The following is a 57,671-nucleotide window of genomic DNA, read 5'->3' on the forward strand; positions in this document are numbered from 1 at the left end:
TCGCCGCCTGGAACACCGACCCCAGGCCCTACATCTGGACCAAGACCGCCGACGAGATCCTCGAACGCCTCGCCTCATATCTGAACAGGATTCCTGACTCGGCAGACTAGCGGACCGTTTCGCGGACGGCGGCGGAGACGCCTCGGACGGTGCCGGAGATGATGTCGGTGACCTCCTGGCTGTGCTCGTCGAGGTAGAAGTGGCCGCCCTGGAAGACGTGCAGGGAGAACTCGCCGGTGGTGTGCTCCCGCCAGGCTTCGGCCTCGGCGGTCGTGGTGTGCGGGTCGTCGGTGCCGACCAGCATGGTGATCGGGCAGTCGAGCCGGACACCGGTCACCCGGGGGTGGGTCTCGATGGCCGTGTAGTCGCCACGAACGGCGGAGAGGATGGCGGCCCGCAGGTGTTTGTTCTCCAGGTAGACGGGGTCGGTGCCGCCGACGGAACGCAGTTCCTCGATGAGGCCGGCGTCGTCACGGCGGTGAACCGTTCCGCCGCGCAGCAGGGAGGGCGGGGGGTAGCCGGAGGCGAACAGCCAGGCGGGCGGGGTGCCGGTGTCGTCCTGGTAGCGGCGGGCCACCTCGAAGGCGAGGATCGAGCCCATGCTGTGGCCGAAGAAGACGGCGGGCCGGCTGTCATCGGAGCGCCGCAGTGCCGCGTAGGTGAGGTCGGCGAGTTCGGTGAAGTTCTCGACGCAGCCCTCGGCACGCCGGTCCTGCCGTCCCGGGTACTGGACGGCGAGCATGTCCAGTTCCGGTGAGAGGGCTTCCGACAGTGCGTAGAAGTAGCTCGCCGAACCCCCGGCGTGCGGGAAACAGATGATTCGGAATTCACTGTCGTCGGTGGGATGGAAGCGGTGTGTCCACTCCCCGTCGAATTTCCCTGACCCTGTCATGCCCAGCCTTTCTGTGCGGTTACCGATTGCTCTGGCGGATTCAGGAGGCCCGGTGGTCCAGAAGGGACGCCACCAGGCTCGTCTCGACGTTGCCGCCCGAGACCAGCACCCCAATGTCCCGGGCGCGGCCCTCGGCGGCGAGACGCAGCGCGCCGGCCACAGCGGTGGCCGCGGCAGGCTCGACCAGCAGCCGGGCGTGGACGAGAACCAGACGCAGCGCCTCGGCGATGGCGCTCTCCTCGATGGTGAAGACCCCGGTGACCGCGGAGCGGGCCAGGTCGTAGGGCAGGTGGCCGATGCGGTCGGGGCGCAGCCCGTCGGCGATCGTGGGCTTCGCGTCCACGGTGACCGGCCCGCCGGCACGCAGTGCCGCGGTCAGGGCCGGTACGGCGCTGGGCTCGGCACCGTAGACATCGATGCCCTGGCCCGCGGTGGCCAGGCAGGCGCCGGCCACCGCACTGCCGCCCCCGACGGGCAGCACCACCGCATCCAGGCGGCCGCCGGCCGCGTCCACCTGGTGCAGCAGGTCCGCGGTGGCGGTTCCCTGGCCGGCCACCACGTCCGGGTTCTGGTACGGGTCGATCTCGTCGTAGCCGCGGGTGTTCCTGAGCTCCTCGACCACCGCGATCCGCTCGGCCAGCGTGGTTCCGGCCTGGAGCACCTCGGCGCCGGTTTCACGGATGCGCCGCACCTTGGTCGGAGCGGCGTCGGTGGGCAGCACCAGCACGGCCGGAAGCCGGTACTGGGCGGCGGCCAGGGCCACGGCTATGGCGTGGTTGCCGGTGGACTGCGCCACCACACCAGGGCTGCCGGCCGCCATCAGCCGCTCCACGGCAAGGAGCGCGCCACGCATCTTGAAAGAGCCTCCACGCTGGAGGTTCTCCGCCTTCAGCCACAGCCGCGCGCCGGCCACACACTCCAGTTCCTCGCTGCGTACAACGGGCGTCTGCACCACACGGCCGGCGATACGGTGCCGGGCATCGTGCACCCCTTCATAACTCAGCAGCGGCGGCTGCCCGGTGACGGCCACGGTGTTCGCGCCGATCGACATGAGCGTCTCCGTTTCTCTGTGCCTTCGAGGTGTCCTCGCCGGCGATCCGGACGGGCGAGTGGCCCTGGCCGAGCCGGCCAGGGCCACGGTTTGTCCCCGGGGCCCTGCCCCACGGGCGACCGCTAGCGACCGCGGACGGATTGCGCCTCGATCACGTCCAGCACCTCCCGGCCGCTGTCGACCAGGTACATGTGATCGCCCGGGAACTCCGCATAGGTAAATGCACTTGTGGTCGCGTCCCGCCACTGCTGTGCTTCTTCCGCGGTGACCAGGCCGTCGGAGTCACCACGCAGCGAGCAGATCGGCACCGACACCGGTTCGTCGGTGCTCGGGACGTAGCTCTCGTGCATTTCGCAGTCGGCCTGCAGTGTGGGGAGAATCAGTTCACGCATCTCCGGGTGATCGAGGGCCTCGTGCCGGAACCCGGCGAACTCCTCGACCCTGGCCAGGAATTCCTCGTCCGGGAGCCCCGCCGCCCGCCTCTCGCGCTGTGTCCACGGCCCCGGCGAACCACTGACGATCAGCCGCTCGACATGCACACCGCGCGTGCTCAGCAGGTGCACCAGCTCATATGCGAGCACCGCGCCCAGGCTGTGCCCGAACAGCACGGTCCGCGCCCCTTCGCCGAGGTCCGCGACAATGCCGTCGATCTCGTTCTTGGCCGCTTCGACAACATTCCGGTACGGCGTCTCCAGGAACCGCCGCTCCCTGCCGGGCAGTTCGACCGAGAGCACTCGCCACCGGCCGGCGGACAGCTCCCGCCACGGGTGGAAGAACGAAGGACCCGCTCCCGCGAACGGCACGCACAACAGCGTGGTCCGGCCCCCGTGTTCCGCGGATATGCCGGGCTCTGTCACCCCGACCAACCCCAATCATCCATTCGTTGGTTCGTTGAACTGGTTTCGGGAAAGCGATGTCCGGTCACTCCGCCAGCTTGCGGTTGATGACCTCCATGATTTCGGCCACGGCCGCGGGCATGTTCATCTCGTGGTGCGTGGCGCGCACTTCCTGCACCTCGATGGAACCGAGAACGTACGGCCGCCACAGATGCGCGTACGAATTTTCCTGGAGCGTCGCGCTGAAGAACAGCACATCGCCGCGGTAGACCGGCGATTCGAAATCCATCATGAGGGTCGTGTTGTTGGTCAGGACCTTCGCCATGGTGTCCAGGAAGTCTTGCCGGTTGTCGGTGCCCATGTACTGGCCGAAGTATTCCTCGAGTTCCACCCGGTAGTCCGACAGCGTCTTGCCGGCATGAATCTCCGTGAACCCGTGCCCGCCCGGCTGGGAGTCCAGGATGGCCACGAGGGCGATCTCGTGCCCACGCCGGTCGAGCGCCTCCGCGACGGCCTGGACGACCGTGCCACCGTAGGACCAGCCGACCAGATGGAAGGGCCCTTCCGGCTGGATCTTCAGCATCTCGGTGACGTAGTCCTCGACCATCTCCTCCACCGACCCCACCAGCGTGTCCACGCCGTCGGAGCCGCGGGTCTGCAGGGCGTAGGCCGGCCGGTCCCGCACATGCAGCACAAAGCTGAAGTACGCCCACCCCAGTCCGCCGCCCCCGTGGAAGAACCACAGCGGCGGCTTCCCCGTACCGGGATCGCTGTTCAACGGCAGCACAACAGCGAATGGATCGGCGGACTCCACGGGAGCGTTGACGAGCAGCAGCGAGGCCAGCTCGACCACCGTGGGGTACTTGATGATGGTCCTGAGCGGCATATCGACATCGAACTCGCTGCGGATACGGGCGCTGAGCCGGGTGGCCAGGAGCGAGTGCCCGCCGAGCGCGAAGAAGTCGTCGTCGATACCGACCCGCTCGACGCCGAGCAACTCGGCGAAGATGGCACACAATTTCTCTTCGCGGGAGTCGCGCGGCTCCCGGCTGACCGCGGCGTTGGTGTCCTCGGACGGCAGTGCTCCGCGGTCGAGCTTCCCGTTCGGGGTCAGCGGGATCTCCGAGAGCGGGATCACCGTGGAGGGCACCATATAGTCCGGGAGGCGCCCCCGCAGGTACTCGGGCAGCTCGGCGAGCAGCGCCTGAACCCCGCCATCGGCCTCCGCGGTATCGGGCTCGGGCATCACATAGCCCACGATGCGCTTGTCACCGTCCTGGTTCTCCCGCACCACGGCCGCCGCCTGCGCCACGGCGGGATGCCCGGTCAGCACATGCTCGATCTCCCCCAGCTCGATCCGGAAACCCCGGATCTTCACCTGGAAGTCGGTGCGCTCGATGTACTCCAGCTGACCGTTCCGGTCCCAGCGCACCAGGTCCCCGGTGCGGTACATCCGCGCACCGGCCGGGCCGAAGGGACAGGCCACAAACCGCTCCGAGGTCAGCTCGGGCCGGCCTTGGTACCCACGGGCCATCCCGGCACCGGCGATGTACAGCTCGCCCGGCACTCCGCGCGGAACCGGGCGCAGCCGCGAGTCGAGCACATACACCTGGGTGTTCCCGACCGGCCTCCCGATCGGCGCGCCCTCCCCCGCCTTCACACGCGCCTCGGTGCACCAGGTCACCGTCTCGGTCGGGCCGTACATGTTGAACACTTCGGCGGCCTGCCTCGCCAGGGTCTCGGCCAGGCGTACCGGCACGGCCTCCGCGCCGATGATGATCCGCAGGCCCTTGGCGGCGTTGGGATCGTGCATCAACAGCATCTGCCAGAAGGCGGGCGTGGCCTGCACCGCGGTGACCCCATGGCGGCGTATCAACTCCAGCACGGCCGAGGGGTCGGTGACGGTGTCCTTGCCCGCCATCACCATGGTCGCGCCGGCGGTGAACGGGAGGTACAGCTCGGTGTTCGCCATGTCGAAGGCCACCGTCGTGCTGAACAGCATCCGGTCCGCGGACGACAGCGGGAACCGCCGCTGCGTGGTGGCCAGGTAGTTCGCCACCGCGCCGCGCGGGATCGCCACACCCTTGGGGTTGCCCGTCGACCCCGATGTGTAGATCACATACTGGGCGTTCTCCGGCCGGACGACCACCTCCGGTGCCGCATCCGGATACTCCGGCCAGTCCACGCCGGCCAGCGCCTCGGCGTCGAGCACCAGCAGCGGATCCGCGTGCTCGAGGATGTAGTCGATCCGGGAACGCGGGTGGTCCGGATCGATCGGAACGTAGGCCCCGCCAGCCTTGATCACCGCAAGCAGCGCCACCACCAGGTTCACGGTCCGGGGCAGGCACACGGCGACCCGCGACTCCGCCCGCACACCGCGGTCGGCCAGCCAGTGCGCCAGCCTGTTCGACCGCGCTTCCAGCTCCCGGTAGGTGAGCGACTCCTCCTCGCCGATGATGGCCAGTGCCTCCGGTGTCGCCTGTACCTGCCGGCGCACCGCCTCCACCAGCTCCAGGGTCGGCTCGGCGGTGTCGTTCATCTCCACCACCAGCCGCTGCCGCTCCCCCGCGCTCAGCACGTCGACATCCCCGACGCACATGCCCGGATCGGCAACCAGTTGCTCCAGGACACGCGTGAACCGAACGGCGATGGCCTCGACCGTCTCCCGGTCGAACAGATCGGTCGCGTAGGAGATGTCGCCCCGCAGCGCCCCCGAACTGTCCGCGACCACGTTGAAGAACAGGTCGACCTTGGAGACCGACGGGGTGGCCTGCTCGACCTCCAGCGTGAGCCCGGCGAGTTCGAAGTCCGGCCTCGTGTAGTTCTGCAGGCCAAGCATCACCTGGAACAGCGGCTGGTAGGCCGCGGAGCGTTCGGGGTTGATCGCCTCGACCAGCGTGTCGAACGGCATGTCCTGGTGCTCGTAGGCCGCCAGCGACTTGTCCCGTACCTGCGCGAGCAGGTCGGTGAACGACGGGTCACCGGAGAGGTCCACCCGCAGCACCTGGGTGTTGACGAAGAACCCGACCAGATCGGCCAGGGCCTCGTCGGTCCGCCCGGCGATCGAGCTGCCGATCGTCACATCGTCCCCGCCGCCGAGCTTGCGCAGCAGCACCGCCAGCGCGGCGTGCAGGACCATCGACATGGTCGCCCCGCGCTCGTCGGACAGCTTCTGCAGCCCGGTCGCCACCTCCGGCTCCACCTTGAGGCCGACCGTGGCGCCGCGCCCGCTCGCCTGGGCGGGCCGCGGGCGGTCCAGAGGCAGGTTCAGCGGCTGCGGCACCCCGGCCAGTTCCTTGCGCCAGTACGCGACCTGCGCAGCGGCGAGACTGTCCGGATCCGCCACATCGCCGAGCAGCTCGCGCTGCCACATCGTGTAGTCCTTGTACTGCACGGGCAGCGGCTCCCACGCCGGTGCCCGGCCCTCCCGGCGGGCGGTGTAGGCCGCGGCCAGGTCCCGTACCAGCGGCGCACCCGAGCTGCCGTCCGTGGCGATGTGATGGATGACCAGCACCAGGACGTGTTCCCGGGGTGAGCAGCGGAACAGCCGTACCTGCAGCGGGAGTTCGGCCGCCAGGTCGAACCGGTACGCGATGGCCTCCGCGACCGCGCCGGACACATCCTCGGGCGCCACCTCGATGACCGGCACCTCCGGCGCGGCCTCCGCCGCCGGGAGGATCCGCTGGTGCAGCTCACCGTCGTCGTTCGTCACATAGACGGTGCGCAGGATCTCGTGCCGCCCGACCACGTCATGGATCGCCCCGGCGAGGGCGGCCTGGTCCAGGGATCCGGTCAACCGGAAGGCCGCCGGCATGTTCCAGTTCTCCGACCCGCCCTCCATCTGGTGCAGAATCCACATACGGCGTTGCGCGAATGACAGCGGAATCATTGCTTCTTACTCCTCTACGAACATCTTGCGCAGGCCGGGGCGACGGGGAGCGGCCGATTCCTCCGCCCACGCGGCGAGCGCGGCCACCGTCGGCAGGTCGAAGATCTTGCGGATGGGTATCTCTATCCCCATCTCGGCGCGGGCGCGGCTGATCAGCCGGGTGGCGAGCAGGGAGTGCCCGCCGAGCTCGAAGAAGCCGTCGTCGATGCCGACCCGGTCCGCGCCGAGCACCTCGGCGAACAGCCCGGCCAGGGTCTCCTCACGGGCGGTGCGGGGTGCCCGGTAGGCGGCGCCGGTGTACTCCGGCTCGGGCAGCGCGACCCGGTCCAGCTTGCCGTTCGGAGCGAGCGGCAACCGGTCGAGGAGCACGAAGGCGGACGGCACCATGAAGTCCGGCAGCCGTTCCGCGACAAAGGCGTGCAGCTCCTTCGTCTCCGGGCCACAAGGGTCGTCGGTTGTCGTGCCGTCGCCGGTGACGGCGGGCACGGCATACGCGACCAGTTGCTTGCCGGTGCTGCTGCCGCGCCCGTCGCGGGCGATGACGGCGGCCTGCGCGACGCCGGGGTGCGCGGTGAGCGCGGCCTCGACCTCGGCGGGCTCGATACGGAAGCCGCGTACCTTGACCTGTGCGTCCCCGCGGCCCACGTATTCCAGCCGGCCCTCGCCGTTGAGGCGGGCCAGGTCACCGGTGCGGTACATGCGGGAGCCGGTCGGGCCGAACGGGTCGGCGACGAAGCGCTCGGCGGTCAGTGCGGCGCGGCCGTGGTAGCCGCGGCCCACATTCCCGCCGACGTACAGCTCGCCAACCGCGCCCGGCGGCACCGGAGTCATGCCGGGGCCGAGGACGTAGGTCCGCATGTTGCCGAGCGGGGTGCCGACGGGCGTGCTGCCCGCCGAGACCTGCGTGTCGCTGTCGACGGTGAAGGCGGTGGCGTAGAACGACTCGCTCTGCCCGTAGGCGTTGACGATCCGCACGCCTGGGAAGGCGTCCCGTGTCTTCTCGACGAGCGACCAGGGCAGGGCCTCGCCGGCGAAGACGACCGTCTCCACGCTGGTGCGGTCGGCGATGTCCTCGACGAGTTCGGCGAAGGCGGACGGCACGGTGGAGATGACGCTGCCGCTCCAGCCCTTCCGGTCGCCCAGGACCAGGACGTCCTGGACCACTTCGACGACTCCGCCGGTGGCGAGGGTCGTGAAGATCTCGAACGCCGAGACGTCGAAGTTGACCGACGTGCCCGCCAGGAGCCGCTTGCCCGGCTCCATGCCGACACGGGAGGCCAGCCGCAGCACGCCGTTGACCACGCATCCATGGGTGATGGCGACGCCCTTGGGCTTGCCCGTGGAGCCGGAGGTGTACATCACATACGCCAACTGCTGCTCATGGAGCGGGATTTCGAGGCCGGTTGCGTCTCCGGACAGGTCCAGCGTGTCCAGGAGGACATCCGGGGCATCGTGCTCCGGCAGCACCGCGACCGTCGCCTTGTCCGTCAGGACGAGGCGCGGCCGCGCCTCCTCGAAGATGGCCGCAAGGCGGTGGCTGGGGTACCTGGGGTCGACCGGCAGATACGCGCCGCCCGCCTTCAGGACCGCGAGCAGGGCGACCACCAAGTCCGCCGACCGCGGCAGCGACACCGCGACCACCGACTCCGGGCCCACGCCACGGCCGGCCAGTTCGCGCGCCAGGCGGTCGGCCCGGGCGTTCACCTCGCGGTACGTGAGCGACTCGCCCTCGGCGACCACGGCCACCTCGTCCGGGGTCCGCGCCGCCTGCGTCTCGACAAGCCCGGTGATCGTGACGTCCGGGGTCGGGACGGCCGTGTCGTTGAACTCGACGAGGAGTCGGTCGCGTTCGGCCGGCTCCAGGACGTCGAGCTGCGCGACCTTCTGCTCGGGGGTGGCCGCCAGCTGTTCCAGGATGCGCACGAACCGGGCCGCGTACGCCTCCACTGTGTCCCGGTCGAAGACACCGCGCGCGTACTGGAGGAGGAACTGGAGGTTCTGTTCGGCCGCCGCCATCAGGGCCAGCGGGTAGTGGGTGCCGTTGGACGGGCGCAATCCGGTGATGGTGATCCCGTCCGCGGCCTCGGTGGCGGCGCCGATGCCCTCCTCGTCGACCGGGTACGACTCGAAGACGACCAGCGTGTCGAAGAGGGTCGGCAGGCCGGTAGCCTGCTGGATCTGCGTGAGGCTGTGGTGGTGGTGCTCCAGCAGTCCGGTCTGCCGGTCCTGAAGCCGGCTCACAACCTCGGCGAGGGTGTCGCCGGGCGCGTACTTCACGCGGACGGGCAGGGTGTTGATGAACATCCCGACCATCGACTCGACGCCCGTCACCGCGGCCGGTCGGCCGGAGACGGTGGCGCCGAACACCAGGTCCTGCCGGCCCGTGAGCTGCCCGAGCAGCAGCGCCCAGGCGCCCTGGACCAGGGTATTGATGGTGACGCCCAACTCGGAGGCGCGCCGGTTGAGTTCACCGGACACGCCGGCCGGGAGGGAGACCTCGATCTGGTCGAGGCCGTCGTCGCCCACGGATCCCGGAGCGAAGAGGGTCGGCTCGTCGACCCCGTCGAGCTCGGCCGCCCACGCCCGTGCCGCCGCGTCCTGGTCCTGCCTGGTGTACCAAGCAAGGAACTCGCCGTAGCTCCGCGTTGCGGGCAGACCGGTCCCGTCGCCGTGGGACGCGTAGAGCAGCAGCAGGTCCTGCAGCAGCAGGGGCGCGGACCAGCCGTCGGCCAGCGCGTGGTGGACGGTCATCACGAGTTCGGCCCGGCCGGGTTCGAGGGAGACGAGTGCCAGCCGGATCAGCGGTGGGGTGTCCACGTCGAAGTGGGCGGCCTGGTCCTGGGTGAGGAACCGTTCGAACGTCTCGGTTCGCTCCGCCTCGCCGCAACCGGTCAGGTCGAGGTGCTGCCACGGCAGGGTCACCCCTTCCGCCGGCACGACCTGCACGAAATCGCCGTCGGCCCGGTTGACGAACGCCGCACGGAGGCTTGTGTGGCGCTCCAGCACCGCCTGCCCGGCCAAGCGCATCCGCTCAGGGTCGACCTCACCGGACAGGTGGAACACCAGCTGCACGTGGTAGGCGTCGAACGACGATCCGGCCAGCATCGAATGGAAGAGAATCCCGGACTGCGCCGGGGTCACCGGCCACACCTCGGCGAGGTGACCGAACCGGGCCTCCCAGGTGTCGATCTCCTCCTGACTCACGCTGACCAGGGGCGCGTCCGTCGGGGTCATTCCGCCGGCCTCGGGTGTCGCGACATGCCGGGCCAGGGCGGTCAGCGCCTCGACCCACAGCCCGGCCAGCTCGGTCACGTCCTCGTGGGAGAGCACACCGGTCGGGAAGCCGAAGTAGGCGGTCAGCAGCTCCTCACCGTCGGGGGTCCTGTTGGCCACCGCGTTGATCTCCAGGGCCGACAGCACCGGCATGTCCGCGTCCGGCGCGGCAATCAGGTCCCGCTGTGTGGTGTCGGGTGCCCAGCCCAGGCCCCGCAGCTCCTCGGGGATGTCCGCGGTGGACGTCCGGCCGAGGTAGTTGAACCCGATCTGCGGTTGCCGGTCGCCGGCCAGCGCGGCGGCGGTCTCCGGGTTGAGGTGCCGCAGCAGGCCGAAGCCGATACCGCCGCCCGGAACCGCGCGCAGCTGCTCCTTGACCGCCTTGAGCGCCCGGCCGGCGGCCGGACCACCGGCGAACGCGTCCGCCACGTCGACCCCGGCCAGGTCAAGGCGCACCGGGTACATCGCGGTGAACCAGCCGATCGTGCGCGACAGGTCCGCGCCGGGCACCGCCTGCTCCTCCCGGCCGTGCCCTTCCAACCGGATCAGAGCCGAGGAGGCGGGCACGCCCCGCGTCCGACGCCAGCGGGCCAGCGCCAGCCCCAGAGCGGCCAGCAGCCCGTCGTCGACACCGCCACGGAAGACCGCGGGCACCGTGTTCAGCACGGTCTCGGTGACGTCTGCCGGCACCTGGATGCGCACCGTGTCCACGGTGGCGGCGACATCCCGCGCCGGGTCCAGCTCCCGTGCTCCGAGGACCGGCTCGTCCTCGCGCAGGATCTGCTGCCACACGGGCAGTTCCGCCACCCGCTCCGCACTCGCCGCCTCCTCGGCCAGGGCGTGCGCCCACCGGCGCAACGAGGTACCCGACCCTGCCGGTTCCGAGGTGCCGCCGTACCGGACCTGCTGCCAGGCCGAGACCAGGTCCGGTACGAGGATCCGCCACGACACCCCGTCGACGACCAGGTGGTGCAGCACGACCAGCAACCGGCCCGCGTCCGTGCCGGAGGTGAACCACACGAACTGCGCCATGACACCCGCGTCCGGGTCCAGCCGGTCCGTGGCCGCATCCAGCTCGGCCTTCACATCGGCGTCGCCGTAGGGGACTTCCCGCAGCAGGGCGCCGGCGTCCACGCTGCCGGACGGCTCGATCCACAGGCCCGGCTGCGTCCGGTCGAGCCGGGAACGCAACACATCGTGCCGGTCGAGGACGGCCTGCAGTGTCGCCACCAGCCCCGCGCGGTCGATGCCCTCGGGCAGGGTCAGCATCCCGGACATGGAGAGCCGGCCAAGGCCGCCACCGAGCGCGAGCACATGCTTCGCCGTCGGCATCAGCGGAGCCCATCCCACGCCGCCGCCCGGCAGCTCCGCCAGGGTGAGGCGTTCCTCCGCGCGTCCCTCGACCAGTTCCGCGAGCCGGGCAACGGTGCGGTGCTCAAAGATCTCCCGCGTGCTGACCTCCAGGCCACGCGCCCTGGCCCGCGCGACGATCTGGATGGAGCGGATGCTGTCCCCGCCGCTGGCGAAGAAGTCGTTGTCGATGCCGACCTTCTCCACGCCGAGCACTTCGGCGAAGAGCGCGCTGAAGGTCTCCTCGTGCTGATTACGCGGTGCCCGACCGGTCGATGCCTGACCGTAGTCCGGCGAGGGCAGCGCCCGGTGGTTCAGTTTCCCGCTTGGCGTCAACGGCAGTTCCGAAAGCGGCACGAACACGGGAGGGACCATGTAGTCGGGCAGACACCCGCCCAGATACTCGGGCAGCTCAGCGAGCAACGCACCGAGCGACCTGGCCAGGGCGGGGCTGTTCGCCCGGATCCGCCTGCCTGTACCGCTGGGAACGAACGAGCCCGAGACGCTCCGCCGCCCGCTCTGCTGCTCGGGCAGCAGCACCGCGTCGAAGCATCGCGCGTCCTCGCCGGACCAGGTGAGAACGGCGTCCCGACCGTGCTCACGTGCCCACCGGAGCACTTCCTGCGGATCGAGCGGTATGCCGAGCAGGGAGGCCGAGTCGGGGAGACCTGCCGCAACCGTCAGGGCGGCCTCCTCCACCAGGCGCGCATTGGGTATCCCTGCCACTCGCACCGGGCCGCCCGCCCGCTCCAGGTCGGCCAGGTCGTACACCTCTCGGCCCCACGGCACCGACTCCACGCCGGCCAGGTCGAGCATGTCGGACGGTTGCTTGTGCAGGACGACCTCGTAGCGGTGGCGGGTCAGCTCGTTCTGCGCCTGCCCGGGCTTCAGCCGGATATCGACCGCGATGGAGCCGTCTCCCGCCCACTCGGTGAACCACTCCGGGGCGATCACCAACTCCTGCTCGGCGAGCAGCGCCTTCTCCACCAGTGTCCGCAGCTCGTCGTGCGAGGCGTGGGGGTGCGCCGCACGCTGCACCGCGGTCTGGAAGAGGCGGCATGTCGTGGCGTTGCGGACGTCACCGACGATGACGCGGCCGCCCGGCTCGAGGAGGTCCATCAGCTCGCGCAGCACCTGGTCGAGGTACTCGATGCTCGGGAAGTACTGCACCACCGAGTTGAGAAACACGGTGTCGAACCGGCCACGGGGCAGCCCGGACACATCGTCGGCCGGTTGGGCGCTCAGATGGACCCGGTCACCGTATCCGGCCTGCTCGGCCTGGGCCCGGACGCGGTCCACCACCGTGGCCGAGATGTCGGTGCCCCAGTACTCCTCGACGTCACCGACGATCTTCCCCAGGAGCAGACCGGAACCGATACCGATCTCCAGCACCCGCCGCGGCGCGTACCGCAGCACCTGTGCCACCGCCGCGTCCTGCCACTCCAGCATTTGCTCACGCGGGATCGGCTCACCGGTGTAGCTGGAGTTCCAGCCTCGGAAGTCGTCGCCCAACCCATCGTCGAACTCGGAATAGTTGTCGTCGTAGATTTCGCGCCACTCATCCACCTGTGCGTCGGCATCAGCCGCTGCGGCATACGGCTTGGGCACCAAGTACCCCACAAGGTGCTTGTCACCCTGCTGGTTCTCACGCACCACGACTGCTGCCTGCGCCACACCGGGATGCGTGGTCAGCGCGTGCTCGATCTCACCCAGCTCGATCCGGAATCCCCGGATCTTGACCTGGAAATCGGTTCGCCCGAGGTACTCGACCTGGCCGTCCTGGTTCCACCGCACCAGGTCTCCGGTGCGGTACATCCGGGTTCCCGGCGCGCCGTAGGGGCAGGCCACGAAGCGGTTCGCGGTCAGGTCCGGCTGTCCGAGGTAGCCCCTGGCGAGCCCGGTACCGGCCAGGTACAGCTCGCCCGCCACCCCGGGCGCGACCGGACGCAGCGCCGCGTCCAGCACGTACACCTGGGTGTTCCACACCGGTGCGCCGATCGGCAGCCGGTCCGCACCCGGCACATGCTGCCGCGCCGTGACCTCGACCGCCGCCTCGGTGGGGCCGTAGAGGTTGTGCACACCACATCCCGGCAGCAGGTCGACGACCTTGTTGGCCAACTCGGCCGGGAACGCCTCACCGCCTGCCTCCACCCAGCGCAGACTGGAGCACTCCGCCGCCGAAGGCTCGGCGAGGAACACCTCCAGCAGCGAGGGAACGAAGAAGGCACCGGTCACCCGCTCCCGCCGGATCAGCTCGGCCAGGTACGCCGGATCCCGCTGCCCGTCCGGGCGCGCGATCACCAGGGCCGCGCCGGCCTGCAGCGGCGTGAAAGTCTCCGGCACCGACGCGTCGAAGCCCGCCGACGAGCTCACCAGTACCCGGTCCTCGGCACCGATCCCGAAATACGCCTGACGCCACGCCAGCATGTTCATGACCGACCGGTGCGACACCTGCACGCCCTTGGGGGCACCGGTGGACCCGGAGGTGTAAATGACGTACGCGGCGTTGTCCGGCGACAGCGCCCGCTCCGGGTTCTCCTCCGAGTACCCGGACACGTCCGGAAGCGTTCCGTCGAGCACCAGCAGCGGCTTCGAACTGTCCAGCAGATACCGCACCCGGTCCTCGGGCAGCTCGGTGTCCACGGGCAGATAGGACGCACCCGCCTTGAGCACCGCGTAGATCGCCACCATCAGGTCGACGGAGCGGGGGATGCGCACCATCACCAACTGCTCCGGGCCCGCGCCCTGTTCGACCAGCCAGTGCGCCAGCCGGTTGGCACGCCGGTTGAGCTCCCCGTAGGTCAGCGTCTCCTGCTCACCGATCAGCGCGACATGGTCGGCGTCACGCTCCACCTGGGCCTCGAACGCGCCCGGCAGAGTGTCCGCGGCCACCAGGTGTGCCGTGTCATTGACCCCCCGCACCAACCAGTCCCGCTCCTGCGCCGACAGCACCTCGATGTCACCGACCGGCACCGTCGGGTCCTCGACCGCCTGCTCCAGGATGCGCACGAACCGGTCGACGATACGGACGGCCGTGGTGTGGTCGAACAGGTCCGTCGCGTACTCCAGCACCCCGTGCGCGCCCCCGGACGCCTTCGGGACGACGTTGAAGAACAGGTCGAACTTCGCGGTGCTGGTGACCGCCGGGAGGGGACTGACCCGCAGATCCGGCATCTCGATCTCCGGCCACACGAACTGCCAGCCCAGCACCGTCTGGAACAACGGCTGATACGCGGTGGAGCGATCCGGGTTGAGCAGCTCCACCAGCCGCTCAAACGGAATGTCCTGGTTGTCGTACGCGGTGAGGGCTTTGTCCCGCACCTGCTCCAGCAGATCGCCGAACGACGGGTTCCGCGACAGATCGGTGCGCAGCACCCAGGTATTGACGAAGAACCCGATCAGGTCGTCGAGTTGCTCATCGGCGCGCCCCTCGATCGGGCTGCCGATCGTCACGTCCTCCCCCGCGCCCAGCTTGTTCAGCAGCACCGCCAGCGCGGCCTGGGCCACCATCGGTGCCGTGGCGCCGCGGTCCACGGCCAGCTTCTGCAACCCGGACAGCAGCTCGGGTGCCAGCTCGAACGGGACGTCGCCGCCGCGGTAGCTGGCCGTCGTCGGCCGCGGCCTGTCCAGCGGCAGCTGCAGCGGCTGCGGCACTTCGGCCAACTCCTCCTTCCAGTAGGAGAGTTGCGCCGCGGCGACGCTCTCCGGGTCGGCCTCGTCACCCAGGACCTGCCGCTGCCACAGCGTGTAGTCCTTGTACTGCACGGCAAGGGGCGTCCACTCTGGCGGCCTCCCCTCGTGGCGAGCCTCATACGCCGTCATGAGGTCCCGCAGGAACGGCGCCATCGACGCCCCGTCTGCGGCTATGTGGTGGAACACGAACACCAGGACGTGCTCCTGCGGAGCGACCCGGAGCACGGTCGTCCGCAGGGGAAGCTCCGTGACCAGGTCGAACACCTCGCACGCGGCGTCGTGCACCGCGGCATCCACCGCGTCCGCCGCCACGTCGACCACCCGGAAGGGGTGGGCCGCCTCCTCCGGAGGCAGGATCCGCTGCTCCGCCGTGCCGTCCTCGTGCTCGGCGACCAGGGTGCGCAGGCTCTCGTGCCGGGTTACGACATCCGTCACCGCCGCGACCAGGGCCGCCATGTCCAGCGTCCCCTCCAGGCGTAGCACGAACGGAACGTTGTAGGTCGAGGACGGGCCTTCCAGGCGGTGGAGGAACCACATCCGACTCTGGGCAAAGGACAACGGGATCATCGACGCTTCTCCTGAACGATCATCGGTCGCAGCTGGGGACGTTTCGACTTGGCCGACTTCTCGATCTGCTCCGCCAGCTGCGCGACGGTCGGATTGCGGAACACCGTCGTGACCTTCACGTCGGCGTTGAGCTCGCTGCGTATGCGGCCGATCAGCCGGGTGGCCAGCAGCGAATGCCCACCGAGGTCGAAGAAGTCGACGTCGATGCCGACTTCCTCCACACCGAGCAGCTCGGCGAACAGCCGGCAGAGGACTTCCTCGTTGTGGTTGCGCGGACCTCGTCCGGTCGCGGCTTCCGTGTGGTCCGGTGCGGGGAGCGCGTTACGGTCGAGCTTCCCGCTCGGTGTCGTGGGGAACTCGGCGAGCGGCACGATCGCCGAGGGGACCATGTACTCCGGCAAGTGCTTGCGGACCAGGTCCATCAGGGCCGGGATGTCCAGCTCGGCCGCATCCGCCTTGCCGTTGCCCGGCACCACGTAGGCGACCAGCCGCTGGTCGTCGGCGCGGTCCTCCCGCACCACGACCACCGCGCTGTCGACGTCCGGATGCGCGGTCAGCGCCGACTGCACCTCGGCCAGCTCGATGCGGAAGCCGCGGACCTTGACCTGGAAGTCGGATCGCCCGATGTATTCGACCTGGCCGTCCTGGTTCCACCGCACGACGTCGCCGGTGCGGTACATCCGGGTCCCCGGCGCACTATAGGGGCAGGCAACAAACCGGTTCGCGGTCAGCGCGGTCTGCCCGAGGTAACCCCTGGCCAGACCGGCACCAGCCAGATACAGCTCACCGGCGACCCCGGGCGCGACCGGACGCAGCGCCGCGTCCAGCACATACACCTGGGTGTTCCACACCGGCGCGCCGATCGGCACCCGGTCCGCACCCGGCACATGCTGCCACGCCGTGACCTCCACCGATGCCTCGGTGGGACCGTACAGGTTGTGCACACCACAGTCGGGCAGCACATCGGTGACCTTGTTGGCCAACGCCGCCGGGAACGCCTCGCCCGCGACCTCGATCCAGCGCAGGCTTGTGCACTCCTTCGCCGAGGGCTCGACGACGAACGCCTCCAGGAGGGAGGGCACGAAGTCCGCACCGGTCACCCCCTCCCGCCGGATCAGCTCGGCCAGATACGCCGGATCCCGGCGCCCGTCCGGACGCGCGATCACCACAGCCGCGCCGGCCTGCAAGGGGGCGAACAGCTCCGGCACCGACACATCGAAGCTCGCCGACGTGCTGAACAGCACCCGGTCCTCGACACCGACGTCGAAGTGCGCCAGACCCCACTTCAACCGGTTCATGATCGACCGGTGCGACACCTGCACGCCCTTGGGACCACCGGTGGACCCGGAGGTGTAGATGACGTACGCGGCATGGTCCGGCGACAGCGCCCGCTCCGGCTTCGTCACCGGGTACCCGGACACATCCGGCAGCGCCTCGTCGAGCACCAGCAGCGGCTTCGCATGGTTCAGCACATGCCGCACCCGGTCCTCGGGCAGGTCGGTGTCCACCGGCAGATAAGCGGCACCCGCCTTGACCACCGCGTAGATCGCCACCATCAGATCCACGGAACGAGGGATACGCACCGCGACCAGCTGCTCGGGGCCCGCACCCTGTTCGACCAGCCAATGCGCCAGCCGATTGGCACGCCGGTCGAACTCCCGGTAGGTCAGCGTCTCCTGATCGCCGATCAGTGCCACCCGATCGGGGTCGCGCTCCACCTGGGCCTCGAACGCGCCCGGCAGAGTGTCCGCGGCCACCAGGTGTGCCGTGTCATTGACCCCCCGCACCAGCCGGTCCCGCTCCTCCGCCGACAGCACCTCGACGGCTCCGACCGGCACCGTCGGATCCTCGAGCAGCTGCTCGAGAACCCGGACGAGCCGGGCGGCGATCTCCTCGGCCGCGTCGCGGTCGTAGAGGTTGTTCTGGTAGTCGAGGGAGAGCCGCAGGTAGGGGTCAGATGCGTTGAGGGTGAGCGGGTAGTGCGAGCCCGCGAACGGCCGGATGGCGTCGATCGTGAAGCCTGCCGCGATGTTCGCGTCGACCATGCCCTCGCGGTCGACCGGGTAGTTCTCGAACACGACGATCGTGTCGAACAGGGCGGGAAGGCCGACGCCGCGCTGGATGTCGGCAAGGCCGTAGTAGTGGTGGTCGAGCAGCGCGGTCTGCCGGTCCTGCAACGCGGTGATGACGTCGGCCACGCTGTGGTCCGGCCGGCAGAACACCCTGGTCGGCAGGGTGCTGATGAACAGGCCGACCATTTCGTCCGAACCGATCAGGTCCGCCGGGCGGCCATTGACGGCGGCGCCGAACACCACGTCCTGCTGCCCGATCAGCTTCGAGATCAGGATCCCCCACGCGCCCTGCAGGAGCGTGTTCAGCGTGACCCCGAGTTCCGCGGCGCGCCGGGCGAGTTCACGCCCCTTGTCGATCGACAGCGGTACCTCGACCCGCCCGAGGGCGGACGCCGCTTCCTGGACGGGAGCGTTCGGGGCCACCAGGGTCGGCTGGTCGAATCCGGCGAGCTCGGCCTTCCACCGGGCAGCCGACGCCTCCCGGTCCTGCTCGGACAGCCAGGCCAGGTAGCCGCCGTAGCTTCGGACCGGAGCAAGCTCGTGGGTCCCGGAGTACAGCCGGATCAGGTCCGTGATCACCAACGGCGACGACCAGCCGTCGAACAAGGTGTGATGCGCCGTGATGACGAGTTTCGCCTGCTGCGGCCCGCAGGTGAGCAGGGCCAGACGGAACAGCGGCGGCCGGGCGGGATCGAGCTGGTCGGCCCGGTCCGCGGCGAGGAACTCGTCGAGCGCGGTGTTCTGCTCCGCCTCGCTCCGACCGGTCAGATCCATGTGCCGCCAGGGCATGACGACGTGTTCCGCCACCACCTGTACCGGATCGCCGTTCTCCCCGGTGAGGAACGCGGAGCGCAGGTTCGGATACCGGTCGAGCAGCGTCTGTCCGGCCGCCCGCATCCGCGCCGGGTCCACGTGCCCGGACAGGTGCAGCACAAACTGCATGTGGTAGACGTCGAAGGAACCGTCGGCAAGCGCGGCCTGGAACTGGATCCCGGACTGCCCGGGGGCCTGCGGCCACACCTCGACCAGGCGGCCGTAGCGCGTCTCCCAGGCCTCGATCTCGTCCTGCCGCACCGAGACCAGCAGGGCGTCCGAGGGAGTGAGCCCGCCGATCCCCGGCTGTGCTGCGTACGCGGCCATGCCGTGCAGCACCTCGACCCACAGCTCGGCCAGTTCGGAGGCCCGCTCGCGGGACAGCACCCCGGTGGGGAACATAAAGGCCGTCTGCAACCGGGTGCCGTCGGCGGTGTCCGTGGCGACCGAGTTGACCTCCAGCGCGGACAGCGCGGGCAGGTCCGGGTCGGGCGCCGGGATCAGCTCGGCGGACCAGGATGCCGGTCCCCACCCGTCCGCGCGCAGGTGCTCGGGCACGTCGGAGTCGGAGATCCGTCCGAGGTAGTTGAACCCGATCTGCGGCACCGGGAGGCCGGCGAGCTGCTCGGCGGTCTCCGGGTTCAGCCAGCGCAGCAGTCCGTACCCCACGCCCTTGTCCGGGATCCCGCGCAGCTGCTCCTTGACCAGCTTGATCGCCTTCCCGGCCGCGGGGCCGCCGGCCAGCACGTCGGCGAGGTCCACCCCGCGCACATCGACCCGGGCCGGATACATGCTGGTGAACCATCCGACGGTCCGGGAGAGGTCGGCTCCGGGAACGACGTCCTCCTCGCGGCCGTGCCCCTCCAGCCGGACCAGGGCCGAGCGGTCCGCGCCGCCCCACCGGTTCACCGCCAGGGCGAGCGCGGCGAGCAGCACATCGGTCCCGGTGCCCTTGAACGCCGCGGGAAGCCTGGTCAGCACCGCCTCGGTGACCTCGGCGGGCAGCTCCACCCGCACGGTGTCGACCGTGGACCACACATCCACCGCCGGGTCGAACGCCCGCGTGCCCAGCGGGGGGTTGGGCGCCTCAAGCATGTCCCGCCAGTACGCCAGTTCCGCTTCCCGCTCCTCGGAGAGCGCCTCGTCCTCCAGCGCCGACGCCCAGCGGCGGGCCGAGGTGCCGACCGCGGGCAGGTCGGGAGCCTTGCCGGACCGGACCTGCTGCCAGGCCTCGGCGAAGTCCGACATCAGGATGCGCCAGGAGACACCGTCCACCACCAGGTGGTGCAGCACCACCAGCAGCCGGCCCGCACCCGGCTCCGCGGCGAACCAGACGAAGTCCGCCATGGTCCCGGCTTCCGGGTCGAGTCGCCCGACCGCGGCGTCCAGCTCCGCCTTCGCCGCCTCCAGCGAGCCCGGCTCATCCCACCGGCCGTCGCAGGGCACCCGGCGGATCAGGTCCGCCGCCCGCACGGTGCCCGCCGGACGCACCACGAGGGAGAGCTCGTCGCCGCGCACCAGTTGGGCGCGCAGAAGGTCGTGCCGGTCGAGCACGGCGTCCAGCGTCGCGGCAAGGCCGCCGGCGTCGATGCCCTCGGGCAGCTCCAGCACCATCGACATGGCGAAACGGTCCATCCCGCCACCGTGCTCGAACACCTGCCGTGCCACGGGCTGCAGCGCCATGGGGCCGACGCCGCCGCCCTCGTCCTCCGCGAGCGCGGGCACCCGCTCGTGGCGGGCGGAGGCCACCTCGGCCAGCCGGGCCGCCGTGCGGCACTCGAAGATCTCCCGCGTGGTGAGCTCCAGGCCCCGGGCCCGGGTCCGGGCCACCACCTGGATCGACCGCAGGCTGTCCCCGCCCACCGCGAAGAAGTCGTCGTCGATACCGACCCGGTCCACACCGAGCACATCCGCGTACGCCGCGGTGATGACCTTCTCGGCCTCGGTGCGCGGCTCCCGGTAGGCCTCGCCCAGGAACTCCGGTTCGGGCAGCGCCGAGCGGTCCAGCTTGCCGGTCGGCCCGAGCGGCATCCGGCCGAGAGCCACGAAGGCCGACGGCACCATGTAGTCGGGCAGTCGTGCCGCGACGAACTTGCGCAGTTCGGCGGAGGAAGCACCGGCCAGCACATCCACATCGCCGATACCACCCGCGCCGTCGTCACCGACGGCCCCCTCGCCGGTGTGCACCACATACGCGACGAGCCGCCGCCCGCCCGAGGGCACCTCCCGGCTGATCACCACCGCCTGGCTGATTCCGGGGTGCTGCAGGCACACCGCTTCGACCTCGGCGGTCTCGATACGGAAGCCGCGCACCTTCACCTGGCCATCGGCCCTGCCGACGCACTCCAGCCGGCCCCGCGCGTTCCAGCGGGCCAGGTCGCCCGTGCGGTACATCCGCTCGCCCGCGGGGCCGAACGGGTTCGCCACATAACGCTCGGCGGTCAGGCCCGGACGGCCGTGGTAGCCGCGGCCCAGGCAGGTCCCGACCACATACAGCTCACCGATCACGCCCTGCGGCACCGGGGCGAGGCCCGGGCCGAGGACATAGGCGCGCATGTTCCCCAGCGGGGTACCGATGGAGGCGACGTCGCTCTCCGCCCACTCCTCGGACGCCGCGAGGGAGAAGGTGGTGGCGTAGAAACTCTCGCTCTGCCCGTAGGAGTTCACTACCTGCACGCCGGGCAGGGCCTCGCGCACCCGCCGTACCAGCTGGGCCGGGAGCACATCGCCCGCGAACACCACCGTGCGCACGTCCGTCGCCTTCTCCAGGTGGCCGACCAGCTCCCCGAGCACCGAGGGGACCGCGCTGATCACATGGCCGTCCCAGCTGTCCCGCTCACCGAGCACCAGGGCGTTCGGCACCACCTCGGCCGTGCCGCCGGTGGACAGGGTGGTCAGCAGCTCGAAGACCGAGACGTCGAAGTTCACCGAGGTGCCGGCCAGCATCCGCCAACCGGGCGGCGCGTCCAGCACGCGCACCAGTTCCCGCACCCCGTTGACGACGTTGCGGTGGGTGATCGCCGCGCCCTTCGGCTTGCCCGTGGAGCCGGAGGTGTACATCACATACGCCAGGTTGTCCGGGCCCAGCGGCGAGATCCGGCCCGCGTTGTCCGGCGCCCCCTGGGGCGATTCCCATTCCGCGCGGTGGTCGAGGTTGATGCCCGACATGTCGTTCTGCGGCAGGTCCTGCCAGGTCGCGGTGTCGGTGACCGCGAAACGCGGCCGTGCTTCGGACAGCACGCCCTCCGCCCGTCCGCCGAGGTACTGCGGGTCCATCGGCAGGTATCCGGCACCGGACTTGAGGATCCCGAGCAGGCCGGCCACCAGGTCCTCGGTGCGCGGCAACGCCAGCACCACCAGGTCTTCCGGCCCGGCACCACGCCGGATGAGCTCCCATGCGACGCTGTTCGCCCGGTCGTCGAGCTCCCGGTAGGTCAGTGTCCGGTCGTCGCACACGATCGCCGGGGCGTCCGGCGTCCTGGCCACCTGGCTTTCGAACAGCTCCGGGACCGTCAGCTCGGGCGCCACTGTGGTGGTGTCGTTGTACCGGATGAGCAGCCGGTCCCGCTCGGCCGTGTCGAGCACGTCGATGCCGCCGATCCTGCGCTCGGAGTCGGCCACCAGCCGGCCCAGCACCCGGACGAACCGGTTGGCGATGCCCTCGGCCGTGTCCCGGTCGAACAGGTCGGTGACGTATTCCAGACGGCAGTCCGCCCCGCCCGAGCCGTTCGGGAGCATGTCGAAGAACAGGTCGAACTTGGCCGTTCCGGTCTCCAGCCGCTCGGCCCGGACATCGAGGCCGGGGAGTTCCAGATCCGGCACGGGCGGCTGCCAGGAGAGCATCACCTGGAAGAACGGGTTGTAGGCGCTGGACCGGTCCGGGTTCAGCAGCTCCACCAGCCGCTCGAACGGCATGTCCTGGTTGTCGTATGCGGCGAGGGCCCGCTCCCGCACCCGCTGGAGCAGCTGTCCGAAGGTCGGGTTCCCGGAGAGGTCGACGCGCAGCACCCAGGTGTTGACGAAGAACCCGATGAGGTCCCGCAGTTCCTCATCGGTGCGACCCGCGATCGGCGCGCCGATGGGCACATCGTCACCGCAGCCGAGGTGGTGCAGAAGGACCGCCAGCGCGGAATGCATGACCATCGAGACCGTGGTGTCCGCTTGTGCGGCCAGTTTCTCCACGGACCGGAGCAGCTCGGGGTCGACCGAGAACGGGACCCGGTCGCCGCGGTGGCTCATCGCCTTCGCGCGCGGGCGGTCGGTGGGTATGGCCAGCGGCTGTGCCATATCCGCCAACGCCTGCCGCCAGTACTCCAGTTGCCGCGCCGCCAGGCTGTCCGGGTCGGCCTCGTCGCCCAGCAGGTCCCGCTGCCACAGCGTGTAGTCCGCGTACTGCACCGGCAGCGGCTCCCACGCCGGGTCCCGGCCCTCCCTGCGGGCCGCGTAGGCCATGGTGAGATCGCGGAACAGCGGCCCGAAGGACTCCCCGTCCACGGCGATGTGATGCGCCACCAGCACCAGGGTGTGCTCGCGCGGTCCGGTCCGCAGCAGCCGGGCACGGATCGGCACATCGCCGGCCAGGTCGAAGGTCCCGGTGGCCACCTCGTCGACCGCCGCCGCCCGCTGCTCCTCCGCGACCTCGACGACCGGCAGGCCGAAGGGCTTCTGACCGGGTGACAGCACCTGCTGGTGCGGGACACCGTCGTCGTCCTCGACGATCACCGTGCGGAGGACCTCATGCCTGTCAATGACATCGCGGAGCGCCGACTCCAGCGCATCCACGCTCAGCTCCCCGGTCAGCCGCAGGGCGAAAGCGCCGTTGTAGGTCGGCGAGGGGCCTTCGAACCGGTCCACGAACCACAGCCGACGCTGCGCGAACGACAACGGGATCATTGTGTCTCCAAATCGGCAAACCAGGGAGCGGGTCGTCACTCAGCTCTGGTCGAGCAAGGTCAAGAGTTCGTCGTTGTAGAAGTCGTCGATGGAGCACGCTCCCGACAGCGTCGAGAAGTACAGGTCGATCAGGTCCTGGCGTCCGACCAGTTTCTGCAGCATCTCGACCCGCCCCTCGGGCTTGAGCTCGGCCACGTTGAGCGCGGCCTGGTAGAAGCTGGTGTGGTTCTCATCCAGGTCTTCCTCATAACGCCGCAGTGCCGCCTCGAGCGCCGCATCGTCGTGCAACTGGTCCCCGATGTGCCTGGTGAGCGTCTGGGCCTGGATAAAGGCGTCGGTGATACCGCGGGCGGTGATGGAGTCCTTGTGGTTCACCGCGTCACCGACCAGCGCCCAGCCGGGCCCGTAGGCCTTACGGAAGTAGTTCTCCTGGTGCCCCGTGCCGTACAGCTGCTCCTCGCGCTTGCCCGCCGACATCCGGTCGTACAGCTCGGGCGCCGTTGTGCGGAAGGCGTCGAGGTAGGCGGGTTCCACCGCCTTGCGGACATCGGAGAACTCGTCCTGCGGGAAGTAGGTCATGAGCAGCGTGAGGTCGTCGTTGGTGGGGATGACACCGATCCAGCGCCCCGGCCGCTCATACAGCTCGAAGTGCGCGGGAACCCCGGACCAGTAGCTGTAGTAGGTGCAGGTGACCCGCGGGTGCTCGATGACGTTCTGTGCGCCGGCTTTGCGGGCCACCAGCGATCGCATACCGTCCGCACCGACGACCAGGCGCGCCCGGTCCGTCGCCTCGGCGCCGCCCGGCGTGGTGTACCGCACCCCGACGACCCGGTCGTCCTCAAACACCAGGTCGGTGACCGCGCAGGACTCCCGGAACTCCACACCGGCCGCCACGGCACCGTCCGCGAGGATCGGGTCGAGCACATACCGCCTCGGCGCGTATGTGGTCCGCTGGCCGTCGACCGGCAGGGAGAAGCCGTCCAGCCGGACACCGGGCGCCTCATAGCTCTGGTGGTTGATCGGCCGGCAGCCCGCGTCGCGGAGCTTGCCGAGCAGCCCCCACTGGTTGAGCAGCGCCACGCCCGGCTGGTGGATGTAGTGCGAGGACAGCGTGTCCTGCGGGAACCGCGCTTTCTCCAGGAGCAGGACTCGGTATCCCTGCTGAGCGAACAACATGGCCGCCGGCGAACCCGCACAACGGGCACCTATGACAATGACGTCGTACATGGCGCCTCTCCTACCAAGTGGTGACGTTAATGGGTTATCGCATCCAGGGATTCGATGTACGCAGAAATAGACGCCACCGTCGGATTGAGGAACATCTGGTCCACCGGGACCTCGATGCCCAGCTCCTCAAGGAAAGCCCCCTGGATTTTGGCCATAATCACGGACTGGCCGCCCAGGGCGAAGAAGTCGTCGTCGACTGATATGTCATCGCGCTGGAGTTCCCGGCACCAGATGGCGCGCACCCGGTCAGCAGTCATCACAGTCCTTTCGTTTTGCTGAACTCATCGGCCAGCGCCGCGCGATCCACTTTCCCGTGCGGACTCAACGGAATCCGCGGGATATTGATGAACCTGGCCGGAACCATGTTCCGCGGCAGTGTCCCGAGGAGGCGGGTGCGCACATCGTTCTCGGCGAGGTCGTCCCCCGCCGGGACCATGAACGCGATCAACTCGGCCTCGCCGGCGTCGGTATACGTGATCACCACGGCGGCCTCCCGGACCCCGGCCAGCCTGCCGAGCGCGCGCTCGATGTCGGTGGGGTCGATACGCATGCCCCGCACCTTCACCTGCGCGTCGATCCGGCCGAGGACGACGAGGTCGCCGCCTTCGGTCACATAGCCGCGGTCGCCCGTGCGGTACAGCCTGCGCGGCGCACCGTCGACCAGGATCGTGGTGAACTTCTCGTTCTCGGGGCCCATGCCGCCCAGGTAGCCCGCGCCGACACCGGTCCCGGAGATGCAGATCTCGCCGTGCTCCCCCGGCCCGACACCGCGCAGTTGCTCATCGAGGAGATGGATGTCGATGTTGTAGGCCGGCTTGCCGACCGGTGCGATGTCCTGGTCGCCGGGCCGGTGCCCGGCGAGGTCGTACGACGTGGCGACATCGGTGCACTCGGCAACGCCGTACTGGTGCAGCAGGGTGCACCCATTGCCTTCGCGCCGCGCCCAGTCCGCGATCCGTTCGACCTTCAGCGGCTCCCCGCCGAACAGCACATAGTCGAGCCGGGTGAGCGCGTCACCGCCGCGTGCGGTCTCCCAGTCCACCAGCAGGTACAGCGTGCTGGATGCGCAGTGCACCGTGCGTATCCAGTGCTGGGTCAGCAAGCGGTACGCCATCATGACGTCGAAGTTCCGGCTCGCCATCAGGTACTGGGTGGCTCCGCAGAACAACGGTGTCATCAGGGCCCGTTGGGAGAGGTCGAACCCGAACGCGCTGACGACCAGGTTGTCCGACCCGCTGTGCAGGCCGTATTCGAGCTTCAGCCAGTTCATCAGGTTGAACCAGCCCTCGTGCCGCACCGCGGTCAGCTTCGGCGTACCGGTGGACCCGGATGTGAAGACCGCGTAGCACACATCGTCCCCGGTGACCGGGACATCAGGAGCGGTGGCCGGGAGACTCGCCAGGTGATCGGAGAGCTGCCCGAGATCGATGACCTCGACGGCCGCCGACCCGACCTGCCCGGCCGTCGCCGGGGAGGCCACGATCAGGGCGAGACCGGGGACTTGGCCCAGCAGCAGTTCGAGCCGCGCCGCCGGGTAGGCCGGGTCGAACGGCACATAGGCCGCGCCCGCCTTCAGCGTGCCGAGGATGGCGACCAGCATGTCGGCCGAGTAGTCGAGGCAGACGCCGACCTTGGCACCCCGGCCGTGTCCGCAGGTGACGAGAAAGTGCGCGAACCGGTTGGCCTTCGCGTTCAACTCCGCGTAGGTCATGTGCTGCCCGGCACAGACCACGGCGATGGCATCGGGGGTGGCTTCCGCGTGCGCCTCGAACTGCTTGTGGACGACGGGCGCCGAGGGCAGGGCAACCCGCTTTCCCTGAAGGATCATCAACTGACTCCGATATGACGGGTGTCCGGTCGGGCGGGCCGCCGGCGCACCACGGGGAACGGGCTTGTCCGGCGCCTCTAGGCGGTACGCCGATCGGCGGCCCCGAGCACCTGGGTCACCCACCGTTCGACGGGCAGACCGTGTGCGGCAGCCAAGGTGGAGTAGTACTCCAGCTGTTCGGCGGACAGTTCGATGGTGAGCGTGGTGACCTTCCGCCGGCGTTTGTCGGCGCCCGCCGACTCGGCCAGCTGGGCCACCTCCTGCTTCTCGTTGCCGCTGCTCGCGGGGGCGTCGGCCGCATGGCTCTGCTCGGCCAGGCTGGCGCGGACCGCCTTGCGCAGTTCATTGCGCGACCACTTCTGCTGTTCGGCTTTACGCAGCCAGTAGTCCTGCTCCGGCGGCGACAGGCGGGTCACCTCGGCATGGTGGGCGAAGCTGAGGGTGTCCCGCCTGCGGTGGTGCTCGAACCGCCTTGCCACCCATGCGTAGTTGCGCAGGGTCTGGTAGTCGAGCCCCGTTCGCTCGATCGCCTCCCGGTACCGCCGCCACCCATAGGCGGCCTCCCCGAAGATCAGCCAGTCGGCGAGCCACCATGCCGAGGAATTGGTGAGTTCACGCAGGCTGGCCCCGATTTGCTCCCAGGCCCGTTCCGACAGGTTCCGCGGGAAGGTCATCCCCGACTTCTGCACCGTCGCCTGTTTCCCCACGAAGGACAGCACCACATCGCGCTGCGCGGGCTCACCGCCGATGCCCACCGGCCCCGCCTTGTAACCGCTCGCGGTTCCCACAGGTTGTTCCCCCAAACTTCTTTTCAATCCAGAGTGTTTGCCTGGGTGTGCGGGCCCGCGAGGCCGAGCAGCGGGGGCATCGCGGGCCGCGGCTCTCCCCGGAGAATCCGGCCGGCGTTCAGTCCGCCGCCATGGCCTCCTTCAGGCTCCTCGGGCGCATGTCGGTCCAGTTCTGCTCGACGTACTCCAGGCACTCGGCCCTGGCCGCCTCTCCGAAGACCACCTGCCAGCCCGCGGGCACCTCGGCGAACACCGGCCACAGGGAGTGCTGGTCCTCGTCGTTGACCACGACATAGAAGCGGCCGTTCTCGTCATCGAAGGGGTTCGTGCTCACTGCCACCGTCCTTAACCGTCACGAGGTGACTCGGATTGGGAAATCGCCAGGGCCAGGCGACCCTATATCCGTCACAGGTGAGTTGGAATGGGAATTTGTCAGGGCCAGGCGACCCTATAACCGTCACCGAGTGACTTGGAATGGGAAATCGCCGGGCCGGGCGCGGGCTCGCCGTTCGGCGTCGTCCTGTCGACAGGACACCCGGCATCCACAGCCGCCCTGGAATGCTGACGCCACCGTAAGGACTCGACCGCCAACGCCACAAGGGCGGCCGGATCGCTGCTCTCCCGGCCGTCCGCCCGAACCTGTACCCCACTGAGCTTCTGTGCCACCATGACCGGTCAGTGGCCCCTGGACGGGCCCGCTCGAATTCGGGTTCAGCCACTTTCCTCCCGCCTGGGCGATAGAGAACGCGTGGAGAAAAGAGCCTCATCCCAGCCGGACACCGTCGCGCATGGGGCTTCGAGACCGACTCCGGCCGCCCGGCCCACCAGGCGGTGGTGCGAATCAGCCGGCTGGTGCCCGAGCCCACAAAGCTCATCGACGAACCTGCGACTGGTGATCAATGGTCTTGAAGTCAGCATCCGAGTACGAAACAGATCCGGACGACGACACACGACGGCTGCTGCTGCGCCACCTGCTGGTGGCGAGAGGCATCGACGAGGAGGCCTGTCAGCTCCAGAAACAGGGCGCGCTCGACCTCTTCCCGTCCTGCCAGGGGCAGGAGGCCGCGCAGGTGGGCTCCGCGCTCGCGGTGGGCCCGGCCCCGACCGTCGTCCCCAGTTACCGCGAGCACGCGGTCGCCCTTCTGCGTGGCGTGACACCGGAGGAACTGCTCGCGCAGTGGGCCGGCCGCACCTTCTGCGGATGGGATCCGCGCCGGGTGCGGTTCTTCCCCTACACGCTGGTCCTGGCCGCACAGACGCTGCACGCTGTCGGCTACTCGATCGGGCAGCGGTTGCAGGGGCGGGAGGACTTTGTCGTCGTGTACATAGGCGACGGCGCCACCAGTGAGGGCGATATGTCGGAGGCGATGAATCTCGCCGCCGTCGAGTCGGCGTCCGTGCTGTTCGTCTGCCAGAACAACGGCTGGGCCATCTCGAAACCGGCCGAGGAGCAGATGCGCACCTCGCTGGCCGAACGCGCCCGGGGTTTCGGGATCGAGGCCGTCCGGATCCCGGGCCAGGACCCGGAGACCGTCTTCTCGGCCTGCTCCCGGGCCGCCGCCCATATCCGCGGGGAGCGGGCGCCCTATCTCGTCGAGATCCAAGTGGAGCGCATCCACGGTCATTCGACCTCCGATGCCCAGGAGGTGTACCGCAGCCGCGAGGACATCGCGCGGGCCAGGGCCGCGGATCCGGTGACCGCCTATGCGGCCCGGCTGAGCGGCCTGGGCCTGGTGGACACCGCGTGGTTCGACGCCGTCGAAGCCGAAGTGCGGGAGCTGCGCGAGCGGTTGATGAAGGAGTACGCGTGATGAGCACCGTGCGGTCCGCCTGCCTGGCGGAGTCGATCAACGCGACCCTCGCCGACCTCCTCGAACAGGATCCGCGATTGCTGCTGCTCGGCGAGGACATCGGACGCCTGGGGGGCGTGTTCCGGGTGACCCGGGGTCTTGCCGAACGCTTCGGCGCGGACCGGGTGCGCGACTCGCTGCTGGCCGAGTCCACCATCATCGGCCAGGCCGTCGGCATGACGGTCAGCGGGCTGGTGCCCGTCTGCGAGATCCAGTTCGATGGATTCACCTATCCCGCGGTGAACCAGCTGGTGACCCAGGCGGCCCGGATCGGCGAGCGGTGGAACGGACAGGTCAGCCCGAGCCTGGTGGTGCGGATCCCGACCGGCGGCGGGGGCCGGGGCGTGGAGCACCACAGCGAGTCCAACGAGGCGCTCTTCGCCCGTTTCCCGGGAATCTCGGTGGCCTGCCCCTCCACCGGTGAGGACGCCGACCAGATGCTGCGGTACGCGGTGACGCTCGGTTCGCCCGTGGTGATGTACGAGCCGATCCGTCTGTACTGGCGGCGGACCTCGCCCGTCCGGGACCCCGAACCGGCGAGGTCGCCGACCGCGGCCCGGGTGGTGCGGCGCGGCACGGACCTGACGATCGCCACCTTCGGCGCGATCACCCACGAGGTGCTGGAAGTGGCCCACGCGCTCAGCCCCGAGGTCGATGTCGAGGTGGTGGACCTGCGCTGGGTGGCCCCGCTCGACATGGACACGGTTCTGGAGTCCGTCGCCCGCACCGGGCGGCTGCTGATCGTGCACGAGGGGTCGAAGGACCTCGGCATCGGTGCCGAAATCGCCGCGTCGGTGGCCGAGCGCGGCTTTGACATGCTCCGGGGCCCGGTCCGCCGGCTGGCGCCCGGCCGCCGTGCCTATCCCCCGGCGGACTTCGAGAAGGACTACCTGATCGGTGTGCAGGAGATCAAGGACGAGGTGCTGGTGATGACGAAGTGAGCGACTCCCCTGTGGACATACATGTTCCCGGCTTCGGGCAGAGCCTCGGCGAGGCCCTGCTGATCGAGTGGGTCGCCGGTGTCGGCGACCGGATAGAGCGCGGGGATGTGGTCGCGGTCGTCGAGACCGACAAGGCCAGCGTGGACGTCGTGGCGGAGCGCGGTGGACGGGTTACGGCCCACTCCGCGGCGGTCGGCACGATCGTCAAGTCCGGTGAGGTGCTGTACCAGTTGGCGGCCGACTAGCGGGTGCCGGGCGACAGGGCCGGAGCCGTCGGACAGACCTTGGCCGCGCCCTGAGATCCAAGATCCAGTCACTTGAACGGAGAAGGAACATGAGCGACGTCGAAAGCCGTATCGCGGACACCATGCTGGCCAAACTGCGCGAGCGCGACCCGTCGTTGGGCCCCGACGACCTCAACCGGCCGATCGCCGACTTCGACCTCGACTCCCTCGACATGGTCGAGCTGCACCAGCAACTGGAGATCGAGCTCCAGGTCAAGGGTGATCTCACGGAGACCGCGGGCTTCGCCTTCCTGAACGACTTCAGCGCATACTTCGTGAAGCTGGCGAGCCAGGGATGAGCGCGGGCATTGTCGATATCGCCACCGCGAAGCCGGGCCGGACGATCGGCAACGACCACTTCGCGTCGATCGGTCTCACGGACGAGTGGATCCGGCGCCGCAGCGGCATCGCGTCCCGCTCCTGGCTGTCGGACGAGACCCCGCTGGCGGAGGTGGCGGCGGAGGCCTGCGCGCCCATCGTGACCAGGATGGACGACCCCTCCTCGATCGGCGCCCTGGTCGTCGTCAGCACCTCGGTGCGGCAGCGCATCCCGGGTATCGCGCAGAAGGTGGCACAACTCACCGGCCTGGGGCCCTCGGTGCTGGCCTTCGATATGAACGCGGCCTGCTGCGGCTTTGTCTACGGGCTGATCACCGGGCTCTCGCTCTGCGAAGCCGGACAGGCGCGGTCGGTCCTGGTGTGCTCGGTGGAGGCCATGTCCCGGCTGGTGGACCGCACGGACCGGCAGACGGCGTGCATCTTCGCCGACGGCTCCGCGGCCGTCCTGCTGGAGGACCGCGCGGAGTTCACGGACTTCCGCCGGATCGCCGGCTGCGACGGCTCCCAGGAGGCGCTGATGCGGGAGACCGGCGCGGGCGGCATCCATCTCGACGGGCTGCAGGTGTACGACCGCGCCGTGCGCCGGATGGCGGAGTCGGCGCAGTACCTCTTCGACCACGGCCCCGCGCCGACCGTGCTGGTCGGCCACCAGGCGAACGGCCGCATCCTGGAACAGGTCCGCGCCTTCACCACCCATCTCGGCGTGCCCTTTGTGAACCGGATCGAGAACTCCGGGAACACCTCGTCCGCCTCGATCCCGCTGGCGTTCGCCGAGGAACTGGACTCCGGTTCCCTCCCTGCCACGGGCCGGCTCGGAGCCGTGGCCTATGGCGCCGGTGAGGCATGGGGCGGTGTCTCGGTGGACTACCGGGTGCCGGCCGTCACGGCATCCTGACGCGCCGTTGAACCCGGGAACGTACTCGATCACAGGAGGTTGTCATCTACTCGCCAGAAGCCTGGGTCCTGCGCTCCGGCGCGGTGGCCGGCCCCTACAACGGCGAACCCGGCGGCGCGCTGCTACGCGACCGGTTCACCTTCGGCCCTTTGGAGGAGGGTGAGGCGCTGGTGGAGCCGATCCTCGGCTCCTGGGAGGCCAACATCGACCATGCGCTGGCCCGTTCACCGATCGATGTGTGCAGCAGCCGCGGCGAGGAGACCGTGGTCCTCGGCAACCTGGGCGTGGTGCGCGTGCTCAAGGTGAACGCCGGGAGCCGGGACGTCCAGGTCCGCGAAGGGGACCTGTGTCTGCTCATGCCCTTCGGCAAGCTCGACCGCTTCGACTACGCCGAACTCGCCTACGCCTACGACTGCCCCGGCACCATCGGCCTGCTGGCCAAGCGGTCGAAGCTGGACGCCCGGCTGTTGCTCCCGATCCCGGAGGGCACGGCGTACTCGCTGCCCCAATGGGCCGCCTATGGACGCTACTTCACCGCCTGGGACAACTGGCACAAGGCGTATGGCTGCTGGCGGACCCAGGTCGCCGACGACGATCCGGCGAACCACCTGGTGTTCGGGTGGGGCGGCGGCGTGGCCTTCGCCGAACTGCTGCTGGCCAAGCGGGCCGGGTTCCGGGTGGCGATGACGGCGGGCTCGGACGAGCGCGTCGCCTTCCTGCGGGAGAACGGCATCATTCCGGTGGACCGCCGCCGGTTCCCCGCCCTCTCCCTGCCCACCCGGGAGGAACGGGCGGACCGGGAGCGGCACCAGCGGCGCCGGATCTCGATGGAGGACTTCCTGGGTGTCGTCCAAGAGCTCAGTGACGGCCATGGGGTCGCGGTCTTCGTGGACAACATCGGCGAGCCCCTGTACGACGTCACCCTGAGGGCCCTGGCCCGCGAGGGAGTCGTCACCACATGCGGCTGGAAGGCGGGGATGCGCCTGTCGCATCTTCGGGGAGCCGAGTCCATCAGCCGGCACATCCATGTGAACACGCATGTGTGGCGGCTGCCGGACTCCCCGGGCATCCGGGACTTCCAGGAGGCCGAGGGCTGGATACCGCCGGAGGGTTCGGAGGTCATCTACGACTTCGACCGGGTGCCCGAGCTGGCCGACGACTACGCGCACGCCAGGATCGGGTCGTACTTCCCGCTGTACCGCGTGAACCCGCTCTGACCGGCCCGAGCGGAAGAAACGAACCGGCCCCGGTGTCCGCACGGACACCGGGGCCGTTCAAACCCCGTGTCCTCGCGCGGAGTTGCTCTTCACCCCCCCTGCGGAACTGTCCCGCCGGCGGGACAGGACAAGGACACCGGCGGCCCGCCCGTCCCCGCACCGGCATTGTCTTGACCGGCTGATCCACTTCCATGAGTGTGGGGGTGAGGTGACGACGCCAGAGGCGCGGTGGACTGAGGGGGAAGTGACGTGGGAGACACCGGCATGGACGCGGACGTGGTGATCGCGGGCGCCGGGCCGACGGGCTTGATGCTCGCCTGTGAGCTACGGCTGGCGGGCGTCGACGTGATGGTGGTCGAACGGCTCGCGGAACGCACCGGCGAGTCACGGGCCGGCGGGATGCACTCCCGCACCCTGGAGGTCCTGGACCAGCGCGGAGTCCTGGACCGCTTCCTGGCGATCGGCGAACTGCAGTCGGTGGGCCACTTCTCCGGGCTCTGGCTGGACTTCGACGAGTCCGAGTCCAGGCACTCCCGCCCGCTGATGATCCTGCAGTCCGCCATCGAACGGCTGCTGGAGGAGTGGGCCACCGAGCTCGGTGTGCGGGTGCGCCGGTCGTCCGAGCTGACCGGGATCCACCAGGACGAGGCCGGTGTGACGGTCGAGCTGGGTACGGCGGAGGCGGCACCCGCGACGCTGCGCGCCCGCTACCTGGTGGGCTGCGACGGCGGGCGCAGCACGGTGCGCAAGCTGTCGGGCATCGGCTTCCCCGGCACTCCGGCCACGATGACCGCGCTGATCGGCGACGTCGAACTCCCCGATCTGACCGAGGAATACATCTGGGCACGGCGCGTTCCGGGCGGCGACTTCTCGGTGATCGCCTTCGAGCCGGGCTGGTACCGGGTGATCACATCCGATTACAGCCATGTCGCGGACCGCGACGAGCCCCCGACGTTCGAGCAGCTCCGGGAGTCGCTGATCAAACTCGCGGGCACGGACTACGGCATGCGCAACCCCAAGTGGGTCTCCCGGTTCGGCGACGCCGCACGGCAGGCCGCCCAGTACCGGGACGGCCGGGTGCTGCTCGCCGGCGACGCGGCGCATATCCACTTCCCGGCCGGCGGGCAGGGATTGAACATGGGCGTGCAGGACGCGGTCAACCTCGGCTGGAAGCTCGCCTCGGTGGTGCGCGGCCAGGCACCGGAGAGCCTGCTGGACAGCTACCACGCCGAGCGGCATCCCGTCGCGGAGCGCGTCCTGCACAACACCCGGGCGCAGGCAGCCCTGGCCCGCCCCGGCGTCGACACGGACGCGCTGCGCGATGTGTTCGGCTCGCTCATCGTGTTCGACGACGTCAACCGGCATCTGCGCGGCATGCTCACCGCACTGGACATCCGGTACCCGCTCGACGGCGACCACCCACTGACGGGCCGCCGGGTCCCTGACGCCGACCTCAAGACGCCCGACGGCGCCACCCGCGTCTACGAGCTGCTGAACGCCGCCCGCCCCGTACTGCTCGACCTGCGCGGCAGTGCCGAGTTGGCGGCGGCCGCCGCGGGCTGGGCCGATCGCGTCGACCTCGTCGAGGCACGGAGCGAGGACGACCGCTGGCCCGTCCCGGCCGTCGGCGAGATCCCCGCACCCGCCGCGCTCCTCATCCGCCCCGACGGCCATGTCGCCTGGGCGGCCGCCGCCGGCGGCACGCCCGACATCTCCGCACTCCGGACCGCCCTCACCACCTGGTTCGGCCCGGTCCGGCAGGGGTGAGGCGCTGCCTCGGCCAGTACAGCGCTATCCCCTACGGCCACGCTTGCCCGTTGCCGGCCGGCTCGTCGTCGCCGAGCCGGCACAGGGCGAGGACGGCGGTGTGCTGTTCATCGCTGAGGCCGAGCGGTGTCTCGCCGCGTTCTTCGCAGCTGGTGTACAGGTGGCGCTGGCCGTCCGCCCAGGTGTGCAGCAGCCGGCGGGCCTCGTCGGGGGTGAGGCCGAGGGCGGCGGCGGTCTCGTGCCAGGTGGCGCCGAGGTGCAGGGCGTCGCGGATATGGGCACCGCGGCCGTACTCCATCTCACGGTGGATGGACTCGCGCAGCGCGAGCACGGCGAGGGCGTCGGCGACGGTGCCCCGTTCGGCCTTGTGCGGGAAGTCGCCGGGGAGCAGGCGGTTGGTCAGCCGGTCGGCGTGCTCCTGGTGCTTCTCGGCCAGCCACATCAGCGGCGTGGCGAGCGGAACATCGCCGGGGCTGGAGACCTGGAGGTCCCGCCAGTGCTTGTATGCGTCGGTCATCGAGTCGTCCGTCCCTCTGTAGCCGGCGGTCGGGCAGACGGGGCGTCATGTCCGGGTAATCGCCTCGGAATGGAGAGATTACCCATGTAAGGGACATCTCCGGGGATAGGGGCAATGGCCTCCGCGCCCTCGCCGCCGGCATCGGCCGTTATCACCTGACCGCCCCAAACCACCCCGAAGGGGAGGTCATCGAAGGCGACTATCGCTTGGCGATGGTGACGTCGCCCTGGAGGGACAGCGCGTCGCCGAAGCGGCCGAGGGTCAGGTCCGTCGGGGTCACATCGAGATGGATGGGGTCTACGTCGACGGGGATGGCGGGGAGGGTGCCCAGGGTGAACTCGAGGCCGCGGAGCGCGTCCCCGACGAGTCCGCCCAGGGTGGACGAGAGGGCGTTGGCCACCCAGGAGGCGATGACGCTGACGATGTCGCCATGTGGATAGATCTTGAGGTCAAAGGAACTCACGCTGTCCGTCGTGGCCTTGAGCGTGGTCCCGTCCATCGACAGGGTGAGCGTGACGGTGGGGTCGGGCTCCAGCGCCAGGTCGTAGAAGACGTCCGTGGACCCTCCCACCACCCAGTCGATGCCGGCGCTTCCGCTGCCGGTGACCGCGGCGCGGACCCGCACCGTCGGGATCTCGGTGTCCTCGATCTCGCACCGCACCTGGTGAATGGCGATCGTCGCCTGGTAGTAGCCGGTGCCGACCCAGAAGTTCTCCGAGTCGCCGGCGGGAAAGGTCTTTCCTTCGAGGTACGCGGTGGCCGCCTCGGCGATCCGCCGGACCGTGTCCGCACCGAACAGGGCGAAGAAGGGGCTCGCCGGCCAGGTGTCCGGGAACGGCGGCTGGGGGATGCCGTGCTCCACCAGGTTCATGACGGCCGCGGCCTGCTGCGGCTGGATGACGGGAACCGGCACCGACAGGTCCAGCAACGGGATGGCGGGCTTGGGCAGTTGGATGCCCGACAGCACCTGGCGGGACTGGTCCAGGACGGCGGGCAGCACAACATTGTCCAGGATCACCTTCTGGACCTGGCCGGTGTCACTGGCCGCTGCCCTGAGCGGGTTCAGGGTGAGCAGGCCGGACGCGGACGTACTGGCCTGGATGTCCACCGTCACGGTGACATCCCCGTCCACCAGGTCTCCCCCGCCCGCGTCGACGGAGACATGCACCTGGCGCAGGACGGCCTGGAAGGTGCTGCCGTCCAGCGAGGTGCGCAGGGCGGCCGCGTACTCCGCCACCTCGTCCTCGGCGAACCGGCCTGCCCCGCCCTCGGCGAAGCGCGCGCGCAGCTCCGCCTCGGAGTATGCGGACGGGGTGAGGTCGAAGACGGGGGCGGTCCGGACGTCCCAGGTCACCGTAACCGGGGTGCCTCCGGCGTCATATGGCTGGGAACCGGTGAAGTACCGCGGATACAGCTGACCGTAGACCTCCTCGGCCACCCTGTTCACTATGCCGGCATCGGCCCCGACTGCTAGGTCGTAACTCATGTTCCGGTTTCCTCTGTCCGAGGTGCTGGAAAGGAAGTTCTCGTCACGGCGATACGGTCCCGACGGACCGCAGGGCCGGCGGCGGCCTCACATCATCGACCCGGTGACACCGATCCGGCAACAAGGCCCGGCGCACGCGGGAGTGAGCGCCCCCGGAGGCCGACCGGTCCGATAACTACCCCTGAAACGCAGCGAGTTGGCCAGATGCGCTCAGCGGCAGCCTGCCCGGGGCGCGAGGGCGGACGGCGCCGTCGGCGCTGGTCACAGCATATGCCAGCGGTACACACTCCCCGCCCTTGAGACCAACTCGCCTGCACCGAGGGCGACTTGATTGGAACTGTCCAAGAGCTGGTTTGGGACAGCACGCGAAGAAGCCATGGCCCGGCCCCGGCAGGTGCCGTTGTATGACAGTGTGAACGACTCGAATTACGATCTCGCGGTCGGGGTGGGCGCCGACTCCCTCAACTCCGGCCTCAAGAAGGCCTATCAACAACACCGCGACGCGTTCCGGGGCAGCGTCACCAAACCCATCGAGGACATCACCTATACCTTCGGGTGGGACTTCCTTGCCGCCCCTGCCCTTACCCTCGCCCCTCCGGACGAGGAGCTCTGGGGAAAGATGATCAAGGCCGAGGGCATCACGGCGCTCCCGGACTCCGGGGTGCTCCAGTTTGTCGCCGAGCAGTTGAAGGCGGACTGCAAGGTGGGCGACACGCCTCTCCCCGAAGTCACCGGCAAGATATCGGTGGCCCTGCAACTGAAGCTGGACGGCGGCGGTATCACGGCCGTCCCGCTGGGCGCCTGGCTGGAGAACCTGCCGGACTCCCCGATGAGCGTCATCGTCAAGAACGTCGTGATCCCCGCACTTCTCGACCAGGGCGCCACCCTGCTCAAGGGCCTGAAGATCCCCGCCCAGAACCTCTTCGGACAGACGGTCACCCTGAGCCTGGTACGCGTGGATGTCCTCCCCACCCATCTGGTCCTCGCGTCGACCGCCCGGACGGGGCAGGCGCCGGCCGTGCGCCCCGACGCCGTGAACTGGCCCACGGACAAACAGGTGTTCACGCTGATCAGCAAGAATCTGCTGACCACGCTCCTGACGGCCGTGGTGAAGCAGCATGAGAACACCGCATTGGGCCATGGCGACAAGACCATCCAGTTCGTCGCCTCGGCCAAGTGGGACGCGACCTTCCGGCGAGCCACCAACCTGGCGGTCGGCAGCGACCCGACCACCGCCTCGGCCGGCGTCGACATCGACTGGCACGCCGAACTCGACCTCGTCCCCATGACCCCGGACGGCAGCGGCGGCTGCGCCCTGACCAAGGCGGGCCACGAGTCCTGACCTGACGCCCATCGGCGCACTCCGCGCATCGATCACTCAGGAGAGGCACCACCATGGCAGGCCCAGCCCCCATCGAGTTCGATGTCAGCTACACCCCGGACCCGCCCGTCATCACGGTCAAGGCCACCGGCCTCACGGACACCGCCCTCACCGTGGAGGTGACGGACCTCAACCTCCAACAGGTCCGCTTCAAACCCAAAACGACCCTCGCCGACATCCTGTCGGGCCTGGTCAACGACCTCGCCAAGAACGCCCCGCCCATCGTCAAGAACAAGGTCAAGGGCCTGTCCCCCCACATCCCCATCACCACGCCGATCGGTTGCGACATCCCGATCGGGGGTTCGACGGTCCATGTACGCCTGACATCACCGGTGTTGGGCGCCCATGACGGCATGCTCCTGATCAGCGGGACCGCCGACGTCTCCTGACCCGCCACTCCTCCACCGGCCCGACTCACCGCAGGAGACGTAAGTGAGCACCCCGCACTCCCAGCCCCAGCCCCAGCCCCTCCACCTCGCCGACACCCCCGGCTATCCACTCGCCCGTACCGTGGAGATGCCCGAAGCCATCGGCTACCCCACCGGCTCCCTCAGCATCCGCCTGGGCGCGCTCCAACTCCGCGCCGAGGGAAGGCCGGAGGCCGTCGCCGGGCAGGCCGGCACCTACCGCATACCGGCGCTCGTCCTCACCGGCCGGTACGCGCTCGACGCCCGCCCCGACGGCATCCGCGACCTCGACACCGCGGGCAATCTGCGCCCGCTCTCCGCGGAGGCCCGGCGGCCCACTCTCCCCGCCGCGAGCCGCACCCCCGCCCCGCATGACCCGCCGGAACCGGACACGCTCCAGAAGTGGCGCGACCGAGCCGACGCGCACCGCGACAAGTTGATGCGGAGCGAAAACGGGCAGCAGCTGCTCATCAAGTACGGGCAGCACAACGAGAGTTACTACGACGCCTTCGACGACCCGGACGACACCTACGGCCTGCGGCAGAAGTGGCGGGAAAAGGGCACCACCCGGCGGATGTCGGAGCAGACCTACGCCACCACCGACCCACAAGCGGCGCACACCTCTCAACCGGCGGTCAACGACTGGCAGGACGCCCAGACAGGTGTCGCCTACAACGCCCACGCGTTCACTCAGCAGAACACCCTGGCCACCGTCCTCAGCCTTATGGCAGAGGACGCGACAGACCCGGAGAAGCAGCAGAAATACACAGCCGCCGCACTGGAGACCATCAACTTCGCCAAGACCATCGGCACCACCGGCAACACCGACAAGGACACCACGCCGATGTCCCAGTCCGCCGTCTACACCGCCATCAACGAGCACACGGACGAGCTGCCCACCACCACCGAAGAGGAACTGGCACGCCATACGGCGCTGGCCTACGGAACATACGCCCTGACCGAAGAGGACGAGCCCGAGGACTGGCTGCCGCTCTCACCGGAACAGCGCACCCACATCAGGAGCGTGGGCAGGAACGCCTACCGGCTCAAGGCGCAGCGCCGGCCGGCCGCAACCGACACACTCCACCTGGGCAGTTGCTCCGCCCGGCTCGAGGACATCCGCATCACCATGGACCCCGCCCGGGAGGACGCCGTCGTCACCCTGCCCTCTCTGGCGCTGAACATCGAGGACGAGAGCTGGCGGGGACCGGTCGGAGAGGTGGCCAGGGAGCGGCTGCGCACTATGCGCTTCGTCCAGGAACTGCTCCGCGACGCCATCGCCGAAACCGTCCGGCACGCGGCCCTCACCCGCATCCCGGGCTACGCCCCTCCCCAGGACGGGCGGTCCTGATCCGTGCTCCTCCATGACACATCCACCGCTCCGGCCGAGGATGTCACCGCCGGCATCTGGGCGGCGCTCCTCGCCGACGACCAGCCACCCTTCGACGCGTTTCTCGCCGAGGCCCTCGCGCCGCAACAGGACTACCTCAGCGACACCGAGCGCGCGCTCTACCGGCATGGGAAACGGCTGCGCCCCGCCGTCCTGCTGCTCGCCGCCAGAATGATCCACGGCCCCACCGCACTGCCGCGCAAGGCGGTCCAGGGAGCCGTCTCCCTGGAAATGCTCCATGTGGCGACCCTGATCCACGATGACATCATCGACGACTCGGCCCTGCGCCGCGGACTTCCCTCCGTCAACGCCGCACGGGGCACGGAGACCGCCGTCCTCGTCGGTGACCTCCAGTTCGTCCAGGCCATCCGCGGCTTCGTCCGGGCCATCGACCGGGACCGTGATATGGCGCTGGTCGAGCTGGTCCTGGACACCGCCTTTCAGATCGGCTGCGGCGAACTGGACGAACTGCGCACCGATCTGAGTCTCGACCCCGCGCGGCTGGTCCAGCGCTACTGGCACACGGCCGACCGCAAGACCGCCGTCCTCTTCGGCCTGGCCGCCGAAGCCGGTGTCACCCTGGCGGGCGGGCGCGGCGGCGACGCCCGCCGGGCCGGCTTCTTCGGCCGCCGGCTCGGCCGGGCCCTCCAGGTCATGGACGACCTCTTCGACCTGGCCCAGGACGAGGCCGACTCCGGCAAACCACGCGGCATGGATCTGCTACGGCGCCGGGCCTCGCTGCCCCTGGTGTACGCGATGGCGGAACTGGGCCCGGACCACCGGGTGAGCCGGGTGCTGCGCGGTGAGCCGGTGGATGCCACGGGGCTGGCGCGATGCGTCGCCGAGGTACGGGCGACCACCGGCTTCTCCCGCGCCTACGCCGATGCGCGTACCCAGGCGCTGGAGGCCATCGAGCTGCTGCGCCCCTTCCCGGCGAGCCGCTACCGGTATGCCCTGGAGGACCTGGCCCTGCACATCGTCGACCGGAGAACGTGACCAACTCCCCCACCTCGCACGTCAATTCGCACCCAGGACAAGGAGCGCCACCATGACCGCGGCCCTGGTCGACTTCGTCTACGCCACCCTGCGCAAGCGGATCAACAACCCGGACAGCCCGTACTGGCTGCCGAAGATCCTGGAGAACATCCGCACCCCGGACGGACACACGCTGTCGCCACTGGCGGTGGACGAGTGGCAACTGGGGGCGCTCTCCGAGGAGCAGGGCGTGACCATCGCCGACACCATCGCCGACGCCACCTGGCCCTTTGTGAAGCGGGCCTTCAAGAAGGCCAAGGACGCCGGGGTCCCCGGCCTGCCCAAGAACCTCAACGCCTTCACCAGCCAGCGCAGCGACACGGACCAGTACCCCACGCTGACGCTGAGCGAGGCCACCGTGGCCGGTCTGCCGAACGCCACGGTGGGAGATCTGACCGGCCTGACCCCCACCGCGAACGGTTACCGCGGCACCGTCAGGGTCACCGCCGCGGCGTACGACTCGCACGGCTACCAGCCACAGATCACCATCGATGGCAGGTACCGGCTCGACCAGCAAGTCATCGTCATCGACGAGCCCGCCACTCCCGACCTCAAGCCGCCGACCAAGGTCATGCTCAAGGGCCTCGACGCCTACGGGGTGGAGTGGCCGTCCCAACGGATCGAGGGACGAGGGCAGTTCCTGTTCACCGTGACCGACCTCGCGTTCGATGTGCGGCTGAGCATCGAGGTGACCGGGGCCGGCACCGACCGCAGGGCGGAGGTCACCGTGGAGTCGGTCGCCATAGTGAGCACTCCGGTCTTCACCCTCGACAAGGACCGCCTCACCATCGAAGGCGACACGGTTACCGACCTCACCAAGCAGGCCTGGATCCAGTCCGCCGTTACGGCCTTCAACAGCCCCGACGCCGCCACAGCCCTCACCGCCAAGCTCTCGGACGCCCTCAACGCCCAGGACTTCCGCACCCAGTTCTCCGGCGCCGTCACCGAGCGGCTGGGCACGGCGCTCGACAATGTCTTCGGCACGGCAGCGCTTCCGGCGCACAGCGGCCCGCCTCCGGTGGGCGACGGCCCCCTGGAGGTCTACCTCTTCGACCGGGCGCGGGCCTCGCTCAATGACACCGGCTCCGGCTTCTACCCGCCGACCGTTGTCCGGTCGTCCAGCGATCCAAAGCTCGACCCGCTGTCGATCAACTCCATCGACCTCGGCGACCACCAGATCATGGGCGCCTCCGTCAACTTCACCTTGAGCGACGTCGAGATCAGCGGCATCGCCGATGTGCTCATCCCGGTCGAGGACGCCTCGCTGGTGGCCGAGGGCGTCAACGCGACCGTGCGGTTCGGCAGGGTATCCGGAACGTCGATCACCCTCACCGCCAAGGTCGTGGCAACCTTCGTCAAGAGCGGGGACCATATCGACGGCACCATGAACACCACGGTGCAACAGCCGTCCGCGACGGTCGGTCTCTCCGCCGCCGGCCCCGACGCCGACAGCCTCACCATCGGCGTGCGTTCGCTCACCGTCGATATCGACCGGACCGAACTGGACATCAGCGTCCATGTCGATGGCCTGCCCGACAAGGCGGTGCATGACATCCTCAACACCCCGCAGATCAAGGACGACTTCGTCAAGGGAGTCCAGGACGGCGCCGGTCAGCGCAAGGACGACATCGCCAAGGCCCTGACGGACAACGCCCGGAAAGTGATCGCCGAGAAGCTGGCGGACTGACCGCAGCGCGAGGGCGGCGGCGGGCACCGGGCGTGCCCGTCCGCCCGCTCCCGCACGCCCCCGCCCCATCCGCCCGCCTGTCCGTCCGTCCGCCGGGAAGGCCCCGTATGCAGTTCACCGAGCTCCAAACACTGCTCGACCGGCACACCACCGGCCACACCCTCACCCTCGCGGCCGCCGACCTCGGCAGTGGGCCGGCCGCCGCACTGGTCGCCGCCTGGCTCGATGCCAAGACCCTCACCATCGGAGCCCTCCACCGCGCGGACCACCCGGAAACAAACACCGTTGCCATCAACGGCGAACTCAGCGCCCTCGGCATCACCACCGCCCAGGTCACCGGCATCGAGTTCGGCCTCGACCCCGTCGGCCAGGACCCGACCCTCTTCATCCCCCTCCCCACGCCCGGGGATTGGAGCTTCGCGACCTCCTTCCCGGACACCCAAGGCAGCGACCTGGCCGGCCTCGCCTTCGGCGACCGTCGGCCCGAGCTTCTGCTCAGCTCGGTGCCCCGCCCCGCGCGCGACGGCCGCCCCGCCCTCGGCCAAGGGCTCACCTGCCACGCCCCCGAGGTCCGGGACCCGGCATCCCTCGGCAGTCTTGCCGCACTGGTTCACCCCCCGGGGATCCCTCTCTCGCTCACCGGGCCCGTCGAGCGCCGCCCCGTCGGCGACCAGGTCGTCACACAGATCGCGCTGCGCTCCACACCAGAGCCCTCAGGGGAATGGGGCGGAGACTTCTACCTGTGGGCGGGGTCGCGCGGTGACGACCCGCCACCGGCGTACGGTCTCCGCCTGGCCGCCGACCTCGTACTGGCGGCGGGCGTCGGCGCCATGATCAGCGCGTCGGTCCCGGTTGCGGGCAACGAGATCGTGCTGACGGTGGACGCGCTGCCAGGTGACGTGGGCACGAGCGTACTCGCGGGGTGGTACGGCACCGGCGCCGCCGTACAGCAGCTGACCGCCCAGGGGTTCACCCTGGGGGATGCCGTCCGGCTCACCGACCTCAGCGCCACCATCGATGTCACCAAGATCAGCGCGGGTCTGGCCAAGGCGCTGACCGCGATCACCGTCGGTGCCGCGGCGAAGCCCGAGGTCTCCTGGCCGATCGCCGGAGACGACCTCGCCGTCACGGGTGTCGGCGCCCGACTCACCGTCACCACGCCACTCCGGACGAGCCGCTCCGCCACCGTGACCGGCTATGGACACTTCACCGTGGCGGGCGCGGTCGCCCTCAACGCCTCCGCGGCGATCCCGCCCGGCCGCTTCGACCTCACCCTGGACGAGGAGACTCCGGCACAACTCAAGGATGTCCTCCGCCATTTCCTCCCGGACACCGACCTCAGCGGCGTGCCCGACCTGACGCTGAAGAAGTTCCATGGCACGGCCGTTCCCACGCAGGGCGAATACGGGCTGTCAGCCGCGGTGGCCACCGAGTGGCACCTCGACATCGGCGCATCCGTCCTCCAACTCAACGAGGTCACAGTGGAGTTGGAACGCAAGAAGAGGGAGGAGGGGGACGCGGACCGGAAGGGCGGCAGGCACCGGGGCGCCCGGAAGCCCTGGCGTAAACCCCCGTCCGAGGCGGCGGAAACCCGAGCCGCGGTGGTCACCACTGGCGCCACCACCGCCAGGACCACCGGCATCCTCGCCGCGAAGGCGACACTCGGCCCGGCCTCTCGCGACGGCGGTATCCATTTCGACGCGGCCTGGCACCTTCCCGGCTCCTTCGAACTCGGCGGCACCTTCCCCGAGATCGATCTGACCGCCCTTCTCGAAGCGCTTGCCTGCCGGGCCGATATACCCCTGCCCAACGGCCTGCCCACGGTGGAGCTGCGCGACCCGACCGTCAAGCTGCGTCTCGGCGGGTCCCAGGCGGGCGAGGCCGCAAAGGGCCAGGGCTATGAGCTCGCGGTCGGCAGCACGGTCGAGTTCGCCGGGGCCAAGGGCCTGTCCCTGGTCGGCAAGGCGGCCAAGGGCGACTCCGGCACTCTCTTCGCCGCCGCCTTCTGGCAGGACGGCTGGAGCTGGGCACCCAACCAGGTCCAGGGCTGGTCCGATGTCCTGGGCATCCTCGGCGGCATCACCTTCACCAAGTCCGGCCTCGCCCTCTGCTCGGCGGACGGTACGGTCCTCGACGCGGGCTCCCCGCCGGACACCCTGCCGGCCTCCCTGGACAAGGGCCTCACCTTCTTCACCGAGATCGGCTTCACCGGACCGCTGGAGCCGCTCCAGGCCCTGTTCCAGGGTCAGGGTGCCCCCACCGGCGTCCGCCTGCAGGCAGTCCTGGCTTCACCGGTGCAGAACTCGGTGTTCAGGGCGTCCATAGTCGAGCAGACGCAGCCCGGATTCGGCGGACTGGAGGTGGAGATCCAGCCGGCCCAGCTCAGGATCACCCTCAAGACCTCGTGGAACTTCACCGTTCCGGCGATGGGTTCGGCGCCGGAGACACTGCTGCAGTTTGTGGCCGGGGGCACCGTGTCCGAGCAGGGCTTCTCGCTCTTCCTCACGCTCAGGCCCGCCGACCCCGCCCTCGGCACCATCGCCGGGCAACTCGCCCCGGCGCAGTACGCCTTGGCGCTGGAGCAGCCGGGCCGTACGGCCCTGCCGGCCGTCCCCCTGGCCGGCACCGGCAGGCCGGCCGTACACGACGCGGCCCGTCGCCTGGCCGAGGCCACCGCTCCACCGGCCGGGCCCGCGTGGCAGAACGCCTTTGGCATCGAGGGATTCGACATCGAGGCGTTCTGGGCCCAGATCGGCGGCGGGACCAGCGGGCTCACCCTGGGCATGGGCGGCTCCATCCGGGTCGGCGAGGCCGGCCTGGAGCTGGATGTCGTCGGCGGCCTGGAACCGGAGCCCTTCATCACGGTGTTCCGCTTCTCCCTCACCTCCGCCGACAAGGACAAGGGCATCACCCTCTGGGACATCCTGGCGATCGTCGTCGCACCGCCGGAAACACTCGGCTTCCTGAAGAAGATCGTGCTGCATGAGCTGATGATCTGCGCCGTCACGGTCCCCGGCGGCTGGACGAGTCCACTGGGCGAGCACTGGGCGCAAGGCTTTTACGGGAAGGGGGACATTGACTTCCTCGGCAACAACTGGCGCTTCGAGGTCGGCGTCGGCAACGACGGCATCTACGCCAACAGCTCGATCGCCCACCCCCTCACCATCGGCGAGGTGTTCACCTACTCCGATCACAGCGGCACCAAAGGGCCCCAGTACCTCCTCGACACCCGGGGCATCAAGGAACTCCACCTGCCGGAGAAGATCCTCTACCTCTCGGGCAAGCTCTCCCTCCTCGGGCTCTCCGTCTCGGTCGAGGCCGAACTCGGCTCCGCCGGCTTCGCGTTCACCCTCGAATCCCACCTCCTGAACATCCTGACGTCAGAGGTCCACTGCACCCTTGACACCGGCAGCGGCCTGCACGCCACCGCCGACGTCGGCCTGGACTTCAGCGTCGACATCCCCAGGGGCGTCCTCCTCGGGGGCATCCCCATCCCCGGCGGCACCCTGGTCGGTATCAAGGCGAACGGCGGCTTTGATCTGAGCATCGACAGCGGCGGCGTCAGTCTGCATCTGACGGCCGGCTGCGACGCATACCTCCTCGACACCCACCTGGTCGGGTTCAGCCTCGATCTGACCTTCGCCATCCGGACCTGGGACGACATCGTCGGCTACCTCCAGGCCAACCCGGAGCAGCTCTTCGAGAGCCTGGGCCAGGGCATCTGGGACTCCATGAAGGACTGCGCCACCACCAAGGCGGCAGAACTCACCTGAGCGGCATGCGGGCCGAGGCGCACATCTGCGGTGACGGGCGCGCTGTCGTTGATGTGCCCTGCTCCTGTGCGCTGTGAGCTGGTGGATGCGGCGGTGAACCCGATTTCCGGCCCTGCAGGGGTACTTCCCGTGCTGCCTGCTGGGCATGGTGACGGCCATGAGACGAACTTCGTGGTGGCGCCGTCGTCTCCTGGCGGCGCTGGTGTGCCCGGTTTCCCTGGCGTCTGTCGCCGTCGCGTCACCCGCGCACGCCGGCAGCACTGTGGCCCGTACCGGGCACGAGGTGAGATATGTCGCCCTCGGCGACTCGGTCGCGTCCGGACTCGGCGCCGGCGACTACGAGGTGACCAGCGGCAGATGCACCCGCAGCACCAACGCCTACCCCGCGTTGTGGGCCGCGGAGCATCATCTGGCCGGGCCCGGTTTCGTCTTCGTGGCGTGCTCGGGGGCGACGACATCGGACATTGTCTCCACACAGCTGAGCCGTCTCGATGGCAGTGTGACCATGGTCAGCGTGACCGTGGGAGCCAACGATGTCGGGTTTGCCGACGTCTTGACGGAGTGCGGTCTGGACGGTGAACGGGCATGCCTGGAGCATGTCAGGCAGGCCAGGGACGACATCGACCACAAGCTCCCCGGGCGGCTGGACGGCCTGGACCGGGCCATCCGGGAGAAGGCCCCGCAGGCCCGTGTGGTGGTCCTCGGATATCCTCATCTGTTCGCCGAGGAGACATGCGACGGGCAACTGGTCAGCAGGCGTGGGCAGGCCGCGCTCAACGATGCCGCCGACCGCCTCAACGCCGTCACCCGCCACAGCGCACAGGCCCATGGGTTTGTCTTCGCCGATGTCACCCATGCGTTCACCGGTCACGAGCTCTGCTCAAGCGACCCCTGGATCATCGCCCCTTCCCTGTTCACCCCGGTCAGCGCATACCACCCCGATGCCACCGGCCAGCGCGAGGGATATCTGCCCGCGCTGGAGGCGGCGGCCGGGGGCGGTTCCTGATTTCTCGCAAGCCGGCTCTGTGCGGCGGGTATCGGTCCGGTGTGCCGCTTGCGACTCGCAGGCTCAGACGATGGTGAGCGTGGTCACACCCGTAGCGCCGGTGAACCCGGTACCGAGGCACTGCAACGCACCCGGCTGCGGAAGAGGAATGAGCTCGACCACGCGGTGGCCCCGGTAGCGGCCCTTCTCGATGGTGCCGGTGACCACGGTGACCACCTGGCCGGCCACCGTATGGCTGCTGCCGCTGACCTCGGCGACACTTGCCTCGCCGGTGTTCCAGGTGAAGGTCCGGCGGGCCCGGAATCCCTCGTTGAGGGTGTTGCAGCTCGCGACGACGGTGAACCGTTCCCCGTACGACCCGCTCGTCACCCCGCCCTTGCCGCCCGCCTCGGCACAGGAGCCGAACCGCCCGTCGGTCGCCATGGCGATGGGTCGCGGCTGGAAGGTAACGCCGGGGTGATAGGTGACCGTCTCGGTGCCCTGGCACTGCACCAAGGCGGACGAGCGGGGATCGGCGGAGGTGACAGCGGTCGGGAGAACTGTGGCGAGGGCGGCGACGGCCGCCAGGGCCATGGCGCGCTTCCATGATCTGGTGATGGGCATGTCCGGAACTCCTCTGCCTGGATTCGCGGTTGCGGTGCGAGGTGTCCGATGCCCCGGTGATCCCTTACCCACACAGGCGTGTTGATCCACGGCGTGGGCGCATGACATCCGTGCGAGCGCCGTGCCCGCCACCGCCGTTGCCCCGTAGTCTCGTCGGGTGGAGAACCGCAGACTCGCGGTCCCGGGTGCCGAGCTGTATGTCGAAGTGCACGGCACCGGCCCGCTGTTGTTGCTCATCCCCGGCGGTGCGTCCGATGCCGAGGTCTTCCAGCCGCTGGCCGCCGCCCTCGCGGCGGACTACCGGGTGGTCTCCTACGATCCGCGCGGCATATCGCGCAGTGGGCTGCACGGGCCGCCGCCGGAGCCCTGGCTCGCTGTGCACACCGACGACGCGTACCGGCTGCTCGACCATGTCGCCGAGGCGGGTGAGTCCGCCGCGGTGTTCGGCAGTTGCTCGGGCGGACTGATCGCGCTCGAGCTCGCCATCCGCCACCCGGACCGAGTCCGTCCGGCGGTCGTGCACGAACCTCCCGCCCTGGGTCTGCTGCCCGACGCCGAGCAGCAGTTGGCCTTTGTTGACGAGGTCCATGAGGTGTTCCGTCGCGACGGGGTGCCGGCGGCCCTCCGAATGCTCTCCGCCCTCTTCGGGGGCAGGCCGGCTCCCGTACTGCCGGAGGCTCACGACAACAGCGCCTTCTTCCTCGCCCATGTGCTGCGGCCGTCCGCGCGGTGTGTGCCCGGCCTTTCCGGGCTCGTAGGGGCCGCCGACCAGGTCGTGGTGGCAGGGGGACACGACTCGCGCAGGGATCTCATCCATCGGCCGGCGGTCGTCCTCGCCAAACGTCTGGGCCGGGCACCGGTCCTGTTTCCCGGCGGCCACGCCGGATACGCCAAGTATCCGGTCGCCTTCGGGCGTCAACTCGCCAAGGTGCTCCGCACCCTGCCGGTCACCGGTCAGGAGGCAGCCTCGTGCGCCTGGTGATGGGCGCCCAGAACTGCGGCTTCGGCCCGGCTTCCGTCCTGGTTGCCGTCTCTCGGCTGCTCCCTGGTCATCAACGGGTGTTTGTGGGTGACGGCGTGGCGGCGGCCTTCGCGCACCGCAACGCCGACGCCTTCGGCGAGCTCCACGACCCCACCGGGACCGACGACCTCCTCAAGGGCGCCGACCAGGTGGTCTCGGCCATGAACGCCGACCTGGCCGTACGGGCCGTGGTGGCCGGGCGGCCCCTGGTCATGGTGGACAGCCTGTTCTCCTTCTGGCGGCTCCACCATCCGCTCACACACATCCGCGACCTGTGCGCGACCATGCCGCGAGGCTCCTTCGCCGCCGCGGAACGGCACTTGAGCGGTCTCTCACCGCATGAGCGCGTGATCGCCGCCCATTTCCTCGCCACGCACAGCGTGGTGCAGAACTTTCCGGGAGTCCCGCGCCGTATCGCGGAGTTCACCGGTGCCGGCGGCCGCTCCGCGATGCACCTGACCGGCCCGGTCATCGACACCGCGGGGCTGCGCGAGGTGGCGCTGCGCGCCTCGGCCGCACCGGACCCGGCGTACGACCTGCTGGTCAACATCGGCGGATTCACCAACTTCCTCCTCAGCCCTGACGTCAACAACGCCTATCTGCGGCTACTGCACCGGTGGCTCCCCGATCTGCTGCGCGACTGGCGCCGGTTCGGACGCGTCCTGGTGTGCGGCGGACCCTTCGGCGGGAACCGTGCGGTGACCGTCTCGGCCGGCGGCCGGCAGGCCGACTGCAAGCTGCTCCCCCAGCGGCACCTGCTGCGGCAGGTGGCATGCACCCCGCACTATCTGCTGGCCCCTGGGCTCTCGGCCCTCCACGAGGCGCTGGCCCTGGGGCAGTTGCCGCTGGCCGCTCCCGAACAGCACTACGCGCATGTGTTCACGGTCAGGGAGCTCGGCGGCACCCTCTTCGGCAGGACGGCCTGCAGGTTGGCGGACGTCCTGCCAAGGCATCCGGTGCCCGAGGACGACACCGCCGGAACCGCGGCCTTGGTGGCGATCGCCGATCGGATCGCCGCGGACGACAAGCTCTACGCACGATTCCGGCAGACGCTCAACGAGCGGATCGAGCAGCATCTCTCACTCACGGCGGCTCAGCGTTCGCGGGGAGTGCGGGAGCTGCGCGAAGCGTTCGACGGAGCTCAACCCGCCTCGTTGATCGCCGGGCTGGTCGACGGGCGCGGCAGAGTCAGGAGCCCTTGACCTTCGGCTTGTTCTTGCCGGAGTCCCAGGTCCATTGGGCGCTGGTGAACGGGGTGCGCTGGAAGTAGGTGCGGGCGATGGTGCCCAGTCCGGCGTACGCCTCCTCGGCGTAGCCGGTCTTCTTGCGGTCCTTGGCGTACTGGTCGATCTTGCCGTTGACCGTTTGGAGCGTCGTGTACTGGGCGCCGCTGGCGCCGATGATGAAGCGGACGGCGGCGTCGAACTGGTCACCGGGGTCGTCGGCGCGGTTCTTGGGTCCCGTGAAGAGGTTGCCGGGCAGCCAGATGTAGACCTGGGCGAAGCTGTCCCAGCCGTCGGGCCGGGCGGCACCGGCCTGGTGGGTGATGGTCTTGTTCTTGATGCCGGTGGCGAGGTCCTTGACGTGCTGACGGTCTGCGGGCACCAGCGTGGTCCCGTACTTGTCCACGTTCTGGATGATCGCGTTGAGCACCGGGTCCGCGGCGGTCAGGACCTTGTCCTCCAGGACCGCGTTCCACAGCCAGATCAGCCCGACTCTGGGGCTCTTGGGCACGATGTGGTGGTACATGAGCTCGACTTGGTGGCCGGAGACCATCCCGTTCCCCGGTGCCGGGTAGGGGTGGGAGAGCTCCTGCATGACAAGGTTGTAGGCAGGCATGGCCGTTGGCGCTCCTCGGCTTGTTGAGCGGTGCGGGACCGAAGAGTCGATGCTGCCAAGGAGTCCGTCATGGCGGACAGAGGGCGGCAGGGTTTCCGGCCACCGGGATGCTCATGCTGGTGGCCGGTCCGACTCGGACCGGCCACCTCGGCGGGGGCAACGGCCCCGGCAGCGAAGACCCAGGGCAGCGGCTCGGGGAACGTCACCTCATTTCATGACCGTCCAAGTGGTAGATCTCGAGCGTCACCCGTGCGGCCTGGGGATCCAGGAATTGCTCCACCAATGCCTCGTTGAGCTTGTTACGGGACCAGGCGTCCCGGGCCTTCTGGCACAGCTCCTTCAAACCCAGGCCGGCCCCGGTGGGCCTGCGCAGCCGGTTCTGGTCCACCCAGGAGGCCCGGGTGGTACGGAGGAATTCCGCCGTCCGGTCCCTGTTGGGGTTTCCCGCCTGGTCGAACGAGAGATAGCGGTGGGGCGGGAGCCCGTTCCGGTTCGGGATGGCCTGGTTGTTGAGCGCCTGGCTCAACAACCTGCGGGACGCATCGGTCCATCCGATGGTGGCGTGCTGGAGGGGGCTCCAGGTGCCGCCGTGTGCCATGGCGTCGTTCAGTTCGACCGTGGAAATGTTGCTGAGTATGAAGTGCCCTGACATGGCTGTCCTTTCGATGGTCGTGCGCCCTGAGCCGACTCGCGCGCCCATCCATTGGCGTTGGGGATTGCGTTACTCACCGGTGAGGCTGGGGAGTTCGTCCTCGCATCGCAGGCCGGGCGCCGTCCGGCCCGCTCACGGCAGAGGGAAAGCACCGACAGGCGCTGGACTCGGCGCGTGGAGTTGACCACGGAGGAGCTGGCCCCTGCGGTGCGCATCCGTCTCCCGGAGGCCCACCGCAACGCGGGAGGAGACTCAACGCCCCCACACATCATGGCGCGTTGGCCGGCCACGGCTGGCGGTGCGTCACATTGCTACGGGAGCAAAGGTTCGCTGATGCGGCACCGTAGGGGTGAGGCCGCCGGAAGGGGCGAGTTCGCCGGAACGGCCCCAGGCGGCCTCCATAGGCCGTGGCTCCGCGCGGCAGCCACGGCCTCACCCACGGTCAACGACCCGTGCGGAACAACTCCCCGGTCCCGTCAGTGAGCTTGTGACGAATCTCCGGGGCCCGCTCGGCGGGCCAGACCAGGATCAGGTACCGCTCGGAGAGGTTATCGCCCTCCGGGGCGGTGTCCCGCCCCCGGGCGTGGATCCGCAGGCGCCACCACCGGGGTTCGCCCTCCGGGCCGGGCAGGTCGATGCCGTACTCCGCGTCCTCGGGCTCGAGTCCGCCACCGTCTCCGTCGCCCTCCGGCGAGGTGATGCCCGCACCGGGAGGCGCGAAGACGGCGCTGATGTCGACCACTTCGTCCCATGAGCCGGTCGCCTGCGGCGGCTCACTCTCCAGCACGTCGTAGTCGACGCGCACATGCCCGTTCTCGACGCCGGTGCACACGGTGACGAAGTCGCCGTCGGCGTTGACCCGGACCAGCCCGTTCCCGGCGGTCGGATCACCGTCGTCGAGGTCGTCCTCGGCGTCGGTCTCGAACAGGTTGAACTGGTGGTAGGAGGCGTAGACGCGGAGTGCTGTGGTCATGGATCAGACCTGTACCCAGAACCCATCGCGGTCAAGGATCCGCTGCTGCAGCTGGAACTTGTTGATGATGCCGCCCTGCCGGTTGTTCTCCCTGATCGGCACCCAGGTGATGCCCCGGCTGGCCGGAGGCAGTGCGGTGCCGCCCTCGTAGGTGGCGGCGAAGGGATACTCGTCGCAGGACGGCCCGGCCGCACCGGCCGGCGGCTTCAGCCCCTGGCACACGGCCCTGCGGTTGGCGGCCTGCTTCGTCTCGTCCACCAGGAAGTGCAGTGGGTGCCCGGAGCCGGGCTTGCCGTAGTGCCCGCCGCGCGACTGGATCGCACGGATGCCGGGGCCTATGTTCGGCAACGCCGCCATGCCCGTCAGCGTGGGGGTGACCTGCGGGAAGACGCAGCCCGGCGACTGGCGGGCCTTCTTCTTGCCCGGCTTCTTGGCGAACATGTCGTCGCACCGGTAGCTCGCGGAGGAGTACGCGTTCGAACCCTGGATGTAGCCGGGCTTGAAGAAGGTGTACTCGTACTTCGTGGCGGTGCCATGGCTCTTGAACGCACCGATGTTGTCGGTGTAGTCGACCTTCCCGGAGAAGGGCGCGCCCAGAGTACGGCCCTGCGGTATGTGGTTGGCGGCGGAACAGGGACCGCCGCAGGAGACCCTGATTCCCACGCTGATCCCGCCGGCGTTCCCAATGATGGTGGCCTTGCCGACGCTGACGTTCTCCGACCACTTGCGGGACTTGATCTGCAAGGTCATCTCATGCGTGACAATGAACCGGACCTCGCCCACGGGCCTGCCGTTCACCAGCACAACGGCCCCGGTGCTGATCATCTGACACTCATGGGTCCGGGTGAGGCCGGGCGTACAGGAACCATTCGGCACGGCGTCGGCGCGGGTGACGGGAGTCTGGGTGACGCGCAGCGTCAGCTGGTCCGAGGAGGCCGCGTGCGCGGTGCCGGCGAGGGTTGTACCCGCCAGTGCCAGTCCTGTCGCGGCCACGGCCATGCTTCTCAACTTCACGTGGATTCCTCCCCGTTGAGGAAATCGGCGAACTTGTCCACCGGTCGGCGGACCCGGCAAGCCTGGCACCGGGCTCCCCACGCACCGTTCGGCTTCTCACGGGAGTGGCTGATTCACGCCCCTGGCGTGTCCGATTCCGGCCCATGCACGCGAACTGCCCCGCCATGGCGTGGAGTTGGGTTCCGGCGCGGGCAGTACGTACGCGGTCAGCGGCAGCCCACCGGCTCCGCGCGGCGCGGGCTGGTCAGCGGGGGTGCCTGGCGGGCTCTGCCGCCGTGGTTCGGGGCGCCGAAGTCAACGGTGCACCGGAGGTTTCCGATCTGGTCCCGGGCCGGCCGGCGTCCGGGGCCGGCTCCGCGGATGACACAGTCACCTACTTCCAGGGCTGCTACTCCGTGGGCGACGACCGCCTGTGGGGCGTGAACCGACGTCATTCTGGACAACCTCTCCGCCCACACCGGCGCGGACATCCGCCGCTGAGCGAAGAAGAACAAGGCCGAGCTGTGCTTCACCCCGACCTGCGCTTCCCGGGCCAATCCGATCGAGGCCCACTTCGGCCGTGGCTGCGGCAGTTCACCCGGGCCAACTCCCACCACCGCAGCCACCCCGCGCAAACCCAGGCACTGCACCGCTACTTGCGCTGGCGCGATACCAACGCCCGCTACCCCGACGTACTCACCGCCCAACGCAAGGAACGCGCCCGCGTCCGCAGCGAGAAGGATGACTCAGGAGGCGGACGGTTCGATCTCCCCCGCAAAGACGATGACCTGGTCGATGAGGCTCCGCCGCAGATGGACGACGTCCGTTCCCGCCAGGCGGGGACCTCCGTCCGGCGTGATAAAGACCCACTGGTACCGGGCCCACTCGTCAGGCATGTCCACCGCCGAGCAGCGCGCCATCGTGCCGGTCCCCGCCGGGTGGCGCCGGATGTCCAGCACAAACCGCTCGACCGCCGCGATTCCTTCACTGCGACCCAACGGCCCCCAGAAGACCACGTCTGAGGTCAGAGCCTGGGAGAGCAGGGCAGTCACATAGCTGTCGTCCGAGGCGTTGAACGCGGAGATGAACGTGTCAATCGCGGAGCGTGCAATCTCTTCCTGCATGCCCCAGTAATACCAGCCGTTTCGCGTGCGCTCGTCCCGCGGGCCGCCTTCCGATCACGGTGAACCATCCCGGTCACAGCACTGGGCCGACGGCGTGTACCACGCGGCGCCACCGGCAGCGGCCGGTTCACACGGACCTGAACGCCCTCGGCCTGCCCGGACTCCATGGGGGCCGAATAGGCCAGGAGTCCGGCGGTACCCATGGCAACGGCTGGTCCGCCCTCTCCCAGCCTTCGGCCGGGGGACCCCCATCATGTGGCGCGGAGCCAACGGCATCCCCGACAACGGCGAGGTCTACCTGTACACGCCGGCCGGCTCCGGCCCGACCGGCTACGGCGTGGACAAGGGCCTCGGCGACTGGCAGTTCCTCGCCCGCCGTGCCCGCCCGGGACCGGAAGGCCGGCCGATATCAGCCACCTGAGGTGAAGGGGCCGTCCTCGACGAACCGCCGCAGCTGGCGGGCGAAGGACTGCACCTCGGCCGGCGCCCAGGAGGCGAGCGAATGCTGGATCTGCGCCGCGAGCCGGTCCCGGGTCACTCCCACGACGCGCTGCCCCTCGTCGGTGAGGGCGAGGAGCGTGGCGCGACGGTCGGCGGGGTTCGGTTCGCGCCGCAGGAGCCCGGCCCGTTCCAGGTGGTCGGCGCGCCGGGTGACATTGGAACGGTCGAGCCCGACCTCGCGAGCGAGGTCGGCGGCGCTGCACGGGCCGGTCCGGGCGAGGCCGCTGAGGACGGGGTAAGTGAGTTCGTCCAGCGCCTCGTCGAGGCCCTCGGTGAGCTGCCCATAGAGGCGGGCCCTGGTGGTACGGCGCACCAGCAGGCCCAGCACCTCGGCGATTTCGTGTCCGGCGTCATTCGTCACACCCACAGAATAGCGTGCATCACGCACGCTCATCGAACCAAAGCGTGCGTAGCGCACGCATCTGCTGTCTTGATCCCGACCCGCTCCCGAACGGAGAAAGCCCATGCCCCAAACGGACATCGCCACCACGCTCACCGACCTGCTCTTCACTCCCGACCTCGATCTGGACGAGGCCGCGGACGGGCACTTCGCCTCCGACTACCGCCAGCGCACCGACGACCGCTGGGACGACCGGCAGGACTTCCTGGCCCACATCGCCCACCTGCGCACCATCGTGACCAGCGGCTCGATCCAGGTACACGACGAACTCGTGGACGGGCATCGCTACGCCGACCGGCACACGGTGAACATCACCAAGACCAACGGGTCCACCGTCCGGATTGAGGTCTACCTCTTCGGCGAGTTCGCGCCCGGCGGGCGGTTCCGCCGGATCGAGGAGACCACCCTCATGCTCGACGGCACCGAGGATGGCCGGAACCTCGGCAGCGCCCGATGAGTAGGGCCACTGCCCCGCCAACGGGACAACACGCGCCGTGGCCCTCCGAGTTGGACTCTCGTCCACTCAGAGGGCCACGGCGTATGGTCCCCAAGGGCCTGTCCGGCGAATATTGGTGCCGAGCACCTTGCGGGTGAGCGGGGTCTGGTGCGGGCAGCCGAAAGTGATCCGCCGTCGCTTCGACGGTGTCCCGGTCGGGAGTCACTGGTATCAGCCGTCTCCGCCACACAGAGCGGCAGCCATTTGCTCCCCCGTGACGGGCAGGTTTGGTCTGGTCCCCACCCACGTTGGCGTCGAGCCACCCTTGCGGCGTCTGGCGCGGATTTCCTGAAGACAGGGAAAGTGCCGGCGCAGAATGCCGCGCAGGCTGTCAGCACCAACCCGGCCCCAGTCCCCCTGTAGTTCTGCGACCATCGAGATCGCAGTGACCGGTTGCGCCGCACCTGGATCATGCGCTGCAACGCCCGGTCAGGCGCGTCGCGACTGACCTTGCGGCCCGTTGCTTCGACGGCGGAGCGAAGACTGCGCGTCGTGGGTCAGTCCTCGGTCCGCTGTGTCACGCGTGCGCTCGTGCTGTCGCCGAGGAACTCGTACCAACGGCGCTGCAGGCAGAGGTAGTGCGTGTCCGCCTCGACCAGAGCGAGGAAGGAGTCCACGGTCTCGGCCAGCCGCTCCTGGAGCCCGGGCTCGAGCAGATCGTCGTCGTCCGCAAACGCCTGATGGGCCTTGGCCAGGCTGAACATATCGGGGTAGACACGGGCTCCCAAGTGCTCGAGCGGGACGCGCAACGCCCACAGCCCCCGATTGCCGCCCACCATGGAGGGAGAAGCCGAGACAAGCATCGTCTGCTTGTCCTTGAAGGGCTGAGGCCGGAACCGGGACACCCAGTCGATGGCGTTCTTCACCACACCGGGCACCGACGCGTTGTACTCGGGGGAAGCGATGACGAGAGCCTGGGCCGACTGAATGCGCTCACGCAGCGCCACGGCCCCCTCGGGCGGCCCCTGGGTCTCCTCAATGTCTCCGTCGTAGGACGGGGCGTCGAAGTCGCGCAGTCGGGCCAGGTCCGCCGTGGCACCGGCCCGCCCCACAAGTCGCGCGACCAGCGTGGCCAGACGTGAATTGACGGAACCGCTCCTGGACGATCCGGCCAGAACGAGCACACGCAGCGCCTCTCGGCTCCCAGAGGTGCTCGCGGCGTCGGGACCATGGGCCGAGTGTGGGGAATCCGTCATCATCGTGCCTCTCGCGTCGCCGTCTCGAACTCCGGTCAGTGCACCCTCCGCCGCGAGAAGATCCTCACCCCAACGGTCCGACAGCGCATCCGAGAATCCGCGTGGCCGGATCGGACAGGGAACCCAGCCGACCCGCGAACAGCCGCACCACGGTCCGGTGAAGCAGTGCGGCCGGACGCACCCCTTCGAGGGGGTCACCTTGACCGGGGGTGAGGAGTCCGATGCGCTGCACGCCGCCGACGGGCGGATGGCTGAGCATCCGTCCACCATCGTCGTGCACACCCTCGACCGGCTCGGCCGCAATCTGCGCGAAGTACTCAACCTCGTCCACGAGCTGAACGAACGGCTCATCGGGGTGCGCTCACTCGCCGACCCGCTGCCGGTCAACACCGCTGACGGGGGCATGGGCCGCATCGCCTTCCTGCTGCCGGCCCTGTTCGCCGAGATGGGACGTACCTTCACCGCCGAACGCGCCGCCCATGCCCGCGCCGTCGCGGAAGCCGCCGGCCGCCGCATCGGCCGTCCCGTCGCCCACCCTGCCGACAAGATCGAGTATGCACGCCTGCTCAAGGGACAGGCCGCCAGTTACCGCGAGATCAGCGCCAGAACCGGTGATCCGCAGTCAGCATGTGCTGCCGACTTCGGGGAGAGACAACGGATTTCAGGCCGGTGGAGCGCCCGGTGGAATGCCGGGCCGAATCGGACGGAGTCCGTCGAGGATGACGT

Annotated in this window: 41 protein-coding genes and 3 pseudogenes (1 of these 44 running past the window's edge); 21 read left to right on the top strand and 23 right to left on the bottom strand. The window is 69.4% G+C overall.

Annotated features, from left to right (window positions below):
* Nucleotides 1-106: 106 nt before the first annotated feature.
* From ACIHFE_RS24825 to ACIHFE_RS24875, 11 genes are all read right to left on the bottom strand, one after another.
* Nucleotides 107-892: a thioesterase II family protein gene (locus tag ACIHFE_RS24825; protein ID WP_400109755.1), complete on the bottom strand. Its 786-nt coding sequence runs from the start codon at nt 890-892 to the stop codon at nt 107-109.
* A 40-nt stretch (nt 893-932) separates the two neighbouring features.
* A complete protein-coding gene (locus ACIHFE_RS24830; RefSeq protein WP_400109756.1) occupies nt 933-1,943 on the bottom strand; it encodes a threonine/serine dehydratase in 1,011 nt (336 codons plus the stop codon).
* A gap of 122 nt (nt 1,944-2,065) precedes the next feature.
* Nucleotides 2,066-2,755, bottom strand: coding sequence for a thioesterase II family protein (locus tag ACIHFE_RS24835; RefSeq protein WP_400110201.1), 690 nt, complete (start codon nt 2,753-2,755; stop codon nt 2,066-2,068).
* Nucleotides 2,756-2,864: 109 nt separating this feature from the next.
* Nucleotides 2,865-6,668, bottom strand: a complete 3,804-nt coding sequence (locus ACIHFE_RS24840) for an amino acid adenylation domain-containing protein (protein WP_400109758.1) — start codon at nt 6,666-6,668, stop codon at nt 2,865-2,867.
* Nucleotides 6,669-6,674: 6 nt separating this feature from the next.
* Nucleotides 6,675-15,551, bottom strand: a complete 8,877-nt coding sequence (locus tag ACIHFE_RS24845) for an amino acid adenylation domain-containing protein (RefSeq protein WP_400109759.1) — start codon at nt 15,549-15,551, stop codon at nt 6,675-6,677.
* On the bottom strand, nt 15,548-23,329 hold the full coding sequence (locus tag ACIHFE_RS24850) for an amino acid adenylation domain-containing protein (protein ID WP_400109761.1): 7,782 nt from the start codon (nt 23,327-23,329) through the stop codon (nt 15,548-15,550). The genes ACIHFE_RS24845 and ACIHFE_RS24850 overlap by 4 nt, the downstream gene beginning before the upstream one ends.
* 39 nt (nt 23,330-23,368) lie before the next feature.
* Nucleotides 23,369-24,556 carry an NAD(P)/FAD-dependent oxidoreductase gene (locus ACIHFE_RS24855; protein ID WP_400109763.1) on the bottom strand — a complete coding sequence of 396 codons (1,188 nt, stop codon included), beginning with the start codon at nt 24,554-24,556 and terminating at the stop codon, nt 23,369-23,371.
* 26 nt (nt 24,557-24,582) lie between these two features.
* A complete protein-coding gene (locus ACIHFE_RS24860; RefSeq protein ID WP_400109765.1) occupies nt 24,583-24,813 on the bottom strand; it encodes a phosphopantetheine-binding protein in 231 nt (76 codons plus the stop codon).
* A complete protein-coding gene (locus ACIHFE_RS24865) occupies nt 24,813-26,384 on the bottom strand; it encodes an amino acid adenylation domain-containing protein (RefSeq protein WP_400109766.1) in 1,572 nt (523 codons plus the stop codon). The genes ACIHFE_RS24860 and ACIHFE_RS24865 overlap by 1 nt, the downstream gene beginning before the upstream one ends.
* 77 nt (nt 26,385-26,461) lie before the next feature.
* Nucleotides 26,462-27,172: an LmbU family transcriptional regulator gene (locus ACIHFE_RS24870; RefSeq protein ID WP_400109768.1), complete on the bottom strand. Its 711-nt coding sequence runs from the start codon at nt 27,170-27,172 to the stop codon at nt 26,462-26,464.
* 118 nt (nt 27,173-27,290) lie between these two features.
* Nucleotides 27,291-27,506 carry an MbtH family protein gene (locus tag ACIHFE_RS24875; RefSeq protein WP_400109770.1) on the bottom strand — a complete coding sequence of 72 codons (216 nt, stop codon included), beginning with the start codon at nt 27,504-27,506 and terminating at the stop codon, nt 27,291-27,293.
* A 571-nt stretch (nt 27,507-28,077) separates the two neighbouring features.
* On the opposite strand from ACIHFE_RS24875, the gene ACIHFE_RS24880 reads away from it, so the two are divergent.
* The 7 genes from ACIHFE_RS24880 to ACIHFE_RS24910 all read left to right on the top strand — a co-directional run bounded on the left by ACIHFE_RS24880 (nt 28,078) and on the right by ACIHFE_RS24910 (nt 34,465).
* Nucleotides 28,078-28,983: a thiamine pyrophosphate-dependent dehydrogenase E1 component subunit alpha gene (locus ACIHFE_RS24880; protein WP_400109772.1), complete on the top strand. Its 906-nt coding sequence runs from the start codon at nt 28,078-28,080 to the stop codon at nt 28,981-28,983.
* The gene (locus tag ACIHFE_RS24885) at nt 28,983-29,963 is read left to right on the top strand and encodes an alpha-ketoacid dehydrogenase subunit beta (RefSeq protein WP_400109773.1); all 981 of its coding nucleotides are present in this window, start codon (nt 28,983-28,985) and stop codon (nt 29,961-29,963) included. Before ACIHFE_RS24880 ends, ACIHFE_RS24885 begins: the two co-directional genes overlap by 1 nt.
* Entirely contained in the window at nt 29,960-30,208 is a 249-nt protein-coding gene (locus tag ACIHFE_RS24890) for a biotin/lipoyl-containing protein (protein WP_400109775.1), read from the top strand. Before ACIHFE_RS24885 ends, ACIHFE_RS24890 begins: the two co-directional genes overlap by 4 nt.
* 89 nt (nt 30,209-30,297) lie before the next feature.
* The gene (locus tag ACIHFE_RS24895) at nt 30,298-30,546 is read left to right on the top strand and encodes a hypothetical protein (protein ID WP_400109776.1); all 249 of its coding nucleotides are present in this window, start codon (nt 30,298-30,300) and stop codon (nt 30,544-30,546) included.
* A complete protein-coding gene (locus tag ACIHFE_RS24900) occupies nt 30,543-31,481 on the top strand; it encodes a ketoacyl-ACP synthase III (protein WP_400109778.1) in 939 nt (312 codons plus the stop codon). Before ACIHFE_RS24895 ends, ACIHFE_RS24900 begins: the two co-directional genes overlap by 4 nt.
* An 83-nt stretch (nt 31,482-31,564) precedes the next feature.
* Nucleotides 31,565-32,698, top strand: coding sequence for a zinc-binding alcohol dehydrogenase family protein (locus ACIHFE_RS24905; RefSeq protein WP_400109780.1), 1,134 nt, complete (start codon nt 31,565-31,567; stop codon nt 32,696-32,698).
* Between the two features lie 249 nt (nt 32,699-32,947).
* Nucleotides 32,948-34,465 (top strand): FAD-dependent monooxygenase, encoded by a 1,518-nt coding sequence (locus tag ACIHFE_RS24910; protein ID WP_400109782.1) that lies wholly within the window; start codon nt 32,948-32,950, stop codon nt 34,463-34,465.
* 31 nt (nt 34,466-34,496) lie between these two features.
* Here the strand turns inward: ACIHFE_RS24910 and ACIHFE_RS24915 are convergent, their stop codons facing one another.
* Together ACIHFE_RS24915 and ACIHFE_RS24920 are read right to left on the bottom strand one after the other, a co-directional pair.
* Complete coding sequence (locus tag ACIHFE_RS24915; RefSeq protein ID WP_400109784.1) at nt 34,497-34,982, bottom strand: hypothetical protein; 486 nt, start codon at nt 34,980-34,982, stop codon at nt 34,497-34,499.
* A 199-nt stretch (nt 34,983-35,181) separates the two neighbouring features.
* Nucleotides 35,182-36,468: a hypothetical protein gene (locus ACIHFE_RS24920; protein WP_400109786.1), complete on the bottom strand. Its 1,287-nt coding sequence runs from the start codon at nt 36,466-36,468 to the stop codon at nt 35,182-35,184.
* 412 nt (nt 36,469-36,880) lie between these two features.
* On the opposite strand from ACIHFE_RS24920, the gene ACIHFE_RS24925 reads away from it, so the two are divergent.
* The 7 genes from ACIHFE_RS24925 (at nt 36,881) to ACIHFE_RS24955 (ending at nt 47,147) form a co-directional block, all read left to right on the top strand.
* The gene (locus tag ACIHFE_RS24925; protein WP_400109788.1) at nt 36,881-37,810 is read left to right on the top strand and encodes a hypothetical protein; all 930 of its coding nucleotides are present in this window, start codon (nt 36,881-36,883) and stop codon (nt 37,808-37,810) included.
* A gap of 53 nt (nt 37,811-37,863) precedes the next feature.
* Nucleotides 37,864-38,238: a hypothetical protein gene (locus ACIHFE_RS24930; RefSeq protein ID WP_400109790.1), complete on the top strand. Its 375-nt coding sequence runs from the start codon at nt 37,864-37,866 to the stop codon at nt 38,236-38,238.
* A 43-nt stretch (nt 38,239-38,281) separates the two neighbouring features.
* A complete protein-coding gene (locus ACIHFE_RS24935) occupies nt 38,282-39,607 on the top strand; it encodes a hypothetical protein (protein WP_400109791.1) in 1,326 nt (441 codons plus the stop codon).
* 3 nt (nt 39,608-39,610) lie between these two features.
* A complete protein-coding gene (locus tag ACIHFE_RS24940) occupies nt 39,611-40,642 on the top strand; it encodes a polyprenyl synthetase family protein (protein ID WP_400109793.1) in 1,032 nt (343 codons plus the stop codon).
* 52 nt (nt 40,643-40,694) lie between these two features.
* Complete coding sequence (locus tag ACIHFE_RS24945; protein ID WP_400109794.1) at nt 40,695-42,368, top strand: hypothetical protein; 1,674 nt, start codon at nt 40,695-40,697, stop codon at nt 42,366-42,368.
* A gap of 107 nt (nt 42,369-42,475) precedes the next feature.
* The gene (locus ACIHFE_RS24950) at nt 42,476-46,141 is read left to right on the top strand and encodes a hypothetical protein (protein WP_400109796.1); all 3,666 of its coding nucleotides are present in this window, start codon (nt 42,476-42,478) and stop codon (nt 46,139-46,141) included.
* 157 nt (nt 46,142-46,298) lie between these two features.
* Nucleotides 46,299-47,147 (top strand): SGNH/GDSL hydrolase family protein, encoded by an 849-nt coding sequence (locus ACIHFE_RS24955; protein WP_400109797.1) that lies wholly within the window; start codon nt 46,299-46,301, stop codon nt 47,145-47,147.
* Nucleotides 47,148-47,210: 63 nt separating this feature from the next.
* On the opposite strand, the gene ACIHFE_RS24960 is transcribed toward ACIHFE_RS24955, so the two are convergent.
* Complete coding sequence (locus ACIHFE_RS24960) at nt 47,211-47,750, bottom strand: hypothetical protein (protein ID WP_400109799.1); 540 nt, start codon at nt 47,748-47,750, stop codon at nt 47,211-47,213.
* Nucleotides 47,751-47,907: 157 nt separating this feature from the next.
* Here ACIHFE_RS24960 and ACIHFE_RS24965 point away from each other — a divergent pair, with 157 nt between their 5' ends.
* Both ACIHFE_RS24965 and ACIHFE_RS24970 read left to right on the top strand, forming a co-directional pair.
* On the top strand, nt 47,908-48,732 hold the full coding sequence (locus ACIHFE_RS24965; protein WP_400109800.1) for an alpha/beta fold hydrolase: 825 nt from the start codon (nt 47,908-47,910) through the stop codon (nt 48,730-48,732).
* A complete protein-coding gene (locus ACIHFE_RS24970; RefSeq protein ID WP_400109802.1) occupies nt 48,720-49,973 on the top strand; it encodes a hypothetical protein in 1,254 nt (417 codons plus the stop codon). Before ACIHFE_RS24965 ends, ACIHFE_RS24970 begins: the two co-directional genes overlap by 13 nt.
* Here ACIHFE_RS24970 and ACIHFE_RS24975 read toward each other — a convergent pair.
* The 4 genes from ACIHFE_RS24975 to ACIHFE_RS24990 form a co-directional block, all read right to left on the bottom strand.
* Entirely contained in the window at nt 49,960-50,610 is a 651-nt protein-coding gene (locus tag ACIHFE_RS24975; RefSeq protein WP_400109804.1) for a hypothetical protein, read from the bottom strand. The genes ACIHFE_RS24970 and ACIHFE_RS24975 overlap by 14 nt on opposite strands.
* 202 nt (nt 50,611-50,812) lie before the next feature.
* Nucleotides 50,813-51,262 carry a hypothetical protein gene (locus tag ACIHFE_RS24980; protein ID WP_400109805.1) on the bottom strand — a complete coding sequence of 150 codons (450 nt, stop codon included), beginning with the start codon at nt 51,260-51,262 and terminating at the stop codon, nt 50,813-50,815.
* 442 nt (nt 51,263-51,704) lie between these two features.
* Complete coding sequence (locus ACIHFE_RS24985) at nt 51,705-52,235, bottom strand: hypothetical protein (RefSeq protein WP_400109807.1); 531 nt, start codon at nt 52,233-52,235, stop codon at nt 51,705-51,707.
* A gap of 3 nt (nt 52,236-52,238) precedes the next feature.
* Complete coding sequence (locus ACIHFE_RS24990; protein ID WP_400109809.1) at nt 52,239-53,249, bottom strand: NucA/NucB deoxyribonuclease domain-containing protein; 1,011 nt, start codon at nt 53,247-53,249, stop codon at nt 52,239-52,241.
* A gap of 240 nt (nt 53,250-53,489) precedes the next feature.
* On the opposite strand from ACIHFE_RS24990, the pseudogene ACIHFE_RS24995 reads away from it, so the two are divergent.
* Together ACIHFE_RS24995 and ACIHFE_RS25000 are read left to right on the top strand one after the other, a co-directional pair.
* Nucleotides 53,490-53,585: pseudogene (locus tag ACIHFE_RS24995) on the top strand (IS5/IS1182 family transposase); the annotation flags it as partial.
* 32 nt (nt 53,586-53,617) lie between these two features.
* A pseudogene (locus ACIHFE_RS25000) lies at nt 53,618-53,989 on the top strand (transposase); the annotation flags it as partial.
* On the opposite strand, the gene ACIHFE_RS25005 reads toward ACIHFE_RS25000, so the two are convergent.
* On the bottom strand, nt 53,975-54,352 hold the full coding sequence (locus ACIHFE_RS25005; protein WP_400109811.1) for a nuclear transport factor 2 family protein: 378 nt from the start codon (nt 54,350-54,352) through the stop codon (nt 53,975-53,977). The pseudogene ACIHFE_RS25000 and the gene ACIHFE_RS25005 overlap by 15 nt on opposite strands.
* A gap of 253 nt (nt 54,353-54,605) precedes the next feature.
* Here ACIHFE_RS25005 and ACIHFE_RS25010 point away from each other — a divergent pair, with 253 nt between their 5' ends.
* The gene (locus ACIHFE_RS25010) at nt 54,606-54,773 is read left to right on the top strand and encodes a hypothetical protein (protein WP_400109813.1); all 168 of its coding nucleotides are present in this window, start codon (nt 54,606-54,608) and stop codon (nt 54,771-54,773) included.
* On the opposite strand, the gene ACIHFE_RS25015 is transcribed toward ACIHFE_RS25010, so the two are convergent.
* A complete protein-coding gene (locus ACIHFE_RS25015; protein WP_400109815.1) occupies nt 54,762-55,214 on the bottom strand; it encodes a MarR family winged helix-turn-helix transcriptional regulator in 453 nt (150 codons plus the stop codon). The two genes, ACIHFE_RS25010 and ACIHFE_RS25015, sit on opposite strands and share 12 nt — an antisense overlap.
* 103 nt (nt 55,215-55,317) lie before the next feature.
* On the opposite strand from ACIHFE_RS25015, the gene ACIHFE_RS25020 reads away from it, so the two are divergent.
* Nucleotides 55,318-55,710, top strand: coding sequence for a nuclear transport factor 2 family protein (locus ACIHFE_RS25020; RefSeq protein ID WP_400109817.1), 393 nt, complete (start codon nt 55,318-55,320; stop codon nt 55,708-55,710).
* 536 nt (nt 55,711-56,246) lie between these two features.
* Here ACIHFE_RS25020 and ACIHFE_RS25025 read toward each other — a convergent pair.
* Together ACIHFE_RS25025 and ACIHFE_RS25030 are read right to left on the bottom strand one after the other, a co-directional pair.
* On the bottom strand, nt 56,247-56,879 hold the full coding sequence (locus tag ACIHFE_RS25025) for an NADPH-dependent FMN reductase (RefSeq protein WP_400110203.1): 633 nt from the start codon (nt 56,877-56,879) through the stop codon (nt 56,247-56,249).
* A gap of 130 nt (nt 56,880-57,009) precedes the next feature.
* A complete protein-coding gene (locus tag ACIHFE_RS25030) occupies nt 57,010-57,276 on the bottom strand; it encodes a hypothetical protein (RefSeq protein WP_400110213.1) in 267 nt (88 codons plus the stop codon).
* On the opposite strand from ACIHFE_RS25030, the pseudogene ACIHFE_RS25035 reads away from it, so the two are divergent.
* Nucleotides 57,193-57,396: pseudogene (locus tag ACIHFE_RS25035) on the top strand (recombinase family protein); the annotation flags it as partial. The gene ACIHFE_RS25030 and the pseudogene ACIHFE_RS25035 sit on opposite strands and share 84 nt — an antisense overlap.
* Before the next feature lie 210 nt (nt 57,397-57,606).
* On the opposite strand, the gene ACIHFE_RS25040 reads toward ACIHFE_RS25035, so the two are convergent.
* Nucleotides 57,607-57,671 carry the 3' portion of a TetR/AcrR family transcriptional regulator gene (locus ACIHFE_RS25040; protein WP_400109819.1) on the bottom strand. It continues 571 nt past the right edge of the window, so the window shows 65 of its 636 coding nt (coding positions 572-636); the start codon falls outside the window, past its right edge; it ends in the stop codon at nt 57,607-57,609.

Origin of the sequence: Streptomyces sp. NPDC052396, assembly GCF_044593195.1 — a bacterium.
Classification (GTDB): Bacteria; Actinomycetota; Actinomycetes; order Streptomycetales; family Streptomycetaceae; genus Streptomyces.

Bases quoted from the DNA above. Each gene is read 5' to 3' on its own strand.
- ACIHFE_RS24825 (WP_400109755.1), bottom strand. From the start codon at position 892: ATGACAGGGTCAGGGAAATTCGACGGGGAGTGGACACACCGCTTCCAT.
- ACIHFE_RS24830 (WP_400109756.1), bottom strand. From the start codon at position 1,943: ATGTCGATCGGCGCGAACACCGTGGCCGTCACCGGGCAGCCGCCGCTG.
- ACIHFE_RS24840 (WP_400109758.1), bottom strand. From the start codon at position 6,668: ATGATTCCGCTGTCATTCGCGCAACGCCGTATGTGGATTCTGCACCAG.
- ACIHFE_RS24845 (WP_400109759.1), bottom strand. From the start codon at position 15,551: ATGATCCCGTTGTCCTTTGCCCAGAGTCGGATGTGGTTCCTCCACCGC.
- ACIHFE_RS24850 (WP_400109761.1), bottom strand. From the start codon at position 23,329: ATGATCCCGTTGTCGTTCGCGCAGCGTCGGCTGTGGTTCGTGGACCGG.
- ACIHFE_RS24855 (WP_400109763.1), bottom strand. From the start codon at position 24,556: ATGTACGACGTCATTGTCATAGGTGCCCGTTGTGCGGGTTCGCCGGCG.
- ACIHFE_RS24860 (WP_400109765.1), bottom strand. From the start codon at position 24,813: ATGACTGCTGACCGGGTGCGCGCCATCTGGTGCCGGGAACTCCAGCGC.
- ACIHFE_RS24865 (WP_400109766.1), bottom strand. From the start codon at position 26,384: ATGATCCTTCAGGGAAAGCGGGTTGCCCTGCCCTCGGCGCCCGTCGTC.
- ACIHFE_RS24885 (WP_400109773.1), top strand. From the start codon at position 28,983: ATGAGCACCGTGCGGTCCGCCTGCCTGGCGGAGTCGATCAACGCGACC.
- ACIHFE_RS24895 (WP_400109776.1), top strand. From the start codon at position 30,298: ATGAGCGACGTCGAAAGCCGTATCGCGGACACCATGCTGGCCAAACTG.
- ACIHFE_RS24900 (WP_400109778.1), top strand. From the start codon at position 30,543: ATGAGCGCGGGCATTGTCGATATCGCCACCGCGAAGCCGGGCCGGACG.
- ACIHFE_RS24915 (WP_400109784.1), bottom strand. From the start codon at position 34,982: ATGACCGACGCATACAAGCACTGGCGGGACCTCCAGGTCTCCAGCCCC.
- ACIHFE_RS24920 (WP_400109786.1), bottom strand. From the start codon at position 36,468: ATGAGTTACGACCTAGCAGTCGGGGCCGATGCCGGCATAGTGAACAGG.
- ACIHFE_RS24930 (WP_400109790.1), top strand. From the start codon at position 37,864: ATGGCAGGCCCAGCCCCCATCGAGTTCGATGTCAGCTACACCCCGGAC.
- ACIHFE_RS24945 (WP_400109794.1), top strand. From the start codon at position 40,695: ATGACCGCGGCCCTGGTCGACTTCGTCTACGCCACCCTGCGCAAGCGG.
- ACIHFE_RS24950 (WP_400109796.1), top strand. From the start codon at position 42,476: ATGCAGTTCACCGAGCTCCAAACACTGCTCGACCGGCACACCACCGGC.
- ACIHFE_RS24955 (WP_400109797.1), top strand. From the start codon at position 46,299: ATGAGACGAACTTCGTGGTGGCGCCGTCGTCTCCTGGCGGCGCTGGTG.
- ACIHFE_RS24960 (WP_400109799.1), bottom strand. From the start codon at position 47,750: ATGCCCATCACCAGATCATGGAAGCGCGCCATGGCCCTGGCGGCCGTC.
- ACIHFE_RS24975 (WP_400109804.1), bottom strand. From the start codon at position 50,610: ATGCCTGCCTACAACCTTGTCATGCAGGAGCTCTCCCACCCCTACCCG.
- ACIHFE_RS24980 (WP_400109805.1), bottom strand. From the start codon at position 51,262: ATGTCAGGGCACTTCATACTCAGCAACATTTCCACGGTCGAACTGAAC.
- ACIHFE_RS24985 (WP_400109807.1), bottom strand. From the start codon at position 52,235: ATGACCACAGCACTCCGCGTCTACGCCTCCTACCACCAGTTCAACCTG.
- ACIHFE_RS25005 (WP_400109811.1), bottom strand. From the start codon at position 54,352: ATGCAGGAAGAGATTGCACGCTCCGCGATTGACACGTTCATCTCCGCG.
- ACIHFE_RS25010 (WP_400109813.1), top strand. From the start codon at position 54,606: ATGTGGCGCGGAGCCAACGGCATCCCCGACAACGGCGAGGTCTACCTG.
- ACIHFE_RS25020 (WP_400109817.1), top strand. From the start codon at position 55,318: ATGCCCCAAACGGACATCGCCACCACGCTCACCGACCTGCTCTTCACT.